The 57,671-nt window shown below is 44.3% G+C and carries 32 protein-coding genes and 2 pseudogenes (2 of these 34 running past the window's edge); 16 read left to right on the top strand and 18 right to left on the bottom strand.

All coding sequences use genetic code 11. The annotated features are described in order from the left end of the window. The 8 genes from OCW38_RS17345 to yegS all read left to right on the top strand — a co-directional run. On the top strand, positions 1 to 363 hold the final stretch of the coding sequence (locus OCW38_RS17345) for an AAA family ATPase (RefSeq protein ID WP_010429261.1). Its footprint begins 621 nt before the window's first position; the window shows 363 of its 984 coding nt (coding positions 622-984); the start codon falls outside the window, past its left edge; the stop codon is at positions 361 to 363. A 12-nt stretch (positions 364 to 375) separates the two neighbouring features. Then, on the top strand, positions 376 to 1,338 hold the full coding sequence (locus OCW38_RS17350; protein WP_016766798.1) for a DUF58 domain-containing protein: 963 nt from the start codon (positions 376 to 378) through the stop codon (positions 1,336 to 1,338). After that, entirely contained in the window at positions 1,339 to 1,881 is a 543-nt protein-coding gene (locus tag OCW38_RS17355) for a DUF4381 domain-containing protein (RefSeq protein ID WP_010429265.1), read from the top strand. After that, positions 1,874 to 2,953 carry a vWA domain-containing protein gene (locus OCW38_RS17360; protein WP_010429266.1) on the top strand — a complete coding sequence of 360 codons (1,080 nt, stop codon included), beginning with the start codon at positions 1,874 to 1,876 and terminating at the stop codon, positions 2,951 to 2,953. Before OCW38_RS17355 ends, OCW38_RS17360 begins: the two co-directional genes overlap by 8 nt. Further along, positions 2,946 to 4,670, top strand: a complete 1,725-nt coding sequence (locus OCW38_RS17365) for a VWA domain-containing protein (RefSeq protein ID WP_016766800.1) — start codon at positions 2,946 to 2,948, stop codon at positions 4,668 to 4,670. The genes OCW38_RS17360 and OCW38_RS17365 overlap by 8 nt, the downstream gene beginning before the upstream one ends. Further along, a complete protein-coding gene (locus OCW38_RS17370; RefSeq protein ID WP_016766801.1) occupies positions 4,667 to 6,019 on the top strand; it encodes a BatD family protein in 1,353 nt (450 codons plus the stop codon). Before OCW38_RS17365 ends, OCW38_RS17370 begins: the two co-directional genes overlap by 4 nt. 78 nt (positions 6,020 to 6,097) lie before the next feature. Next, a complete protein-coding gene (locus OCW38_RS17375) occupies positions 6,098 to 7,003 on the top strand; it encodes a LysR family transcriptional regulator (protein ID WP_010429270.1) in 906 nt (301 codons plus the stop codon). An 18-nt stretch (positions 7,004 to 7,021) separates the two neighbouring features. Next, on the top strand, positions 7,022 to 7,930 hold the full coding sequence (gene yegS / locus OCW38_RS17380; RefSeq protein WP_010429272.1) for a lipid kinase YegS: 909 nt from the start codon (positions 7,022 to 7,024) through the stop codon (positions 7,928 to 7,930). 168 nt (positions 7,931 to 8,098) lie between these two features. On the opposite strand, the gene OCW38_RS17385 is transcribed toward yegS, so the two are convergent. Beyond that, positions 8,099 to 9,781, bottom strand: coding sequence for an alkaline phosphatase family protein (locus OCW38_RS17385; RefSeq protein WP_010429274.1), 1,683 nt, complete (start codon positions 9,779 to 9,781; stop codon positions 8,099 to 8,101). A gap of 106 nt (positions 9,782 to 9,887) precedes the next feature. Next, positions 9,888 to 10,676, bottom strand: a complete 789-nt coding sequence (locus tag OCW38_RS17390; protein ID WP_016768812.1) for a formylglycine-generating enzyme family protein — start codon at positions 10,674 to 10,676, stop codon at positions 9,888 to 9,890. 137 nt (positions 10,677 to 10,813) lie between these two features. On the opposite strand from OCW38_RS17390, the gene OCW38_RS17395 reads away from it, so the two are divergent. Together OCW38_RS17395 and OCW38_RS17400 are read left to right on the top strand one after the other, a co-directional pair. Further along, on the top strand, positions 10,814 to 12,145 hold the full coding sequence (locus OCW38_RS17395; protein WP_065612834.1) for an anaerobic sulfatase maturase: 1,332 nt from the start codon (positions 10,814 to 10,816) through the stop codon (positions 12,143 to 12,145). Positions 12,146 to 12,231: 86 nt separating this feature from the next. Further along, positions 12,232 to 13,290, top strand: a complete 1,059-nt coding sequence (locus OCW38_RS17400) for a hypothetical protein (protein ID WP_016768814.1) — start codon at positions 12,232 to 12,234, stop codon at positions 13,288 to 13,290. Positions 13,291 to 13,436: 146 nt separating this feature from the next. On the opposite strand, the gene ggt is transcribed toward OCW38_RS17400, so the two are convergent. Beyond that, complete coding sequence (gene ggt, locus OCW38_RS17405) at positions 13,437 to 15,167, bottom strand: gamma-glutamyltransferase (RefSeq protein WP_010429287.1); 1,731 nt, start codon at positions 15,165 to 15,167, stop codon at positions 13,437 to 13,439. A 621-nt stretch (positions 15,168 to 15,788) separates the two neighbouring features. Here ggt and OCW38_RS17410 point away from each other — a divergent pair. From OCW38_RS17410 to OCW38_RS17420, 3 genes are all read left to right on the top strand, one after another. Continuing rightward, entirely contained in the window at positions 15,789 to 17,255 is a 1,467-nt protein-coding gene (locus OCW38_RS17410; protein ID WP_016768815.1) for a methyl-accepting chemotaxis protein, read from the top strand. Between the two features lie 130 nt (positions 17,256 to 17,385). Then, positions 17,386 to 18,522 carry an outer membrane beta-barrel protein gene (locus tag OCW38_RS17415; protein WP_102392797.1) on the top strand — a complete coding sequence of 379 codons (1,137 nt, stop codon included), beginning with the start codon at positions 17,386 to 17,388 and terminating at the stop codon, positions 18,520 to 18,522. Between the two features lie 9 nt (positions 18,523 to 18,531). Next, complete coding sequence (locus tag OCW38_RS17420) at positions 18,532 to 18,942, top strand: phosphate ABC transporter substrate-binding protein (protein ID WP_010429296.1); 411 nt, start codon at positions 18,532 to 18,534, stop codon at positions 18,940 to 18,942. A 136-nt stretch (positions 18,943 to 19,078) separates the two neighbouring features. Here the strand turns inward: OCW38_RS17420 and OCW38_RS17425 are convergent, their stop codons facing one another. From OCW38_RS17425 to OCW38_RS17480, 12 genes and pseudogenes are all read right to left on the bottom strand, one after another. Next, entirely contained in the window at positions 19,079 to 20,146 is a 1,068-nt protein-coding gene (locus OCW38_RS17425; RefSeq protein ID WP_010429299.1) for an ABC sulfate transporter permease, read from the bottom strand. A gap of 1 nt (position 20,147) precedes the next feature. After that, positions 20,148 to 20,624: a hypothetical protein gene (locus tag OCW38_RS17430; RefSeq protein ID WP_010429302.1), complete on the bottom strand. Its 477-nt coding sequence runs from the start codon at positions 20,622 to 20,624 to the stop codon at positions 20,148 to 20,150. A gap of 9 nt (positions 20,625 to 20,633) precedes the next feature. Beyond that, positions 20,634 to 22,394: pseudogene (locus OCW38_RS17435) on the bottom strand (response regulator); the annotation flags it as partial. 40 nt (positions 22,395 to 22,434) lie between these two features. Further along, a protein-coding gene (locus tag OCW38_RS17440) for an IS3 family transposase (protein ID WP_391852436.1) occupies positions 22,435 to 23,969 on the bottom strand; the annotation gives its coding sequence in 2 pieces (ribosomal slippage) (positions 22,435 to 23,516 and positions 23,516 to 23,969; 1,536 coding nt in all). A gap of 63 nt (positions 23,970 to 24,032) precedes the next feature. After that, a pseudogene (locus OCW38_RS17445) lies at positions 24,033 to 25,457 on the bottom strand (histidine kinase dimerization/phospho-acceptor domain-containing protein); the annotation flags it as partial. Positions 25,458 to 25,671: 214 nt separating this feature from the next. Continuing rightward, positions 25,672 to 26,046, bottom strand: a complete 375-nt coding sequence (locus OCW38_RS17450; RefSeq protein ID WP_010429308.1) for a hypothetical protein — start codon at positions 26,044 to 26,046, stop codon at positions 25,672 to 25,674. A 109-nt stretch (positions 26,047 to 26,155) separates the two neighbouring features. After that, complete coding sequence (locus OCW38_RS17455; protein WP_016792798.1) at positions 26,156 to 28,294, bottom strand: ATP-binding cassette domain-containing protein; 2,139 nt, start codon at positions 28,292 to 28,294, stop codon at positions 26,156 to 26,158. After that, positions 28,291 to 29,877 carry an ABC transporter transmembrane domain-containing protein gene (locus OCW38_RS17460; RefSeq protein WP_016768819.1) on the bottom strand — a complete coding sequence of 529 codons (1,587 nt, stop codon included), beginning with the start codon at positions 29,875 to 29,877 and terminating at the stop codon, positions 28,291 to 28,293. The genes OCW38_RS17455 and OCW38_RS17460 overlap by 4 nt, the downstream gene beginning before the upstream one ends. Then, positions 29,867 to 31,291, bottom strand: a complete 1,425-nt coding sequence (locus OCW38_RS17465; RefSeq protein WP_016797989.1) for a TolC family protein — start codon at positions 31,289 to 31,291, stop codon at positions 29,867 to 29,869. Before OCW38_RS17465 ends, OCW38_RS17460 begins: the two co-directional genes overlap by 11 nt. Further along, positions 31,266 to 33,497, bottom strand: a complete 2,232-nt coding sequence (locus OCW38_RS17470; protein ID WP_010429315.1) for an ATP-binding response regulator — start codon at positions 33,495 to 33,497, stop codon at positions 31,266 to 31,268. Before OCW38_RS17470 ends, OCW38_RS17465 begins: the two co-directional genes overlap by 26 nt. A 3-nt stretch (positions 33,498 to 33,500) precedes the next feature. Then, on the bottom strand, positions 33,501 to 34,850 hold the full coding sequence (locus OCW38_RS17475; protein WP_010429317.1) for an HlyD family type I secretion periplasmic adaptor subunit: 1,350 nt from the start codon (positions 34,848 to 34,850) through the stop codon (positions 33,501 to 33,503). 3 nt (positions 34,851 to 34,853) lie between these two features. Continuing rightward, the gene (locus tag OCW38_RS17480; protein ID WP_016768822.1) at positions 34,854 to 35,216 is read right to left on the bottom strand and encodes a hypothetical protein; all 363 of its coding nucleotides are present in this window, start codon (positions 35,214 to 35,216) and stop codon (positions 34,854 to 34,856) included. Between the two features lie 186 nt (positions 35,217 to 35,402). Between OCW38_RS17480 and OCW38_RS17485 the strand changes: the two genes are divergently transcribed. Further along, a complete protein-coding gene (locus tag OCW38_RS17485; protein WP_261896348.1) occupies positions 35,403 to 52,628 on the top strand; it encodes a tandem-95 repeat protein in 17,226 nt (5,741 codons plus the stop codon). 217 nt (positions 52,629 to 52,845) lie between these two features. Beyond that, positions 52,846 to 53,193 carry a hypothetical protein gene (locus OCW38_RS17490; protein WP_102386649.1) on the top strand — a complete coding sequence of 116 codons (348 nt, stop codon included), beginning with the start codon at positions 52,846 to 52,848 and terminating at the stop codon, positions 53,191 to 53,193. Positions 53,194 to 53,398: 205 nt separating this feature from the next. Here the strand turns inward: OCW38_RS17490 and OCW38_RS17495 are convergent, their stop codons facing one another. The 3 genes from OCW38_RS17495 to OCW38_RS17505 all read right to left on the bottom strand — a co-directional run bounded on the left by OCW38_RS17495 (position 53,399) and on the right by OCW38_RS17505 (position 56,680). Then, the gene (locus tag OCW38_RS17495; RefSeq protein ID WP_016788220.1) at positions 53,399 to 54,295 is read right to left on the bottom strand and encodes a sigma-70 family RNA polymerase sigma factor; all 897 of its coding nucleotides are present in this window, start codon (positions 54,293 to 54,295) and stop codon (positions 53,399 to 53,401) included. A gap of 475 nt (positions 54,296 to 54,770) precedes the next feature. Continuing rightward, complete coding sequence (locus OCW38_RS17500) at positions 54,771 to 55,103, bottom strand: Hpt domain-containing protein (protein ID WP_010429358.1); 333 nt, start codon at positions 55,101 to 55,103, stop codon at positions 54,771 to 54,773. Beyond that, complete coding sequence (locus tag OCW38_RS17505; RefSeq protein ID WP_016784196.1) at positions 55,097 to 56,680, bottom strand: response regulator; 1,584 nt, start codon at positions 56,678 to 56,680, stop codon at positions 55,097 to 55,099. Before OCW38_RS17505 ends, OCW38_RS17500 begins: the two co-directional genes overlap by 7 nt. Before the next feature lie 371 nt (positions 56,681 to 57,051). On the opposite strand from OCW38_RS17505, the gene OCW38_RS17510 reads away from it, so the two are divergent. Then, positions 57,052 to 57,671, top strand: partial view of a methyl-accepting chemotaxis protein gene (locus OCW38_RS17510; RefSeq protein ID WP_016788221.1) — the start only. Its footprint extends 994 nt past the window's final position; the window shows 620 of its 1,614 coding nt (coding positions 1-620); it begins with the start codon at positions 57,052 to 57,054; its stop codon lies off the right edge, out of view.

Consider the following 57,671-nt stretch of genomic DNA (forward strand, 5'->3'; position numbering starts at 1 on the left):
ATTGAACCTGAATTGGTACTTGAAGCTCGTCGCCAACTTCCAGACATTGCAGTTTCCGATTTAGTTGAGAGCTACATCGTGGCTTTGGTAATGGCAACGCGAAAACCTGAGCGTTACCCAGAATCCAACTTATCAAAGTGGATTGAAATTGGCTCAAGCCCACGTGCTTCAATCGCATTAGATAAATGTGCTCGCGCTTATGCGTGGTTACAAGGGCGTGACCATGTCACGTTAGACGATGTGCGTGCAATGCTCCCCACCGTATTAGGCCATAGATTCTCATTGTCTTATGACGCATTGGCTGACGGTGTGAACCATCAACGAGTAGTTGAAGAACTGCTTGATAATGTTGAGATCGGATAACTAGGGGGCGTCATGGCGAAGCCAACACAAGCTCCCAAACCTCAAGGCCTTGATCCACGATTGTACTGTGACTATTCAAGGCTAGTGCGAATTCAGGCTCAAGCTGAGTCGTTTTCTCTGTTGCCTCATCTTAAGGCGGGCAGTGTACTGTCGGGGAGACATAATTCTCTGTTCCGTGGCCGTGGTCTGAACTTCGAGGAGCTGCGACACTACCAATTCGGTGATGATATTCGTAACCTGGATTGGAAAGTCACGATGCGAACAGGTAAACCCCATGTTCGTAGTTACACCGAAGAAAAGGACCGCAATGTGATGATCTGCGTCGATCAGCGCAGTTCGATGTTCTTTGCCTCTCAAGACACCATGAAATCCGTTGTTGCTGCCGAAGTGGCTGCGTTATGCGGGTGGCGAGTGCTTAAAGATGGTGACCGTGTCGGTTTTGTTTTAGCCTCACACCAAAAGCTATTTCACACCAAAGCACAGCGCTCACAGTCTGATTTACTGGCGCAACTCAAGCATTTATCAAAAGCAAATCAAAGCTTAGGAGTGAATGTCAGCGACAGCGATGGTGTTGGGTTTAGTCAGTGGATTGAACTGATAAAACGAATGAGATTAAAGCAGTCGACCTTAATATTTATTAGTGATTGGCGAGATTGCCAAGAGCAACATCTTGATCGACTTAAGCAAATGCAACAACACAACGATATCTTAGCCATTATGGTGACCGATCCATTGGAACAATCTTTGCCTCAAGATCTTGCGAATGCTAACTGGGTCGTAGGTGATGGTCGTTTTCAACTCAATCTTGATAGCCAATCAAAGGTTAACCTTGCGAGTGAAAGCCTGTCCCAAAAAGCAGCACTCCAAAAACAATCACTGGCCAAATTAATGGCGATGAAAAACCTCCCTTATATAGAACTAGATACATCTGGTACTCACATATCTCAGCTTCAAAAGCTGGTGGGGGGACGCTAAATGTCTGTTGAACATACAGTTCCTAGCACTTATATCTTACGAGACCTGCACGATGTAGCGATTCCTGACAGTGTGAGCTGGGCTCCTCAAACGATTGGTTGGAAGATCTTAGGTGTGATCTTGTTATTGGCCACTCTTTATCTGACATACCGTTTGGTATTGAGGTGGTGGAAGAATCGTTACCGTAAAGAGGCAATCAAAGAATTGATGTTGTTAGATGCTCGTGACAAAAGCTCTACCGAGCGCACATTTAAAGTGCTCAAAGTGGTGCTTCGTTACCTAGACAGCAGTAATGCAAAATTGTTTGGTCAAGCCTACGTGAGTCGCTTGAATGCTTATCTGCCAGTTGACGCTAACACCAATACAAGCAGCAGTGCACTTTTTTCTGATGAAGTCTCGGAGTTATGGATGCAAAGCCTAGTAGACCCTAAGGTGCGTTTGAGCTTTGAACAGCGTTTAGAGGTCATTCAAACCGCAATGACTTGGTTAAAACTTCATAAGCCGGAGATACAAACGACGACTGGGGGACAAGGTAATGTTTGATTCTTTATCCGCTAGTTTTGAATTCGTTCATCCATTATGGTTTATTGCATTACCTTTACCTTTGTTCGTCTATTTTGCAGTGCCAGCTTATCGAACTAAACAGATGGCTATCAAAGTGCCATTTTTTCGAGAGTTGGTCGAGGCTATTGGTGAAGCACCATCTGAAGGGGCAAGCCAGTTAACACCCAGTTGGTGGCAACGAACAACGCTCATTATTACTTGGGTATTGGTGGTCTGCGCGTTAGCCAAACCAACCGTCTTAGGCGAGCCGCAAGTTCGCGAGCAACTAGGCCGTGACGTGATGGTGGTGGTTGATTTATCTGGTTCAATGGCAGAGCAAGACTTTACCTCTAAGCATGGTGATAAAATCTCACGTTTGGACGCGACTAAAGAAGTGCTGGCTGATTTTGCGAAAACCCGAAAAGGTGACCGGCTCGGCTTGATCTTGTTTGGTGATGCTGCGTTTGTACAAACACCTTTTACGGCTGACCAAGAAGTATGGCTTGAACTACTTAATCAAACCGATGTTGCAATGGCAGGGCAAAGTACTCACTTAGGCGATGCAATTGGCTTGGCAATTAAGGTGTTTGAACAAAGCGAAAAGCAAAGTGCAGAAGTTCAAGATTCAAGTGTTGATGCCAACGAAAAAGAAAAGGTCGTGATCGTGCTAACCGATGGTAATGATACGGGAAGTTTTGTTGAGCCGATTGATGCCGCAAAAGTGGCCAAGGCGAAAGGCGTTCGTATTCATGTTATCGCCATGGGAGATCCGCAAACCGTTGGTGAAGTCGCTTTAGATATGGAAACCATCAAGCGCGTGGCTCAAGAGTCTGGCGGTGAAGCCTTTGAAGCGCTTAACCGCGACGAACTGACCAAAGCGTACGCTCAGATTGGTGAACTAGAGCCTCAGCTATATGAAAGTACCACTTATCGCCCTAAGCAAGGTTTGCATCATTATTTGATGGCGATGGTTGTTGTCATGTATTTGACGGCTTTCAGCGTTGCGACGATACGTCGAAGATCACCTTTGGCTTCTTCAACTGGAACTTTGAAAGGAGAGGATGATGCCTGATTCTCTCATGCTACAGCAGTTTTTTACCCAATTTCATTTTATTCGACCATTGTGGTTATTGGCCTTCATTCCGATGTTCTTCCTATTATGGATTCGTTGGAGAGAAGAAACTAAGCCAACGTGGAAAGACATTCTTCCAGTACACTTACGTGATGCGCTGACCATTGGAGAAACCGGCTGGCGCAAACAATTACCATTGAAATTATTGATGGTGATTGTGACGATCGCCATCATTATTTGTTCAGGCCCAACATGGCAACGTGAAGCTTCGCCTTTTGGTGAAGACAAAGCGTCAATGTTAGTGGTGCTCGATAACAGTGACTCCATGCTGGCTAAGGATTTACCACCGAGTCGCTTGGAACGCTCTAAACAGAAAATTAGAGACTTACTTGCAGCTCGCAAAGGTGGTAACACAGGTTTGGTTGTTTATGCTGGCAGTGCGCACGTCGCGATGCCAGTCACTCAAGACAGCAAAGTGTTTGAACCGTTTTTGGCGGCTATTACACCCGATATCATGCCGGTATCAGGTAAGTCAGCAGAAGAAGCGCTGCCACTTATCAATCAGCAATTGTCTGGTGAGCTAGGCTCGTCAGTGTTGTTGGTATCAGACGGTGTCAACCCAAGCACTATTAGGGCGTACGAGAGTTTCTTTAACGACAACCCTTATCAGTTGCTCATTCTAGCCGCAGGAAACAGTAATGTGGTGAGTGATAACCCAGTCGACCTAGATTCACTGCGTAACTTAGCGAGTAAGACGGGTGGACGACTGATCGAAGTGAGCGTTGATAATTCCGATATCCAACAACTGAACAGAGCGGTTGAAAGAAACATGCAGCTCAACGGCGAATCTTCAATGCCTTGGAAAGACATGGGCTATGGACTGCTTATTCCAATGGCTTTCATTATGTTGTTATGGTTCAGAAAAGGGTGGTTGGTGCAATGGTGTGTCGTTGGGTTGATGATCACAAGCAGCCTGCATTCACCAAGTACTTTGGCGAAAACCGTCAACCTAACCGCAGAGAAACCAATTGTGGTGGAGTCGGTTACGGCTTGGGATAAGACCGCTCAATGGTGGTGGGACTTATGGCTAACGCCTGACCAACAAGGTCAACGCCTGTTGAACCAGAACGAATATCTTCAAGCTGCCAAACATTTTACTGACCCAATGCGAAAGGGCGCGGCTTATTACTATGCTCGCGATTTTAAATTGGCGCACAGCGCGTTCTTACAAATGAAAACCGATTATGGTTTGTATAATGCCGCAAGTGCTTTGGCTCGCCAACGTGAGTATCTTGCCGCGCGAGATCTCCTCAAATCTCTGAGTGAAAAGCCTGACCTTTCACCAGAATTAAGGCCTGACGTTGAGCATAACTTAGCGGTAATCGGCGGTATTGTCGAAGAAGTCAATCGCACCAGCGAAAGTCAATCTGGAACGACAGATGGTCCAGAGGAGTCGTTAGAGTTAGATGATGATCAGCCGCGAACGGGTGATGGCGCTGAAGAAGAAACTGTAGCGGAATTGATGCTCAAGGAAACGCTTAATGCCAATGAAATTTTGGGTAGCCAAGAGCTTGCCGACAAGTGGTTAAAACGAGTAGAAGCGGACCCTAAGTTCTTCTTGAAATCGAAATTCCAAATTCAGCTACGAGAACCTGCCCCTTCGAACGAACAGACGCCAAAACAGGAACAGGCATCAAAACAGGAGCAAACCCAATGAGTAGATATGACTTAGCTCTTGAAGCCATTCAATCAAAGAGAGTGCGATTCAGAACCCGTAAGTGGTTATTGCCTATTACTCTTATGTTGAGCTGCATTTTTTCCGCTGTTGCTCCGGCTGCCGATATCTTCGATCTACAAAAGAGTGGTGATGTTGAATTGATCGCTTGGATAGGCGAGAAACCGAAGCCTGGCGATAAAATAACGCCGACCAAAGTGAGCGTTAATGAGCAAGTGATTTTGAACATAGAGGTTGCGACACCTCGCTGGTTAACGGGCGGAACTCGAATTGGCGGCGTAGAAATTCCTAATGTGATTGCTAAGCAGCGTAACCAACTTGCGACGAATTACACGGAACGAGTGGATGGTACTACATGGTCACGTCAACGCTGGGAAGTGACGCTCTATCCAATGACATCGGGTGAGTTTGTCATTCCTAGGTTGCCTGTTCGTGTTCAAGTTTCCGCTCCTGACGGATCAAACGTTGGTGGCACGCTATACACGCAGCCAATTAAGTTCGAAGCCTCACTACCTTCTGGTTTACTAAGCGAACAATCGCCTTGGTTTTCTGCGACAGATGTGGATATTGATCAGAAATGGCAACGTTCAAGCGAAGAGTTGAAAGTGGGTGATGCCATTACTCGTACCGTGACAATAAAGGCGAAAGATAGCTTGTCTGTTTTGCTGCCGAATGTATTGACTAATGAAGCGACGCTGCAGTATCAAGCTTACCCACAACCCAATCGTTTAGATGATACACAAGAACGTGGTGATTACCGTTCAAGTCGAATTGAAGAAACGGTCTATGTGATTCAACAAGGTGGTGAGTTTACCTTGCCTGAATTTTCATTCCAGTGGTGGGACAGCAAAAATCAGCGTCTTGAAAGTGCTGTTATTGAAGGTCAGGTTTTTAAAGCGCGCCACACGCTAAAGTCGTACTTAAAGGCCTACATAAACGTTGTTGTTTTTGCGGTTGCTGGTTTGGTTGTTCTTATTGGTTCTGTCTTCACCCTTAAGCGTTATTATCGCGACCGTCCAACACCAAGTTGGTTGGTATTACGTCGTTTACTTAAGCAAGGTAATGGGGCTGCATTAAGAACCTTTATCTATCGTCAATTGCGCATTGAAACCACTCAGTTAGAATTGGGTAAAGTGAGCACAGAGAAACGTTGGTTAGAAGATAGTGAATCCCTCCAACAAGGGCGTGAAGATAAAAGCGTATTTACTCGTTTGTGGAAAGGCATACGTAATTTTCCCGGTGACACATCAAACTCAAGCAATTCTCGTTCAATTTTCGACCGCTTGAAAATCCCTAAAGCCTTGCCTGACTTAAAAGATAGAACTAAGTAGCAAACTTTAGTCATTCGCATCGAACATAATCGGCAGGTTCTCTACTATGGAGAACCTGCTTCTTTAATATGGAACTGTATGAAAAGTACTGAACTCAATTTAATTCCTATATTTGTCGCGATCTATGAAGAGCAGAACTTGTCTAGGGCTGCGAATCGTATGAACATCAGCCAACCTGCAGTGAGTAAAGCGCTCGCTAGGCTTCGTGATATTTATGATGAGCCACTGTTTCACAGAACCACTTCAGGCGTTGAGCCGACGACATTTGCGATCGATATTTATCCAGCAATGGCCGCTGCATTAAAAAACTTCACTTCTACGCTATCGGCCTCGAGAGATTTTGATCCTAAAACATCAGGTCGCGTGTTTTCCATTGCTTGTGTATCACCCGCAAGCTACGAATTGATGCCAAGAGTTATGCAGTTGATCAGCCAAATCGCACCTGGTATTGCATTGGAAGTTCATCCTTTGTTTACGGAAGATTACGAATCCGATCTTAGGTTACAAAGACACGATGTGATCATAGATATGACGCCAAGGGGTAGAACCATGCTTAAGCATGAAGTTATTTCTACTGAGGAGCTTGTCGTCGTATGCCGCTCTGGCCACCCAGAGATTGGCGATACTATTGATATGGAGCAGTTTCTAGCGCTTGATCATGTAGTTGTTTCTAAATGGCACGCTCGAAAAAGCCTATTGAGTTCTGAACACTTTAGCGATTTGGAAAAGCGCAGGATTGTGTATCGAGCTGCTGGCGTGGTTGAGATGCTTCCTGTTATTGAAGGCTCTGACTATATTGGTGTGCTTCCTCTATCTTCAGTTCGTTGTTTTTCCGAGAAGTACGATGTGAAAACACTGCCTTTACCATTCGACTTAGAAAACCTTGATATGTGTATGATTTGGCACCCAAGTCGTACTAACGAGCCAAGCCACAAGTGGTTGCGATCTAAGCTCAAAGCCGCAGCAAAAGATATCTCTAGTTAGCTTATAAAGGACATAACCATGGAAAGTATCCGCGCTATTTTAAATGGAAAGAAGGCCAACATCCCTGAATTGAGGCAAGCCATTCTTGCAGTAAGAGACAGGGATATCGACCTACAAGTCAGAGTTACTTGGGAATCCGCGGATATGTTTCGTTTAGTGAGCGAGGCCATATGCGATCGTGTGAAGCGGTTGATTATCGCTGGTGGTGATGGAACGGTGAACGAAGCAGTCAATGCACTCAACCAATTCCGCGCTAGCGAAAGACCACAGCTTGCAATTATTCCAATGGGAACTGCGAACGACTTTGCTACCGCTACCGGCATCCCAAGCGATATACCTTCGGCATTCGATTTGGCAATAAAAGGTTCAGCTTACGCGGTCGATAGCGTGAGGGCGAACGACCGTTACTTTATGAACGTGGCTGCGGCAGGCTTTGGCGCTGAGGTGACGGCAGAAACCCCTATTGAATTAAAAGATTTTCTCGGTGGTGGGGCATATACGTTGACAGGTGTAGTTAAAGCGCTTGGTTTTAAACCTTACAGCGGTACTTTGACCATAGATAAAGGTACCTTTACCGGTGAAATTCTGGTTGGCGCTTTTTGTAATGGACGCTTAGCAGGTGGTGGACAAGAGTTAGCACCGAATGCGCTTATTGACGATGGTTTGATGGATTTGACGTTAGTAAAGTCGTTCGTCGCGACAGAATTACCGCAAGTGATTGAAGAATTAAAGAGCCCAGCTGAAGACGGGAAATATGTCGTGCATACGCAAGCTCGTTGGCTTGATATCGACTTTCCTCAAACTTTACCGATTAATTTAGACGGAGAACCGTATCGTTCAAATCAGATTCGATTTGAGGTTGTCCCATCAAGCATCAGTTTGGTGTTGCCTGAAAACAGCCTTTGTTTGAGCAAGAACCGAGCTTGAACAGCATGTAAGTTTAGTTAAGGTATTGATGTAGTCGATAAGGTTTAAGAGCAGAAAATTGGGGTAAAAAAGAGCCGTTTATCCGTTTCGACTGAATATGATAAACGGCTTTTTTATTGAGCGGGTATTGGATTCGAAATCTAGATGACGGAACCTCGGAGGTTTAGCCTATTCAGTGATCTCTTGTAACACTTCTCCAATTGATCCACTTGGCTGGGTTATGCCCATTTTATTCGAAAGTGTTGGCGCAATGTCGTATGGAGTGATTGCACGCGAAACCTTCTGAGCTTCAACGTCGTAGCCTGCAAAAATGACTGGGACGTGAGTATCGTACTTCCAAGGTGAGCCGTGCGTAGAGGCGATTTGAAGACCTTCCATGTCGTTAATGTAGCTACGAGGGGCAAATACCACATAAACATCACCTGAACGAGCGGGGTGGTAGTTGTTCTTGATGAGCTGCATGACATGCGTATCAGGTACTCGGTTTGCTGCAATATCACTACTTGATACGGCAAACGCAACGCCTTTTACTTTCGCAATCTCATCTGCGATGGCATTCTGCACTTTCGCTAGATCAACCTTTTCCTTGGCAATCACGTCGTGATCCAGATAAATGTAAGGTTGTGCATACAATCGAATGGCGTCTTTGTCCAAACCAAACTCACTCTTCAACCTCTTTTCTACGCCTTGAGATAGCAGGGTATCTTTATTGAAGTATTGTGCCTGTTGGAAACCAAGTGCATTTGCCGCAGGTGAAGATTCAGGAACACCATGATCGGCAGACAAGACAATTAATGTGTTCTTTAGGCCGACTTGGTTATCAACGGTCTTAAGAAGCTTGGCGATTGTTCTGTCTAAACGAATTAAATTGTCTTCGGTCTCTAAGCTTTCAGGACCATAAAGGTGAATCACATAGTCATTCGACGAGAAACTAACCGATAGGTAATCCGTCGCATCGCCTTGACCAAGCTTCTCTTGCATCAATAGTGTGCTAGCAAAGTTTTCTGTAATTTCATCACCAGCCGGACTTACGGTTAATGTTGTGCTGTAATATTTATAGCTCGCAGGTCCATAAGGGTGTGGGAAGGTACGTTCAAAATTACCTAACTTCACCTTGTGGTCAGTATTGTGTTCTTGAAGGGTGTATTTCTCACGTGGTAAAGAAAGTTCCCAACTTTGTTTAGAGTACTGGCTCGCAATGGCTTTCTCATTCCAACGTGATACCCAGTCTGGATATTCGTCGTAGTAATAGTTACTGGTAACAAATTCAGATTGTGCTTTCGAAAACCAAAACGCTTTGCCGCTATGCCCTGCGAGTGAGATGGCGCCGCGATCTTTTACTGATACGCCAAAGACTTTAGATTTTCCGCTATTGGAAATCATTAGTTCGTCACCAAACGTGGTAGCGAGTATCGGCTCTGGAGAACGGCCATCGCCTTGTGCTGTTTTCTGCGTCGGATCGATCTCGGTTGCTTTATCAACGCCCGCCCCTGAAGTTAGCATTTCATAGTTGCCATCTTCTACGTTATACACCAAACGCTCTTCACTGCGATCATACCAAACATTCCCCACCATGCCGTGCACACTTGGTGGAGCACCGGTTGCAAGCGACACATGACCAACAATGGTCTCTGTGTTGCCATGTTGGTAGTTCGCGTTGGTGTAGTAGGTACCATCATCCATCAAGTAACGAAATCCACCGTCACCGAAGTTGTGTTTATATCGTTCGATAAGGTCTGCGCGCAGGCCATCTACCGTAATTTGCAGGACCAGATCTGGCTTATCCGCCGCCGAAGCAGGGAAAGCACAGAGTAATGCGAGTGTAAGCCCAGATAGCTTGGTGTATTGCATAGAGTTTCCTTATTCAGTATTGCCGTAGCGACTTAACGTTTGGATAGTGAAAATTGTATTTTTAATCTTTTTGGTGAAGGTTATTGAGCCGTAACCGTTGGCATCGTTAGTTAGTATCTTTAACTAAACGTAAGCCCATGTCAGACATGGTAATTGACTGACTTGCAAAGTCTCGACGGTAACTTTCAGATTCATTTTCGTCATAAGCAAAGCTGCCACCACGAACTGATTTGTGTGATAAACCCACGTCACTGTGTTTCGCGTTGTTAGGATTGTCTGTTGGACCGAATCGGTAAAAGGTGTCGTCGAAGGCATCGATTACAAACTCACCCACATTTCCGGTCATATCATATAAGCCTAGTTCATTTGGCTTCTTTAGGCCGACAGGGTGTGCGCTATTTTTAGAATTTGCCGAGTACCACGCAACATCATCTAAGTTATTGGAACCACTGTAAGTATAGCCTTTACTTTTGTTGCCGCCTTTCGCTGCAAATTCCCATTCAGCTTCAGTAGGCAGACGGTATGCTTCGCCAGTGAGTTCGTTAAGCTGCTCAACGAAGTAGTTCGCCTGTTGCCAGCTTAGGTTGTTGACTGGAACCTGAGGGTTTTGGAAATAACTGAGAGATGAACCCATAACCGATTCGAACAATTCTTGAGTTACCTCAAACTTCGAAATGTAGAAACTATCTACAGTTATATTTCGAGCAGGTCGCTCTGCTTTAGTTGCTTCTGATCTGTCTGAACCCATGCTGAATGTCCCGCCTTCAACCAACACCATATCTTGGTCAACTTGTAGGGCGATTGGGTGTGTAGGCACGCTTGCACAGCCACTCAGTAAAATAGTCATGGTGACGCTGCTAATCGTTGCTAAATGTTTGTAATTGAAAAATTTCATCACGTGCCTCAAATGTTCGAAATAGGGTGTAATTCTAACGTTTAAGGTCATTCCTATTGGTTATAAAGGGTATAACATGCCACTGACTTAATTAGGAATTATGATAGGTCCAAGACACTAAGATAGGTAGGTAAATCATGCACATTACTCAAGGTCCACAATATAACGGTAAAGCGTCTAAGCGCTTGCATGTTATGGCTAAACCGATTGGCGCAGCGTGCAACATTGACTGTAAATATTGTTATTACCTAAGTAAGCAAGATTTGTTGGAGTACAAGAAAGGCAGCTCTCCAAGAATGGATGATGAGACGTTAGAAGCGTATATCCAACAATACATCGAAGGTCAAAACACACCTGAGATCATTTTCTCATGGCAGGGTGGTGAACCGACTATGCTGGGTCTAGCGTATTTTGAACGTGTGGTTGAATTTCAGAAAAAGCACCAACCTGAAGGTGTGCTGATTTCAAATGACCTACAAACTAATGGCACGCTGCTGAATGACGATTGGGGTCGATTCTTAGCAAAGAACAATTTCCTGATCGGTTTGAGTGTTGATGGCCCTGAGATGCTGCACAATGCGTATCGTGTCAACAGAGCAGGCCGTGGCACATTTAAACAAGTGATGGCGGCTGCAGAGTTGCTGCACAAACATCAAGTCAAATTCGCAACCCTAACCTGTGTGAATAACCTCACCAGTCAAAATGCATTAGAAGTGTATCGCTTCCTACGTGATGTGGTGAAGTCTCCACAAATGCAGTTTATTCCTATCGTAGAACAAAAAACCTTTAGAACGGTTGCGCCACAAACGTCTCAAGTGAGTGAGCAACTTAAGCAAGGTGATAAACGTCTGATCCCTGGTCATAAAGATTCGATCATGGAATCTTGGTGTGTGTCGGATTTGGCTTGGGGTAACTTCCTGATTGCTGTGTTTGACGAGTGGGCGAAGCACGACATCGGTAAAGTGTTCGTTCAGTATTTTGAAGCGAGCTTAGAAACGTGGATTGGTCGCCCGAACCCGCTTTGCACTTTGAACGAGATATGTGGCAAAGGCCTAGCGATGGAGCCTAACGGTGACGTGTTCTCGTGTGACCATTATGTATACCCAGAATACAAAATCGGCAACATCCACCACGACAAGCTTGATGACTTGGCGTATAGCGCGCCACAACAGAAATTTGGTTTCGCTAAATCACGCACATTGACCAGCCAATGTCAGCAATGTGACTACAAGTTTGCTTGTCACGGTGAATGTCCGAAAAACCGCTTTATCAAAACTCGTGCCGGTGAGACGGGTCTGAACTACTTATGTGCGGGTTGGCACAAGTTCTTTTCTCATGTCGATAAGTCGATGGCTTATATCGCTCGTGCAATGAGACATCCTGTTGCTAATGGCAAGTTCAGTGATTCTGTAATGATGTCGCGTCGAGCACAGCAGATAAAACAAACTACGTTCGAGACTAAGTTTTAGCGCGCTTTTTGGCCACCAGGTCACATACAAATTTAATTAAATATGGGTCTAGGGACAGGCTAAGTTCTCCAGTTTAAGGTAATACTATGATGAAGAAGAGTTTAGCGACGGCTGTTGCTTTGTTGATATCAACGTCCGCATTGATTTCAACGTCTGCGATGGCAGCGAATAGCGTTCAAAAAACGGTTGACGCGCCAGCACAAAATATCAATCAAGTGCTTGAAATGACGGACACTCAAACCCGTATTCAGCAGTTGTCTTACATGGCACAAGATCAGAATCAATCTGTTGAAAATCGTACTGGTGCATTGCAAGAGCTTGCTTCATATCCAAGTCAAAATGCATTGGTGGCGGTTGCAAGAGGCTTAAAAGATCAAAATCCTGAAGTTCGTGAAGCGTCGGTTATCGGTTCTTCGCCATATCAACTTGAGCATCGTTGGGCGTTAGTTTCACCTTTGCTGAGCGATACAGATCCCATGGTTCGTCACTCGGCAACATCGAACTTAGTACGTGATTACAATACGTTAGATAAAGAACAGAAAGCACAAATTGAACAACCCGTCGCTGAGTTAATCACATTCTTGGAATCACAAGAATCTGAAAAGTTTCAATTGCTATTTGCTGATGTGCTTCGATGGCACAACGAGTGGGACAAGTCTGAAACGGTTTATTTAGAGCTCATTAAAACCCACCCTAAAGAGCCACAAGTTTGGTTGAGCTATGCAGATAACTTCCGAGCACAGAATAAAGACCAGCAGGCGGTTGAAGTGTTAGATCGTGGTTTGAAAAGCGTGCCTGACAATGCAGCGATGCATTACTCTAAATCATTAACTTTGGTTCGCCTTGAAGACAAGGCAGCAGCAGCCAAAGAGATTGAAGTAGCAGCAGAACTTGCAAAAGATAACAGCTACTACTGGTACTTGAATGGGGTACTACAAGAAGAGCTGGATATCGACAAATCGACTAAATCGTTCGAGAAGGCGTATTTGATCTCTGGTTCTCCAGAGCAGTTATATGCGGTATGTGATATCTACGTGCGATACGGCAACGACAAGACCGATGATTGCTTAAGTGAGCTAGGTAAAGTGGCTCCTGACTATGTTATTGAGCAGTTGAAAGAGAAGCGAGTAGCGCCAAGTTCATAATATTTGAATGAGTAAATAGATGAGCCGCTTATGAAAATCCAGTCGAAATATTCGACTGGATTTTTCGTATCAATGAACTGCTTATACAAGGCCAAGTGACTAGAGACAAAACAAGGGCAAGCCTATTACTTGCCCGTTTCGTTTTATCATTCCCCCATAGAGCTTGATGCACGGCGTCTGTCTGTTGCGCCATGAATCTTGCCATCTCTGATTTCAATGGCGTTCAAACCACTGACTACTGGAATGACATGCACCGGATAACCGAGCTGCATGAACTCTGGTACTAGCATTTCAGCGTAGGTTTTCTTCTCGACCAACAAACCCGTTGGGTCATAAGGCTTGGTGCGGTCGATCTTTGTGCCATATTGGATGTTTGGCAGGTCAATTGCCTCCTGCGCGGATAAGTCCCAATCAAGAACGCCAACCACAGTTTTTAACACGTACCCCGGAATCTGTGAACTTCCAGGTGAACCGACTACTAGGCGCAGGTTGTCTTTTTTGTCCATCACCATTAATGGGGTGATTGCTGAACGAGGACGTTTACCTGCTTCAATAGCATTTTGAGTTGGCTTACCGTTGATGGTTGGTTTTGTAGAAAAATTTGCCATTTGTGCATTGAGAATCACGCCATCGACCATTATCCCTGAACCCATTCCTGTGCCGACGGTACTGGTCATCGCAATAGCATTGCCGTCTTTGTCGATAATGGAAATATGCCCGGTGTCTTGGCTCTCAAACCCCTGATACTGAGCGTATTCGGTATTGGACAACTTGCCTGCTTTCGGTTTGGTTTTAGCTATGCCACTTTCCGGGACTAGTTTACGTCGCTCGTCGATATAGGCTTTGTCGAGGAGGGCAGTAACTGGTGCTTCAATGAAATCAGGGTCGCCCGCATAAGCGATACGATCGGCCTTGGCTATTCTCATTACTTCTGTCATCAAGCGCCAAGGTTCCACATCGGTTTTGGACATGTCTGCCAAGTCGTAGGCCTCTAGCATTTCAAGGCTTTGAGCAACCATCACACCACCAGAGGCAGGGTAGCCAAACGACACAATTTTATTGCCTCGATAGTCGCTCTCAATGACATCACGTTGTTTAACGTGGTACTGCTCAAAGTCTTCGATAGAGAGCTTAGCGTGGTCTGAGTCGATACGGCTATTGACCGTTTCAACGATGTGCTTACCAAACTCGCCACCATAAAGGTACCTATCGCCTTGTTGAGCAATATTGGTCAGTGTGTTGGCCAGCTCTGAATTGGTCATCAAAGTGCCTGTTGGTTTAATCTCGCCGTTATTCCAATAGAGTGCTTTGATTTCTGGATCTTCAATCAATCGTTCTTGCTCACGAACCACTATGTCATAGGTGTAGCTGTTCATTGCATAACCTTTACTGGCAAGCTCAATGGCAGGCTGAGCAAGCTCTGACCATGGCAGTTTTCCGTATTGTTGGTGAGAGCTGTAGAGCAAACGAAGCGTGCCGGGAACGGCTACAGATCTTGGTCCTAAAATCTCATTTCGATTGAGTGCTTTACCATCTTCCATAAACATATTTGGAGTCGCACTTGAGGGCGCTTCGTCGCGCCCATCGAGTGCAAGGAATTGGTCTTTGTCTTTTTTATAAAACAGCGCAAAAGTACCACCGCCGATCCCTGTCATATCCGGTTCTACCACCGACATGGTCATCTGCATCGCAACCATGGCATCGACTGCGTTACCGCCTTTTTTGAGTATCGAATACCCTGTGCTGCTTACGTATGGGTTAGTTGCACTTACCATAAACTCTTCGCCACTTTCATCGGGCGTAATTGGAAAAGGATTTGGCTCAGCCGCGAAACCGACCGCTGAAACCAAACTTAAAGATAAAGTCGCTATTCGCATGCGTTCTCCGTTTAAGGTATCTGTTTATTCGCTCTAAGATTGACCGAGTAAGGGCGGTGAAGTTCGTGAGTTTGCAGCCTTTTTACACAACACTGACGCTGCTGACAGAATCATTAAATAGTAGAGAATTTTGCGGCTTAAATTTATTGCGAAGCTAAATGTAAGGGCAAACTTGGGTTCTCAATATTAATTTAACTATCTTGAAATCCTAATTTTTGAATAACTAAAGCGATTTTGGAACATGATGAATTACAGTCTTATGGAGAGGTGTTCAGTTTGATGTTGAACTCGTTTTTAATAAAGTAGTTAATTATACATGCTGATTTATATGGTTATTCTTACTTGCATAATAATTTATAAATAATATTAACATTTTTGTCACTATTTTCGGTGTGACAGATTGATATACTGGTCAGATCTGTTATTGTTCAAAATACATGTGCAGTTCATCATACTGTTTAACAAAGGGAGCTTATGTTTACACTATCGATCAAAAATAGGATTTTGGCTTTATGTTTAGTGTCGCTAGTAGGATTTACTAGTATTCTATTTGTCGGAGGGGATACGTTAACCAGTAACACCCAACAGGTTAATCGAATTGATCAAGTTACTTATCCGGTTATGAATGCGGCTTCGTTGAATAGTGTATTGATCTCTCAATTAGCCGAGCGCTTTAATTTGGCAGTGACTCTAGGCGATGACGAGATTTTGGAGATGAACAAGCAAACTCTCGCTGAGATTCAAAATAACTTCAACATTCAAATCTCTCTCGATCCTTCATTACAGAGCTCATCTGCACTTTTGCAAGATCAAACCAATCAATATTTTGAGTTAGCTTACCGAATTGCTCAAGGCATGATAGATGAAGAGATCAGCCTTAGCGAAGCTGGGCGCCTTGCAAAACAGAGCACCGCAATCTTAGATGAGCTTACTTTGGGTATGCATAAGTTTTCTTTGGCTCGTCAATCAGAGTTTGAAAACGCGGTACAAGATTTAGAATCAAACAATAAAAAAGCTAACCAAATCATGAGTGTGTCTGGTGCTGTAGCCATGCTTGCGATGTGTATCTTTGGTTGGTTTGTGGTGAAAGGTATACGTAGAGATCTCGCGAATATCAGTGACAAAATGCGTGATATTGCTGAAGGGGATGGAGACTTAACGGTTCGCCTACAGCATGAAAAAAATGACGAACTGAAACCTTTAGTTGAATCATTCAATAACTTTGTCTCTCATTTACAACAGAACGTCACACACACTATAGGTAACGTTACTCAGCTGGACACGATCTCTGGTTCACTTGTTAAATCAAGTCAAGTAACAAGTGAGTTGTCGACTAAGCAGCATCTCTCTATTGAAGAAGTATCAAGTTCATTAAATCAATTGTTTCTTGCCGCTAGAGAAATCGCTACGAACGCTAATGATGCTTCGACTTCAGCTTCCAGTGCGAGTGAGCAAGCAAGCTTAGGAGAGAAGCAAGTCAAGAGTACGATTTTAGCCGTGCAAGAATTAACGCATGATGTAAGTAATGCATCTCAAGTGGTTAAACAGCTAAATGACAACACACAAAGTGCTGGCTCGATACTTGAGTCGATCAGTGCGATTGCAGAGCAAACCAACCTGCTTGCGCTTAATGCGGCAATTGAAGCTGCACGCGCTGGTGAACAAGGCCGTGGTTTTGCTGTCGTTGCTGATGAAGTAAGAACGTTAGCATCAAGAACTCAATCATCTACACAAGAAATTCAATCTGTACTCTTACAGTTACAAGACCAAGCAAAAACTGCGTCATCGATTATTTCTGATAGCGTAATTAAAGCCGAAACTTGTGTTGAAAAGTCAATTGTCGCGGAAAATTCTCTGCAGAAAATTACTTCAGATATTATCGAAATCAGTCAACGAAACGAAAGTATTGCCGCTGCGACTGAAGAGCAGGAGCAAACCTCCACTCGTATTGAAACTTTTGTCGAAGAAATTCGCAAGATGGCAGAAGGCACCAGTAACAGCGTTCAGCAAGTGGACGCCGTGGCGCAAGATATTCAAAAAGTGACTCGTAACCTTTCAACACTAACTGGCCACTTTAAAGTCAGTTAAGTTCCCTAGAATCATTCCCTCTCTCCTTTCGGCTATGCCTTAAGGAGGGCGGGAGTATGCCCCAATATGGGCTGATTATACAAAAACAATTATATAAAAACGAAAAATCACATAACAATTGGAGTTAGTTATGAAGAAGACAGTGGTTGCTGCCCTAGTAAGTATGGCGTTTGGAGCAAATGCTGCAAACATGGATGATCTTCGAATTAGTGGATTTGGTTCTGTAGGCATCGGTAAGTCAGACAATGCGATAGGTTATGCGGGTTATACCGACGAAAAATTAGATTGGGAGCAAGAGACATTAGCAGGCTTACAATTTGATTTTCAAGTAAATGAGCGTGCTAAGTTCGTGTCGCAAATCGTTGCAAACAGCCGTTATGATTATGAGCCAAAAATTGAGATGGCTTATGCCTCTTATGATTTTGAGGCCTTCACAGCTCGAGCAGGTAAGTTGCGTTTACCTTTGTTTTTCTACTCAGATTACACAGACCTTGGCTATGCGTATCCAATGATCAGGCCTTCTCAAGAGTTGTATGAAAACATTGTTTTGAAGGGCTACACGGGTGCTGATTTATTGATTCCGATTGAACTTGAAGATTCAAGTATTCTTCTTCAGCCAGTGGTTGGTATAGGTACTATTGATGAAGATGACTCAATTGTTGGTGAGGTGAAACTGGATAAACTATTCGGTATCAGTGCCAACTGGAACGTAGATGACTTTACCTTCCGTGGTTCATATTTTGTTGCTGAATCTAATCCATCTTGTGATTTCCAAAACTCACAAGACCCGTATTGTCAATTGGGTGCAATGCTAGATAGCCAAGATGGTCAGTTCATCTCTTTGGGTGCTCAATATGACAATGGTGATCTGTTAGTTAACGTAGAAGCTGCAGATGTTCAATTGGAAGGGCAGTTTTATGACTATCAATCGGTTTCTGGTTTGGTTGGTTACCGAGTCAATGAATTTACGCCTTACGTTTCCGTTAGCTGGGTTGAAACAACAGACAACGAAGAACGTGAGAACATGACTACGACGGCTATTCAAGAGTCGATGAATTACGAGCGTCTTTCTTACTCTGTTGGTAGCCGTTGGGATTTCGCTAAGAACATGTCTTTAAAAGCGGATGTGACCTATGTCGATTACCGCGATACTAGTGGTGGGTTCCAAAGTAATGTTGAAACAACAGTAAGCCCATATATTGCAACGGGTAATTACCTTGAAGACAGCTCTATTGTCTATTCAGCACGTCTTGATTTCGTATTCTAAGGAGGCCATATGAAAAGTTTACTGGCAGCAATAACCGTAGCGGTTCTTTCATTTAACGCTTCTGCTGGAATGGTAGTGATTGGTAACAATGCTGGCGTTGATTCTTTATCTAAATCAGACGTTAAAAAGTTATTCATGGGTAAGAAAAGCAAGCTATCGAATGGTACTAAAGCACAGATCATCGAGTTAGCTGATGGTTCTGAAGGCAGACTTGCCTTCCATGAGGTGGCAACGGGACGCAGCGAATCACAACTTCAATCAGCGTGGTCGCGACTTGTATTTACCGGTAAAGCTGAAGCTCCAATCCAGGTTTCAGACTACAACGAAGCAATTATAACGGTTGCTTCAAAAACCAATGCAATTGGTTATGTAGATGAAGCCGCTTTAACAGGCGACGTGAAAGTATTATTTAAATACTAAGCGTTGCTTACTTACCAGCATTAAAAAGCCCAAGGTTATTTGATTACCTTGGGCTTTTGGTTTTAATCACTATTGTTATTGATGACTAATAGTCGCGTTGACCAATGTTTTGATGGATACGATTTTTTATCGTGGGTTAAAACACGAAGCTCAACATGACGGTATAAAGCATCGCGTCTTTGTCATCAAAAGTATTGAGTGAACTGAAATCTTCGATAAAGGCACCTCTTGATTTATGAGCTTCAAAGTACTGAATTTCACCATTGATAGATACATTTGGCAGTACATCGTAGTCCACACCAATAAGATAACTGTTACCATTTAAGTGTTCATTGGCGTCGAATTGCGCCCCGTATACAAGGTATGGGGTAAATTGACCTAAATGATAACCAAGGCTTGCATACATAGAAGAATTGAAGTCACTGATTTGCCCCTCACTGGCAAAGATGGCCTGACCAAACTCATATTCTGCACCTAGAGACCAAAGTTGGATATGCTGATTGTTATCTGTTGGAAGAGAGCCAATGTTTTTGATTTTAACCGTTTGGTCAAAATTTGAATCTAGGAAAGATATGTTCCAACGATAATCTTCACCACTAAGCTGCAAGTTCGCTCCGAACATTCGATTGGTTTCAAATTCAAGCTTGGTTGATGAATTGAACTCGACATCATTCTTATCCTTAATTCCAACAAACGGGGAGAGTAACAAGGTCGCTTCATCGCTCACATCATGAGTCCAGTTCACTTTAATACCATTGAACGCCGTGATGCCAAGTACGCTGTTGTAGACCTCTGTAGGCGGCCTTGCTGTCATGTAAGCTTGGCCTACATAATAGTATTCAGACGCGAGAAATAACGGGAGCCTCAGACGCCCAACACTTACATCAAGGTCGTTAAACTCATAGCCAAGATAAGCCCACTCGAGTTGTGGTTCACTCCAATCGTATTGTGGTGGTTTGACAACTTGCACGGAAGCTTTGAATGAATTGTAAAAATAGTCGAGTTGTACCCCAAATGTAGTATCGCAGTCGTAACAGTTTTCATCGGTAAAGCCGCGGGTAATAATTAAGGGGTTGTCGTTATCTGATTTTGCCCAAGATGTAGAGCCAAATCCGCTCAACGATAAATTATCGGTAAACTCAATAATAGCAAAGGCCGGAGAGGCTATTGAAGCACATAGCACTGACGTGATTATTTTTTTCATGTTATTTCTCCGAACTTATAACGTACAAAACGTTGGCATTTTGAGGAACCGTCGAGAGTGGTGAATAACCAATGCGGTTGGGTTTGTCGTCGAGCCAATCGACTAGGCTGTCTGTTGAAGCCTGTTTGATTTCTCTTGGGTAACGCGCTTTCCCTGAAAAAGATAAGCCAGCCCAGTGTGCGTTCATTTGAGCTGCATTTTTGCCGAGAAGTAACTGATAAAAATCTTCTCTTTCGGTACTGTTTTCAGGCCAATCTGATAGTTCTACACGCTTGCCGTTCAGACGCTTGGTTTTTCCTCGATATAGCTTTCTCGCTTTATTTATTGTTATCTCTTCAAACCCAGAATCTAAAGAAAAAATCGCGTAATCTTCCGCTGCATGCACTGGGGTGGCAAGGAGTAGGCTCCCTAACAGCCCAATTGCTGTTGATAGCATAACTCTGCAAGGGAGTGCTTTAATCGTTCTGATCCAATCCATTGGTTTCTCCTAACAAGTCGCACTTTCTATTTGATGGAATAGTTTCTCTTTTCTCACGGGCTTCGCTACGTACCCATCCATGCCTGAATCAAAGCACTTTTGGATATCATCATCGATAACACTGGCGGTTAACGCGATGATAGGAGTTTTGCTTAAGCCTAGATTTTTCTCGTATTCACGTATCTCTTTTGTTGCGGTGAAGCCGTCCATCACTGGCATCATGCAATCCATGAGAATAACGTCGAAACCACTGTCGTTTTGATACATATCTACGGCGATTTGTCCATTCTCTGCAAGTTCAAAAGCATAGCCAGCCTTAGTTAACATCAAAGAAGCCACTTTCTGATTAACTCGGTTATCTTCTACAAGTAGTATTCTTTCGGATTTTCTAGGTATCGTTTTTTGCTTGAGTTCTTCCGGTAAGGTTTGTTTAGCAGAGCTGGCGTTGTGAATGGGAGTGACCGTAGACGTTTTTGATGTGGTCGGGGAAACATTCCTGTTGGCAAGCGGCATTGCTTCAACAGCGGTGAGTATTTTCTCCTTTAACATTTCGAACTTGAAAGGTTTTGGCACGTAATCGTCCATGCCTACGTCGAAACACTTCTGAATATCGTCATCAATCACACTGGCGGTTAAGGCAATGATCGGAATACGGCGTGTAGCTTTTGTTTCTAGTTCAATTCGTCGAATATTACTCGTAGCTTCAAAACCATCCATAACAGGCATCATGCAGTCCATCAGGATCGCTGCATAATGAGGATTTGCGGTAAACTTGTCTATGGCTTCTTGGCCGTTGTTAGCAAACTCGAATTCGAAACCACTTTTTCCCACATGAAGACCAGCAATCTTTTGGTTAATTCTATTGTCTTCGACGATAAGGATTTTGTGTTGTATCTCTAAAGGTTGTTGAGTCGTCTCAGACAGCTCTGCTAAGCCTTGTGTATCACAAAGCTCGACGGCTTTAATTAATCGCAAGCCTAGTAAAGGTTGTGATACTTGAGCTGTGATGCAATTGCCTAAATCTACTGGCTCGCTTAAGAATGAGCGAATCAAACAGATTGTGATTCCATTATTATGCAGTCGATTTAATTCATTTGAGTAATTGTTGGCTTGAAAAGTATCGTCTTCAGCGAAAACGACAGTGATTGGTTTATTGTGTTTCTGAGTCGCGAGTTGTTCGGTGAGCCTAACTGTGTCCTTCGTTCGCTGAACTACGTTTAGGTCATAAAGATTAAGGTTACATTCTATTCGCTCAGAGAGCATATTCTCCTTACCTAGCACGTAAATATCAGCGCTCGCGGTACTTGGTTTTGGTAATATTAAGTCAACCGGTAGTTCTAAATCGAAGTAGAAACAGCTACCTTCACCTTTTACGGAATTAAGTTGAATCTGTCCGCCCATAAGCTCAACTAACTGAGTACTGATGGCTAGGCCAAGCCCAGTACCACCAAATTGACGTGTAGTTGAGTCATCTTCTTGAGCAAAGGGCTCGAATATCTGTTTCTGTTGCTGTTTGTCGATACCAATACCCGTGTCTCGTACTGCGAATCGAATCGTGACTTCGCTTTCAGTCTTGTTAAGCGTCTGAATGGACAGCGTTACACCACCTTCAGCCGTAAATTTTACGGCATTAGACATGAAATTCATCAAGATCTGTCTCAATCGGTGATCGTCTATCATCACTCGAGCTGGGGTATCAGGGCTGATGTCGACGTCAACTGAAATTTTCTGCTCTTTTGCTTTTGGTGCAACAATAGAAGCGATGTCGTATCGGTGTTTTTCAAGGTAGTTGTCATCATTTGCTTGCTTATTAAGCAGCTTCTCTTTCTGGATTCAGATGAACGTCACCAACAGGCGCACAGTTCCTGATATCACCAGACCACCGCTCAGGCTTTCGCTGTTTTGCAGCGAACAATACCTCTACACGACGCTTCAAGATCTCTTTATCTTTTCCATTGTGACGCTCTGAAGGCGTGACGTAATTTAGCTTACTGTGCTTGTGCTCGGTGTTGTACCAGAGTACGAAGGCTTCAACCCAACTTCGGCTACTATCGAGACTTTCAAAGCCCTTTGTTGGCCAGTTTGGCATGTACTTAACTGTACGGAACAATGACTCGACATAAGGGTTATCATCACTGACTCTTGGGCGACTATATGACGAGGTAATACCTAACTCTTCCATTTTAGCTTTGAACGTCAACGACTTCATTGGCGCACCATTATCCGAGTGAAGAACCAGCGCTTGATTAAAGCACTGCTCTCGCATCAACGTCCTTTGCAGAAGTTGTGACGCCAGCTCACCGCATTCATGCTCATACACTTCATAACCAACAATTTTTCGACTGTAGATGTCCTCAATGACATACAGGTAATAATGTTGACCTCGAACCTTTGAGGGTAAGTAAGTGATATCCCAAGTATAGACTTGGTTCGAGTCCGTCGCTGTGTAACTGGTTGGCTTCGCTTGCTTCTGTCTGCTCCGCTGACGACCTCGCTTGTGAAGTTGCCCCTGCGTACTCAACACTCGGTAGTAGCTCGACTCAGAGGCGATGTACTCACCTCTATCAAGCAATGTCGGGACGATTTGAGTTGGAGGCAAGCTTGCGAACTCTGAGCGGTTACACACCTCGATTATCGCATCACGCTCTTCCTGCGACAGCTTATTAGCAGGCTCAGGCCTGAGGCATATTGGCCTTTTGTCAGCTTGTACTTCTCCTTGCTGATACCAGCGACGATATGTTCTCAAGTCGATTTGAACTTCATGGCAAGCTGGCTCTAAACGACATCCACATTGCTTCGCTTCAAGGATAAGAGTCACTATGGTCTGCCTTTCATCGGTTGAGGTTAGTCGTCCTCTGGCTCTTCCCCGTAAAAGGCTCTCAGCTTTTTTCTTAGTACCAAGAGGGCGGCCGTTTCAGCGAGTGCTTTTTCTTTGAGTCGTAAATCTTTCTTCAACTCTTTGATTTCAAGTTTGTCAGCTTTAGCCTGCTTCTTTGCTTCAGCTTCGTGCTCTTTACTCGACTTAAACCCTTGCATACATTCGCTGCGCCAGCTTTGGATTTGTTCTGGGAAAAGGCCTTTTTCACGACAATATTGGCTGAGTTCACTTTCTGTCATTGAGTAGGTTTCAGCGACAATGGCTAGTTTAGTTTGAGCAGACCACTGCTCTGATGAAGTGTTACTATTTGGCACGGCGGCTCCTGAACGTCTGAGTTGCTGGCGCCAATGATACAGGGTCGCAGTACTGATTCCTTCCTCTTCCGACACTTCTTTAACTGACATCGAATAGGGAGGTAATAGCTTCTTCAATATAGCTTCTTTTCTTTCTATTGAGATACGAGACACAATTACTCTTTATCGCCCAGACTGGTTAAATTTTAACAGTGACAACTACCCTGCCAGATAGGGGTATATCGATTCTCTAATGGATGCTGAATGTGGACTTATCAGTAACATTCCAGATTCGATCTTGGAGAAATCTAAAATGTCGTTGATTAAGCTCAGCAGCAGTTGTGATGAGGTTTCGATGGTATCAACGTAATCGCGTTGTGTTGGTGTTAGTGGGGTATCAGCCAGTATTTCTGAAATACCTATGACGCCATTGAGAGGTGTTCGAATTTCATGAGACATGTTGGCTAAGAAGCTGCTTTTCGCTTTGCTGGCTTGTATTGCGTGATCTTTCGCTTTTTCTGCGTCTTCTTTGGCTTGGGTTAGCTTTTCTTTAGCGTACTCTCTTTCGATGGTGAGTCGTTCGACCTGTTGAGCAAATAAACTGAGCTCATCTTTACCTTGAATGAGTTTTTGTAAAGAGGGGCGAGTTTGATCGTTTTCACTTTTTAAAAAGTTAAGGACGAGTCCAAGGTTGTTCGTCACTTGTCTCGCTAAGCTTAAGGTTAAACCCATAACAAGGGTAGCGAGTAAGGCTACGATGGAAATAAACAGGGTTCGCTCCATTTGAGCGTCTGAAATCGCTTGGGCAACCTCTGTTTGGAATTCTTGCTTAATGACACCGCCAAGGCTTTGCAATAAGTTGAGTCGAGCACTCATGGCCTCTAGACCAACAGATATTTCTTGTGGAGTAAGTTGGCTGATGGCGTTCAGGTCAAGTAGAGCAGTTCGGATTTCTTGGCTTTGAGCAAAGACATCATTTCTAAACACTTCGACCATTAAAGATACCTGATGCTCATTGGCATTCAACGAAACAAAGCGTTCTAAAAACAGTTGCTGCCTTTCACTCAGAGTCTCGATTTGCTCTGCAAGTTCAGGATCGTATTCTTGGCTGCTTTGAAATATCTCAATCAGTGAGGTGCCCAGTTTGAACTCCTCGTTTGACCAAAACATTAACCATTCTAGCTGCTGCAATGCCGTGAGGTGTTGTTGAATTTCACGCTTGGTGTTTTCAAACGGGACCTTCTCGACTTCTAGCAATAATTGTTTGTATAAATCGCTCTGCCATTCGAGTGCATCCAACTTATCGTAACTGTCGATAGCTTGAATTGTCGAAAGTGTTGCTTCGCTGAAGTCAGCTACTAACTGATTCATTTCATTTGAAGTATCTAAGAAAATGATTGGCGATAGGTTTTTTAATTCTGCTTTTACTTGGCTGCTTTGTGCTGCGAACTCTTCAGGGCTAGAAGCTGATGAGCTTCGATACAGGAGCGAAATATCTTGGAGGTAGGCAGATAGCTGACTGGTTCGTTCAAAATCGGTTAACTGAGTCGTCAAGATAAAAGCTTGTCTGCCTGCGAGAAAAAGCAGTAGTGAAACGGGAAGTAGAACTAAGCCAAAGAGTTTATGTTTGACTGAAAGGTTATTCCAGACCGTAATCGCCATATAAGGATCCATCCAACTGTTTTTATATAAAAACAGTAGAATAAAAATGCCGATATGGAAACTTTGAGACGGTATATTTAATGGAAGTGTGGGAGGGGTATAAGTTCTTGTGATTCCAGAGCTTATTTTGAAAGGGATCCTATTTCTACTCGTTTATAGCGGTGGGTGGTTGGTTTATTCTATATGCTTATTGAGGAATAACTTTGAAAACAGTTTAGTGAGAGTGATTGTTGTCTTGATTTACTTCAAATAGAAGTTGTTCTAGCGCCGTTTTAGCAGAAGGCTCTAGTGTCCAAATACCCAAAATTCTGTTTAACGCTGCTCGATAAACTTTGTTTTTGAGTAGGAAGGCGAGAGTACTTGTATCGTTATTTAGAACTTGTGTTTGTATTACGGTCAGTTCGGCTTTGTTTGCGATATCAATTTTCTGAAGATTGAAAGCGGGTAGGAATGCACACTCATACCAAATCTCAACGATTTCTCTAAGTTCGATCTCTTCTTCAGGCACATCGCAGCCCTGAAGTTGGTGGTTTTCAGGAATTGCGGATAAGTAAGCTACATCAAGCTTGTCTGCAACGAATGTGTACATTTGCTTCCCTGTTAAACGTAATTTGAGACCGAATCATCTCTCTCACTTATGGTTTTGTCAATTATATCCATTTATCTAACGAGTAATTTGTGAATAAGCGTCGTTGTAGTTAACTTAAACTGTTTAAGTATTTGTCTGTTAAGCCAAAATATTTTAAATTGCCATCTAGTTCCAGAACCAAACTCATGTTGGAAGTGGCGATCAAACCGGGGTCATTGGTTGAAAAAATGACTGTTTTGTTCAACAACTTATCGCTGAACAAGCGGTTAAAATACTGCGAGTTTTCATTTTCCGCTCCGTTGAACGGTTCATCAATGATGATCAGAGATTGCTCACAGTTACCTAAACCAAGCGCTAAACGCAGCTTTTGCTGAATGCCGTTGGGAAGACTTTTGCATTTGTCCACGTTTAACTGAGTAGCTAAACCTTCCGGGAGCCATTCATCTAATTCGAAGAAGCTCACCATCTCTTGCATCTTCTCTGTTGGAATGAGTCCGTTATGCAGAATGAAGTTGGTTTCTAGCGAACCTTCGAAAATATGTAAATTAAAAGGGATGTAGTTTATCGATGTGCGATAGCGGTAGCTGTTGAACTGCTTGATGTTGTAACCATCGACAGACACTGCGCCCTGATAGCGATCTTCTAGCCCCGCAATGATGGAAATTAGCGTCGTTTTTCCACAGCCAGTTGGGCCACAAATGACGACTTTTGCGCTTGGGGGTATCTTGAACCCCAAGTTGGTTAAGCCGGTTGCTGCGCCTGTGTAACGATGACTTACACCGCTGCCCACAATACTGCCTTGGAACAGGCGAATAGGTGGGCTCTTCTCCAAAGTCAGCTTGTCATCATTCATCGACATTAAATTGTTGATTTGTGCCGATGACGCCTTTATGGATTGAAACTTAGAAATTGAATTATAGATACCCATGATCGGGCCTAATGCTTTCCAAACCAAAATAACGGTGGCTAACATGGCACCCGCGTCAGAAGTGCCTTCCATTACACCGATTACAGCGGTCACAATACTTGCAGTACCAATCACCTGTATCAAACTGCCGCCAGCGGCCTGAATCTTACTGTTAGTCACGGCAACATTCTCGGCATCGTTGGAACTTTGCATATGTGAGGCACTAAATCGAGATTGAACGACACGAAGTAAAGGTAGCCCTTGGATAGTCTTGATACCACGCAGGATTTCATTCCATTGGTACGAGACCATCGCATTGGCGCGCGAGCTTTTAGATGTGGCTTGCGAGTAGATATAGCGTGAGTAAACACAGAACACCAACATCAATATTAAGCCGCCCATTACCACGAGAGCAGCTGTGCCAGACATCAGGGCTATCGCGATGATAAACACAATCACAAACGGCATATCAAAGTAGCTGAGGGTCGATTCTGCTGTCACTAAGCGTCGGAAGGTATCGATATCTTTCAAACGAGCCAATTGTGACGAGACCCCTGCGGTTGATGTCATCGCGTACGGCAACCAAAGAAGCTTCGATATTACGGCTTGGGATATGTGTACCGCGAGATCTTTACCGGAGGTGGCAATGATGTTGACTCGCATCTTCTTAAAGAAATACTCCGAGAAGCCAACAATCACAGCAAATAAGGTTAGCCAATAGAGTGTTGCTTGAGAGCTAGAAGTAAGAGCGAAGTTATACACGCTCATAATAAAGAACGGCTGCAACGCACCTAGAATACTGATCACGAAGCTCAAGATAATCAGGCTTTTGAGTTCATTGTTGTAACGATAAAAAGCGTATTTAATCCAATTACTTCTGTCTTGAGATTCCGGTGGTGGTTCTCGGAACAGACGAGAATATTCACTAATAGCAATCAGTAAACAGGGCTTTTTACACATTGGGTATTCAATGGTGTTGTTGTTTGTGTAATCAAACAACAGCAGCCTTCCATCTTTGGTGCCTAAGAAAATCGCACTTAGATTCTCTATTTCAATAAAGCATGGATGAGGGTGCTTATCGATATTATCGAGTGTCTTTAGCTTGGTCACATCACAGCGATACCCAAGGCGCTCGATGGTTGCTGTAAAGCTGTCGCCGTCTTTAGATTTTGGAATAAAAGCATCGCTGAGTATAGCAGGAGTGCCTTCCCATTCGAGTGCTATCAGGGTGTAGGCCAAACCACGAATAAGAGGAGATTGACTGTAACGTTCGTCGTATCCGCTAGATTCAAAATCCAAGACACGTTGTGGAACATTATTGAAGTCTACAAGGATACTCATTGGTCACCTCCGGTAAGTTTTACGCGTTTGAGGCGGTGGTTAAGTTTGTCCATTTTATTGCTGGCGATGATTAGGATTTTGTCATTGGCACGATAAGCTGTACTGGTTAGCACAACCCGTGCAAATTCCTCATCAAATACACAATCGATATCATCAAATATCAATACACATTTACTGGCGAGCAGGGCTCGGACTAATAGCAGAGCATATCCAACTTGGCGAGAGAATGGATTGCGCATGTGCCCTTTGAGTTCTGTATAAAAACCGGCAGGAAGCCCGTCAATTTGCGCCTTGATGTTCATCGTTTCACACAGTGCAAACGCCGTGTTATTCAAGCTTGGTCGGAAACAGGTGAGATTATCGATAATCGTCCCTTCTACGAACGAGCTTGTTTTATCAACCATTAGCACGCTGTTACGCCAAACGTTGTAATTGACGTCATTTAAAGGCGTGTCATTAATCATAATGTCCAGTTTGTTATCGCTGTTCTGCCGCGTAATACAGTTGGCGAGATGAGTCTTGCCTGAGCCGCTTTTCCCTGTCAGTAAATAGGCTTGTCCGAGTTCGAATTCAATACGCTGTTTTTCTGAGTATTTAACAGAAATACGTTCTACTTCCGTTGTCTCATGTTGGTGTTCAACAGACGCTGCCAACTCAAGAAGCTCGGCGATACGTTGTATGTGGAGTTTGTTTAATTCCCAACGACTCGCGGTACGCATCACTTGTTGGTAGGGCGCGAAGTAACGGTTGGTCAGCATGATGATCGCGGCCATGATTCCTTGGCTTGATTCCATGTTGATAACGGCGGTTGCTAGTACTACAACAACGCAAGCAATGGAAAGCTGTTGGATGAGCGCCAAGATCAAGCCAAAGTTCGATTCAATCTGTTCGTATTTGATGTTCTCCACTTCACGCTCTTCGACCATTTGTGTCATCAGGCTTTCAACGCGGTATTCCATATTTCTCGCTTTGATATCTAGGGGGCTAGATATAATTTCAATGATTTTAGAAGTGGTTAATCCTTCTATATCGGACTTATTTTGTAGGCTGCCAATCTTTTGTTTAGAAAGGCTCCAAGCGAAAATGGCTAAGGTGAGCGAGGCAATCAGAAGCGTCACGCCAGCCCATATGTTGATTAGACCAATAATGAGGATGGTGATCACGCTGACAGCAAGGTTTATCAGGGCTCGAACTGATTCGCCGCCAAAGAAGGTTTTCAACTCAGGAATGGTTGAGATTCGTTCTAGGTATTCGCCCGGTTCTAAGCGGCGAAATTTAGAGATTTCAGCCAAACATATTGATTGGAACACCTTGTTGGTTAAGTTGGTCTCAAACTGCCTCATGATGACAGAGGAAATCTTTTCTTCCTGATTTTTCAGGTGGTAGTCGAGGAAGATAGAAATCAAGATAATCGCGAACAGCAAGAACAACGTGTCTTGTGCTTGATTGGGTAATACTCGGTCAAAAATGATCAGAATAGAAAAGGGCAACACCAAGCCAAACAGAGTGGAAATTATCGTAGAGAAAGTTAGATAACACTTATCTGCCGTATTGATCTTTTGAGAAAACTGCTCAGTTTGCATTACGACCTCCTGTTTTCAACGACTCAGTTGAGAGAAGGTGTTTAGGCACTAATTCTTGATTGTTTCGCCCTTCGATATCACTCATTAATTGCATGATGCTTTCGATAGATTGAATCGAGAGTAAGCCTTTTGTTTGTTCGAGCTTGATGGTTTCGATGATGTAGTCGTATCGTGCGCTTTCATAATCTCTTAAGGCGCTGAATAGCTTACTTTCTGCGGCAAGCAAATCGGTGATGGTACGGGTGCCTAACTGGTAAGCCCTTTGGATCCCTTTATAAGACGCATAGTTGGCGCGAATGATGTTTTCGTAACTGCTGATAGATTGCGAGAAATCATTAATGTTGAGCACTGCAGTATTTACGCTGTTACGGGTGGTGTAAAGGGAGTCTTGGTAAAGCAGTTCGGTACGCTCGATGGCGGTCGATGATTTTTGATATCCGTAGTAATCAGAGCCACCAGACAAGATAGGAACGGCTAGATTTAAGCCAACGCTGGTTGAGTTACTTTCACCTGTCGCTGTGATGTCGGTTTTGTCGTAGTTATTGGCGTCATCATGACGATAATTGGCTGAAAGTGACACGGTAGGTAAGAAGTTCGAACCGCTTTCTTTTAAGCTTCTGCGGCTTCTCTCGACGTTTTTCTTCGCCACTAACAAGTCGTTGTTGAGCTTTAACGCTTGATCCATGATAGAGCGTTGTTCGGTTTCGTTTATCTCTTTTAAAGGCACACTTTCGTATATGTCTTGTGACGGAGTGATAGGGTACTGAATCTGAATGGATAGCCCGTTGAGAATGACACGGCGATCTTTTTGCAAGGTTCTTAATCGATTCGACACGCCTTCTTTTTGAGCGATAACTTCGTACAGCTCACTGGCGGCTGTGTTCCCCAATTCTACGTTACGTCGCATCTGATGTTCACGAGTCTCAGACGACTTAAGTTCGACTTTGGTCGCTTTTATTTGCGCATTGTTTTTCAAATACTCGAAGTATTGAGAGCCGATTTCAGAAATGGTGCTCTGGATTTTGTTCTCGTGTTTAATCTCTTCGATATTAAAGTCGAGTTTTGCCGTGCCATATTTAAAAATATCACCCAGATTGAATATCGATTGGGAAAGGGAAAGGCTGTAGCTGTTTGAGTTATAGCTAGAGGTTTCGTCGGGCACGCTTGATAACAAGGTTTCGTTTTCATTCCATGTGGTATCGGCTGCACCATTGAGTGAAGGAAGAAACTTAGATCGGCTGATCCCAATATTGTATTCGTTCTCTTCCACACCTTTATCACTGGCACGAAGAGACAGGCTGTTTTGCAGGCCGAGTTCTACTGCCTCAAGCAGGGTCGTCGCCGATGCTGAAGGTATCGTGCTGAATGCAAGCGCAGCCATAATGCTGCTAGTTAAGTTTCTGTACCGCCACATACTTGTTGATCACCTTGATGATTTGGTCGCTTTTGTAAGGTTTGCTGATCACGTAATCCATTCCGGCTTCAATACAAGCCTGGTGTTCATTACTGCTGGTCAATGCGGTTGCCCCTATGATGGTGCAAGGGCTTTTCTCGTTATCTTGTTCAAATTGGCGAATGCGTTTAGTCGCTTCAATGCCCCCCATACCTGGCATAATGCAGTCCATGAAGATGATGTCAGAACGTTTATTCATGAAGTGCTCCACTGCGTCAGCGCCATCGCCAACCGTGTCTGGTTCATACTCTTGTTTGGTGAGGATTCGTTTAAGTAAGATCTGCTGAACTCGGTCATCCTCTACGATAAGGAACGAACTGTTCTCCATCTGCTCTTCTGATGCTTCTGCTTCCATAATGGTAAGTAAGTTCGGAATAAACTCGTAAGGAATCGCAGGGGAGTTGATGATCTTATCGACGAAGCTGTGACACTCTTGTGCATGCTGAGTATTAGTTACTGACAGCAACAGCTTGGTATTTGGATGACTCTTAAGTTGAGATTTCACCGTTTTGCTCAGTGATGGCAGCTTGTTAGGTTCAAAGGTATCGGTCAGCATGATGGCATCGTACTCACCAAAGGTCTTCGCCGCTGAAAACAACTCATTTGCAGTGCGGATTTCAGTGATATCAAGCCCCAAGTTACTGAGCATTTTCTTCATTACATCGATACGAACTTGTGTATTGGCGCAAAGCAGTAAACGCTTGCCGTCGAAGCGTGTTTTCTCTGTATGGAAATTCTTAGCCTTGAGATCAAGCTCGATCTGAAAACGTTCTTGTGTACCCGATTGGAACCAGTGACTTTCGTAATAGCCGTAATCTTTTAAAACGCTTTTCGCTAAGTCGTCGGTGTTAGCGGTATGGTGCTTGTGAGCGCTCCAATGAAGCTTATTGAGCTTAGCTACAGATACATCCAACGTTGAAAGGAAGTTGAGATTGATGGTGACACGCGTATTTTCCATATCGGAAGCCGCGCCAGACTCTATCGTCACGAATAACTTCTTGTTTGATTTAAGTTGGATGGCGTTAGAAAGCTGCAGGAACAATATCCAGAATAAGCTGGTGGATTGGCCTTCAACACGGTTCGGCAAATTGTCAGAGATAAAGCAGTCAAGTTGACCTTCGTTTCTCTGAACTTTGGCGCTGATATGAATCATCAATTCAGACAACACGCTCAGTAGAGAAAATTCTTTCGACTTACTTTCCGTACCCTGTGAAATCAATCGGTTATAGTTTTCTGCTAACTCAGACAAGGTACTACACGCAGAGGTAATATCCTTCGCCATCAATACGCCGTTTTCATCGGTTTCTTGAACCAGATATTGGACTCCACCGTTGATGGTGTTGGTGATTCCGCGAATCTCGTAACCAATCAGTGCGTAAAGCTGTTTGTAGAGATCATTATTGCGTTTTTGGTCTTCCAATTTACTAAAAATCAGCTTGAGGTGAGAGTAGATTTGGCGTTGTTTGGGGTTGATGCTCACTTCATTAAGAAGCTCTTCGAGTCTTTGTAAATCGAGTTCCTTTAGCTCTTGATAGAGCGCATCAAACTCATAGTCGATTTCTCGCTCGTTAGAGCTGGATTTCTTCAGTTTCAACATGGCAACTGAGTTAGAAAAAACGGCAATCACGGCCAATATCATGACCACCATAAGCAACCAGACAAAGAACTCGTTTTTCTCTGACATTAAGTCGCTTGCATGGTTGTTAAACATGGTGCGGTAGTTGTCGTCCATCTGCAGGTAGTTGTTCGTCAGCGACAGGTATAAGTCGAGTACGTCGTTGCGTGTTTTCGTACTGTCGGAAAAGCGATTGATAGCTAATTCAAGTTGGGTGTATTCAGTCGCGCCAACCAAACTAAATTCAGTTTTGTTCAAAGAAGCCAAAGACCTAAACTCATCGATTTCACTCTTCAAGGTAGAAAGGCTCAAGTCACTGGCACTGCAATTATTGGCTTGTAAGCAGTACTGTAAGGTTTGGATGTCCAGTTCTATGGTCTGATTGAGCTTTTGGGCTTGTATCAGAAGTGGGGCGCTTTGCACTTGCGCAACCGAATCGACTTTCGACCAAGAAAAGTATAAATAGAAAGCGAGCGCCGCCAGTACCACGCTGAACAATATGCTCAGACGTAGAGCGGGTACGGAAATGTTATAAGAAGGTTTTCCGCTCATTGATTACCTCTCATCGAATGCATCTTCGATGGCAGACATCACAGGTTTCGCTGCGTATTCGATCACGCGACGCGAGCCTGTTTTTACATCGGCGGTAAATTCCATATAAGGCGATAACTTGTATTGAGTGCCTCCTCGTTCAAGAAAGTTTCGATCAATCTCAATCTCTGCCAAATAGAATTCAGCATCTTCTTCTTCATAGGATGAACGGCTGATTGAGGCGATGGTTCCCTCAACAAATCCATATTTTGCGAAGTTATAAGTATCCATTTTTACTTTCACCGCTTGGCCAATTTCAACAAACCCCATGTCTTTACGCGGGATCTTCGCTTCACCGTGTAGCGAATTATTTATTGGGGCAATATCTGCGATACTCTCGCCTGGCGGAATCACAGCTGAACGGAAATTGAAGTGCAGTTTGTCGACCACACCATCAACTGGCGAGTAGACGATTAAGCGGTCAACCTTGTCGGAATGCTGCGGTTGTAGGATCCGTTTCAGTTTGAGATCTTTATTGGCCTGAATGATTTGCGCTTGGTACTCGGAGTTACGGTTCTCAACCAAATCTCGATGTTGTTTCTCGAGTTTGTCGAGCTGAAAACGTTCGTTCATGACCGACTCGTCAAGGTTCTCAATCTCACGTACCATATTGGACTCTTGTACTTTCATGTTGAGAACATCGACATAAGACGCCATCTCTTCTTTATAGAGCGTGTTTTTGATGTTGAGCTGTTTGCGTATTAGAGATAGTTGATTTTCTGAACTTTTGCGACGCTTTAGCATTGAACGAATTAACGAGTTCTTGTGCTTAATATCGTGAGTGATGAGCTCTTCGTTTGAACGGTTTTTGGAAAATTCTTGTTGCCAAGTGTTCATGTTGACTTGGACTTGTTCTGGATATTTTTCGATATAAGATGCAAAGTTTGGTTCGATCATGTCGCGCAAGCTTTCATAACGAATCTTGTCGAGTTCTAACTGAATGATTTCGGTGTTCACGGTATCGAGTTGGGTGTTGCGGTCGAGTGAGCGGATTCGGGCAATAGGTTGACCTTCATATACAACTTCACCTTTTCTGACTAACAGCTCTTCTAAAATGCCGCCTTCTAAGTGTTGAACCTTCTCAACGTCAGATTCCAACAGCAGCTCACCACGCACAGAAACGACAATGTCAATGCGCGCCTGTGACGCCACGGCGATAGCGACCAAAGCGAGCAGGAAGATGATGAGCAAGGTTTTATGAACGCTGGTCATGGCACTCGCAAGTACGATGGTGTCATCTGCCGTCACCTTCGAAGCCTCGTTATTAGAAACGAGTGCTTTTCTAAGGTGGTGCTCTATTTGGTTATTACTCATGACCTACCTCGATGACTTGTCATCGACCACTTCCTTAATATCCAGCAAGTGATTGATTTGTCGATTGACGTTTTGTAGTTCAGTTTTTACATCCTCTAAAAGCGCTTCCGGTGCAGGGAACTCGTGTTTGCTCAAATGTTCTAGCTTAGCCATTTTTGGCGGCAGGTCTTGGTCACATAACAACGTTAAGATGGTCTTCAATTTTTTAGAGTAGTTGTTGAGTTCGTCAAAACGATTCCCTTTATGAAGTGTCTCTATGTTCATTGGTGCGTCCGAGAAGTTCTTATAAAAGTCGCCTAACAGCAATTGCAGCCCTTTGTGGTTGTTGTCGATTGAACGCAACAAATTCGTCATGTCTATCATCATTCCACTGCCTTAATTGCTTTAATCACAATAACTAAGGATCTTTAAAAGCAGTTTTCAAATTTTTTTTGATTCTTTATGTATAAAAACAAAAATATGAAAAAAGTTGTATAAAAACTTGGTTTTCCAAAATGGTGTCCTTTAATGCCTCTAAATACGATCAGTTAGCTAGTAGCAACGGAGGCTGTAATGGCAGGCGAAAATAACCAAAACAACCAAAATGAAGATCTCAATGACGCGGTAGAACAGACGGACACGAACGACGCGGGTACGCCCTCCCAACAGCAGAATCAACAAAATCAACAAAATACGATTGCGTCGACGGTAGCGACGGGTGCTGAAAATACGGATGCGGCAGACGAAATAAACCAGGCTTTAGAAGATAACCCGAGTGGTGCAGGCAATGCTGAAGATGCCTCTGCTTCTGGCGCGGCTGTTCAAGAAGAAACAACAGAAAGCGGTAGTGATTCAGATGCTGCTCAATCTAACGTGGTTGATGGTGCAGCAACAGAGACAGGCACAGATGGTGCCACAGCTGGGAGTGGCGGCTCAGGAGCAGGGGCTCAAGCTGTAGGTGGTGGAGAAAGCACGTCTTCTGACGGTGGGACAGATGCGGAAGGTAATGAAGGGCAAGGTCAAGCAGCAACAACATCTGCTTCGCTTAACGCTGATTCTTCTGATTCTGGTGAGCAACAAGCTAATGACGATTTAGATTCACAAACGATAGAAGAGACGTTTGCAGTTGATGTTCAAGCTTCTGATGAAGAGAGCATCAGTGAAGTAGAGGATGACTTTGATTCTGAAACAGTAAGCGAAACGTTCAAAATCCAAGTAGAAAGTGAAAATGATGCGCCAGAAGTAGAACAAGACCTGGCATACATCATGGATGAAGATGGCTCCATAACATTCACTCAAGAACAATTACTCGAATACGCAAGTGATGTTGATGGAGATGAACTGGTTGCTTCTAACGTTCAAGTCGGCGCAGATGCAACGGTTCAAGATAATGGTGATGGCACTTTCACGGTTGTTCCTTCTGCAGATTTTAACGGCGAACTTGATCTAACTTTTGATATCAGCGACGGCCAAGATACCGTAAGCAGCGCAATTGATTTAACGGTTCGTCCTATTAATGACGCGCCTGTACCAGAAGATAAAACCTTTGAAATAGAAGAAGACGGCACACTCATCTTCACTGATGCGGACCTGTTAACAGGTGCTACAGACATTGAAGGCGACAACTTAACGGTTGAAGGTGTGACCTACGATGGTGGCGACGGCATTCTTACCGATAACGATAACGGCACATACACCTTTGCGCCAAATGAAAATTTCAACGGCGACGTAAACTTCAGCTTCGATGTGTCTGACGGTACCGATACGGTGTCTGCGAACATTGATGTAAGTGTGGCAGCGGTTGATGATGCGCCGGTATCTGGCGACCTAGCATACTCAGTCGATGAAGATGGTTCGATTCGTCTAAGCCAAGAGCAGCTTTTATCGCAAGCGTCTGATGTGGAAGGCGATGACCTAACTGCTAGTGGCCTAACAGTTGGCGGTGATGCGACGGTTACTCAAAACGACGACGGCAGCTTCACCATCACGCCAGATGAGAACTTCAATGGCGATATCGATATCAACTTCGATATCTCAGATGGTACTAACACAGTTCAAGCTTCAGCAGACCTTACGGTTAACCCAGTTAACGACCTACCAGTTCCTCAAGATCAACAGTTCAGTATTGCAGAAGATGGAACTCTACAATTTACCGATTCAGACCTGCTTACAGGCGCAACCGATATTGAGGGTGATGATTTAACGGTTGAAGGCATCAGTTATGAAGGGACTGATGGGGTACTGACAGACCATGGTGACGGCTCATACAGTTTTGCGCCAAATGAAAACTTTAATGGTGAGGTTAACTTTAGCTTCGATGTGTCTGATGGTACCGATACCGTATCTGCAAACATTGATGTTAGCGTGACTCCTGAGAACGATCCGCCAGTCGCGGGTTCAACGTCTTACACGGTGAATGAAGATAATTCGATTACCATTTCTGATGCACAACTATTGGCAACATCTTCAGATATTGAAGGTGATGTATCCATAGACAGCGTGACTTACTCGGGTAGCGATGGTGTCCTTGAAATCAACGGTAATGGTACTTACACCTTCTCACCAAACGAGAATTTCAATGGTGAAATCGCTCTAGATGTAGTGGTTGCCGATGAAGAAGGTGCAACCGATGCCACAACCGCTGGAATTACCGTTCTTGAAGTGAACGATCCGCCAGTTGCAGGCCCAACGTCTTACACCATTGATGAAGACTCAGTACTGACATTCAATGAATCGCAAGTGCTACTTAATGCTTCTGATGTTGAAGGGGACGTTGAGCTTGTTGGTATTAGCTACGATGGCCCAGATGGTATCTTCTCGGTTAATGGCGATGGTACTTGTAGCTTCGCTCCGAATGAGAACTTTAATGGCCAAGTTCAGCTTGATGTGACTATTCGTGATGAAGATGGTGCAGAAGTTGATACTGTCATCAATGTTGATGTTCTGCCAATTAATGATGCGCCAGTATCGGGTGACTTGGCGTACAACGTTAACGAAGATGGTTCAATCACATTGAGCCAAGAACAGTTGCTGTCTCAGGCGTCTGATGTTGAAGGCCAAGACCTAACTGCGAGCGACCTAACGGTTGATGGTAGCGCGACAGTAACCGCTAATGATGATGGTAGTTTTACCATTACACCAGATGCGAACTTCAATGGTGACATTGATATTCAATTCAACCTCAATGATGGTACTGACACGGTTCAAGCAACTGCAGATCTTACTGTTAATCCAGTTAACGATTTACCCGCTCCTCAAGACCAACAATTCAGTATTGAGGAAGACGGTACGCTGCAATTTACTGATGCCGATCTATTGACTGGTGCGAGCGATATTGATGGTGATGACCTAACCGTAGAAGGTATTAGCTATACAGGTGGCGATGGCGTACTGACCGACCACGGTGATGGTACTTATACCTTTGCGCCAAATGAAAACTTCAATGGTGATGTGAACTTCAGTTTCGATGTGTCTGATGGTACAGAAACAGTCAGCGCCAACATTGACGTTAGCGTCACGCCTGAGAACGATCCGCCAGTTGCGGGTTCTACCTCATATATGGTGAACGAAGACAATGCCATTACTATTTCTGATGAGCAATTGTTAGTAAATTCATCTGACGTTGAAGGCGCGGTATCGATTGATAGCGTGACCTACAGCGGCACAGATGGTGTGTTCCAAGACAACGGTGACGGCAGTTATACCTTCCTTCCTAATGAAAACTTCAGTGGTGATATTAGCCTTGACGTGATTGTTGCTGATGAAGATGGTTCGATTGATGAAACCACCGCGGGCATTACCGTTCTAGAAGTGAATGACCCACCGGTTGCAGGTCCAACGTCTTACACCATTGATGAAGATTCTGTTCTTACATTCAGCGAATCTCAGATTTTAGTGAATGCCTCTGACGTTGAGGGCGATGTAGAGCTAGTCGGCATCAATTACGACGGCTCGGACGGAATCTTTATCGTAAATGGTGATGGTACATGTAGCTTTGCACCCAATGAAAACTTTAATGGTCAAGTTCAACTGGGTGTGACCATTAAAGATGAAGACGGCGCAACGGTTGATACTCATATTAATGTTGATGTACTACCTATCAACGATCCACCGACTTCTGGTGAATTGGCTTATACCATTAATGAAGATAGCTCGATCACTCTGAGCCAGGATCAATTGCTAGCTCGAGCGGGTGATATTGATAGCGAAAACCTAGAAGCTATTAACCTGTCGACCGATGAAAACGCGACCATCCAACAAAACGACGATGGCAGCTACACCATTACACCAGACGCAGACTACAACGGTGACCTAGACCTGAACTTCGATATCATCGATAACGACGGTGGTTCAGTTCAAGTTGGCCTAGACATTACCGTGAATCCGCTGAATGACTTGCCACAAGCGCAAGATCAACAGTTCTCAATTGAAGAAGACGGCACACTACTCTTTACAGACGCAGACCTACTCGCAGGAGCATCAGATATTGATGGTGATGAACTGTCGATTGAAAACGTGCTCTACACTGGCGCAGACGGCGTTCTTAGTGATAATGGTGACGGCACATACAGCTTTGCTCCAAACGAGAACTTCAATGGTGAGGTTCAATTCTCATTCGATGTTTTTGATGGCACAGGCTCAACGGCTGCTGTTATTGATGTCAGCGTAACGCCAGAGAACGATCCTCCAGTCGCAGGTTCAACGTCTTATACAGTTCAAGAAGATGGCCAAATCACGATCAGTGATGAGCAGTTATTAGCGAACTCTTCCGATGTTGAAGGTGACGTTGCTCTATCGAGCGTGACTTACGCTGGTGACGACGGTTCGTTTGTTGATAACGGTAATGGTACTTACACCTTTACGCCAAATGAAAACTTCGATGGTGATATTTCACTAGACGTAGTTGTCGTTGATGAAGCCGGTGCAACCGCAACAACAACCGCTGGCATCGATGTTATTGCTGTGAATGATGGACCTGAAACTTCGGACATTCAGGCTGAGGTAGACGAAGATAATTCAATTACCATTACTCAAGAGCAGTTACTTGCGAATGCAACTGACGTTGAAGGTGATGAGTTAACGGCATCTAACTTACAAACCAACGATCCAGACGCAACAATTGTTACTAATGACGATGGTTCATTCACCATCACGCACACAGAGAACTTCAATGGCGAGTTGGACTTTACATACAGCATCAGTGATGGTGACAATGAAGTTCTAACCACACTCGACTTAACGGTTAACCCAGTTAATGATGCGCCAGAAGCGGGCGAAGAAATCTTCATTCAAGCACAAGAAGACCAAACGGTTGGTGTGACGCTTCGTGAAGAGCCGGCACTACGCCTGGATCAAGCACCAGAAAACGGCATCATCGAAGCAAATCTTGACAATGAGTGGGTAGTACTGGAAGTCGGACAAGAAGTGCCTGCTGATACAGAAGTACGCTTTGTTCCAAGTGAGGGTGCTCTGGCTGAAGGAACACATACCACGCAAATTGGTACCTTCGACGATAATGCGAGCGTAGACGATTGGGGCACAGAAGTAGACCCATACACGCGTGAGTTCTCGGATGGCGACTTAACGGTAACGGTTCAAAGTAACGATGATCCACTTGGCGCTTGGAATGGTAACACACACATTGGTCACGGCCTTGGTGATACCGATCGCCAAGGGCTGAGTGGTGATGAAAAACTGACTGTTTCAGTTGAAGGCCAAGACATCAACGAAATCAGTTTCCACCTAGATGGTTTAGGTGGTTGGTTCATGGAAGATTCACGTCACTTTACAGAAGTAGAAATCAAAGCATTCAATGAGGATGGCGACCTAATTGACTCGATGACTTACCACAAAGAAGATCGTGGTGGTTATGAGACTGATTACACGCTTACCGTCTCTGAACCTGTGTCTTACTTTGAACTCGGTACGGTACAAGGAAATGGTACTTACGTCGTTCAAAACATGACAGTGTCACAAACCTGTCATGATGAAGCCGTGTTTACTTCGATTGGTGTAGACGGTTCTGAAATCACTGAAACGGTTGAGTTGAACATCCATGCGGGTGACAACGAAATCGAGCTAACGGCTGATCTTCCAAATATCACTATCGATACGGAAGGTTCTGCTCAGTTTGCTTCTGTTGTGATTACAGAAGAACAGTTACTGGCACAAGCCTCTGATATTGATGGCGACGACCTTGATATTCAAAATCTAGAGCTGGTGGGTGAAAACTCAGAGCATGCAACACTGACTGATAATGGTGATGGTACTTGGACGGTAACACCGGATGAAAACTTCCATGGTGAAATCGAACTGGGTTATCAAGTTACCGATGGTGAATTGACCGACGACAACATCATTAACATTAACTTCGAGTCGGTGAATGATGCACCAATCGTTTCTGGTCCAATGGTGCTATCGACAGACGAAGACCAAGGTATTACTTTCAGTGCTGATGATTTATTGGCGAACACTACAGATGTGGAAGGCGATACGCTGTCTATTTCTGACATCACTTACGGTGGTGATCACGGTGACTTGGTCGACAACGGCGATGGCACGTTTACCTTCATGCCGAATGAAAACTTCAATGGTGAAATCGACATCGATTACAAAGTCTTCGATGGCACCGATGAAGTAGCAACGCACCTAGATCTAACAGTTATACCAGTCAACGATATTCCTGTTCCAGGTGAGCCGCTACACACCCAAATGCTTGAAAACGGCTCCATGATCATCGAAGCGAAAGACCTATTGTCTGGTGCGACCGATGTTGATGGTGACATTCTTCATGTTGAAAACCTACTACTTGCAGACCAAACGCAAGGTACCTTAACGGATAACGGTGATAATACCTTCACCTTCGAGCCTGCAGAGAACTTCTCTGGTGAAGTGAATCTGACCTTCGATATCAGTGATGGTCAAGCAAGCGCGCCAAGCATTGCAACAGTCGACGTTGAAATTGTCAACGAAGGCCCTGAAGTTAGCGGCCCAATTGAAGCGGCGGTTGATGAAGATGGTTCAATCACCATTACGCAAGAGGACTTGTTGGCGAATGCAACCGATGTCGATGGTGACAACCTTGAAGCGGTTAACTTTGCGACCAACGATCCAAATGCGGTTATTGTAGAAAACTCAGACGGTAGCTTCACAATCACACCAAGTGCAGACTTCTTTGGTGAGATTGAGTTCACTTACGATGTCACTGACGCAATTGAGACAGTGGCAGCCGATCTTAACCTGATCGTAAATCCAATCAACGATGCGCCAGACGTTCCAGACATGTCTTTCACAACGGAAGATGGTCAAGCAATCACCATTACCGAAGCTGAACTATTAGCACAAGCGACAGACGTTGAAGGCGATGCGCTGTCTGTTGTGAATGTGACTAGCGCGAGCGACACGGTAGAAGTCACGGACAACGGTGACGGTACATACACATTAACGCCAGAGCAGGGTTTCTTCGGCAATGTTGACTTAACGTTTGATGTGAGTGACGGCACCAACGTGGTGGCTGCAAACATTGACCTAAAAGTTGAGTTCGTCAATGACACGCCAGAAGCGACGCCAATGGTTGCAGATGTCGACGAAGATGGTTCAATTCTCGTTACACAAGAGATGTTGTTGGAAAGCGCGAGCGATCAAGATGGTGATGAGCTGTTTGCGAGTGCGCTGGAAACCAATGATCCAAATGCCAGCATTGTAGACAATGGTGACGGTACTTACACAGTAACACCTTCTGAAAACTTCAACGGTGATATTGCATTTACTTATGAGGTAAGTGACGGAGAGCTAAGCACATCTAATGACATGACATTGACCGTTAATCCGGTGAATGACATTCCAATTGTTGCTCCAGGCATGTATCACATTGAAGAGGATGGCAGCATCCTGTTCACTCAAGAAGATCTGTTGAGTGGTGCGATTGATATTGATGGTGATGACTTAAGCGTTACCAGTATCAATTATTCTGGCGATGAAGGCACAGTCACCGATAACGGCGATGGCACGTTCAGCTTTGTTCCTGAAGAGCACTTTAGTGGTGACCTACAGTTCAGCTTTACGGTTACCGATGGCACAACTGAAGTAGAGCAAGACCTAAACGTTCATATTGAAGCGGTCGCGGATGCGCCAGATCTTGTGATTACCGATGGCGACGGCGTTAACGTTGATGATGAAGCTATTTTGGTTGAGCCTGGCGGCATTGTTGAACTGAACATTGCAGCGGCGCTTGTCGACCAAGATCTATCAGAAACACTGACTGTAACGGTTGATGGTGTGCCGGAAGGTTCTGTCATCCAATACGATAACGAAGGCGTTCTGAATGACCAAGATAACGGTATCACCAGTTACAACGATACTGAAATCACTGTAACGTTTGAAGGTGAAACCGCAGGTTACCAAAACACCGCGGGTTACTACAAAGTTGACGAAGACGGTAACATCACGGGTGTTGAAGTCGTTTATGAAAACGCATCACAAGTTGATGGCGGTGGTGACCTTGTTCCTGGGCAAGATCAGTTCAGCTTCCAAGTCGAGGAAGGTGAGAGTTTCAACTTGTTCTTGATTCCAAACGGACATCAACACAATGACTTTGACGCGATGCAAGACGGTCAGTACGAGTTCCGTGCAGCGGATGGTTCACCAGCGAACATGGACACGGTTGATCCTCAACTTGTCTTTGTTGCTGCAGATGGAACCGAAACCGTAGTGCAAGGGCAGAACGGTGACGCGATCTTCCATGGTGGTTCAAGCTCTCAGCTAAACCAAGATGGTATCGAACATACTCGTACGACGGTTAATGAAGACGGCGAGCTGGTTTACGGCTTTGAAGATTTGTATGGCGGTGGTGACGCTGACTACACGGACTTCAACTTCACAATCGATGTGGGTGAAGTGAACAGCCAAATCTACAGCGGTGAAGTGACGGTTGGTCCTGATGGTACGGTGAACTTACCAACAACGGCAATCGAAAATGCGCTACAAATCCAGTTACCAGAAGACTTCAACGAGCAGCTTGAAGTTCATGTAACCGCAACCGCAACAGAGCTATCGAATGATGATTCTGAAACGGTCTCTCAAACCATCTACATTAACGCGACAGGCGCCCACATTGAACATGCACCTGAAGCACTTCCTGTTGCTGCAACTGTGGAAGAAGATGGTTCTATCATCATTACGCAAGAAGACTTGTTAGCTAATGCTCGTGATCTCGATGGCGACCAGCTGACCGCTCTGAATTTAGCAACTGATGATGAGAGCGTTACGATTACCGATAACGGTGATGGTACTTACACATTAACGCCAGATGCTGACTTCAATGGCGATGTTAACTTCACATTTGATGTATCGGATGGTGATGATGTTGTCTCTACCAATCTTGAGTTAACCGTTTCACCAGTGAATGATGGTCCAGGAGCGCAAGACCAAGCGTTCACAGTTGGTGAAGACGGTGTGTTAACGTTCAATGACCAAGACCTATTAACGGGTGCAACGGACATTGAAGGGGACGACCTAAGTGTTGAAGGTGTGACTTACACTGGCGCAGACGGTGTTCTCACAGATAACGGCGATGGCACATATAGTTTTGCGCCAAACGAAAACTTCAATGGCGATGTGAACTTCTCGTTCAATGTATCAGATGGTACCGATACGGTAACTGCTAACATTGATGTCAGCGTGACGCCAGAGAATGATCCTCCAGTGGCGGGTAGCACGTCTTACACCGTTCACGAAGACAACTCCATTACGATCAGTAACGAACAATTGCTAGCGAACTCTTCAGATATTGAAGGGGAAGTAGCGATTGATAGTGTTACCTATAGTGGCAGTGACGGTGTTCTAGAAATCAACGGTGACGGCACATATACCTTCTCTCCAAACGAGAACTTCAATGGCGAAGTTAGCCTTGATGTGGTTGTTGTGGATGAAGACGATGCAGCCGTATCGACTACCGCGGGTATTACAGTCCTTGAGGTAAACGACCCTCCTGTGGCTGGTCCAACGTCATACACTGTCGATGAAGATTCTGTACTGACCTTCAATGAGACTCAAGTTCTATTGAACGCATCTGATATCGAAGGTGATGTACAGCTCGTCGAGATTAACTACGATGGCCCAGACGGCATCTTCTCCATCAATGGTGATGGCACATGTAGCTTTGCACCGAATGAAAACTTCAATGGCCAAGTACAGTTAGATGTGACCATTCAAGATGAAGACGGCGCTCAAGTTGATACTCATATTACGGTTGATGTCTTACCAATCAATGATGTTCCAGTATCAGGAGACTTGGCATACAGCGTTGAGGAAGACGGTTCGATTACCTTGAGCCAAGAGCAACTTCTATCTCAAGCGAATGATGTAGACGGTGATGACTTAACCGCTTCCAACCTAATGGTTGATGGTGATGCGACGGTTACCGCTAACGATGACGGTAGCTTTACCATCACACCAGATGCGAACTTCAACGGTGATATTGACCTAACGTTCGACATCAACGACGGGGTAGACACACTTGTTGCTACCGCTGACTTAACTGTTAACCCGGTTAATGACTTACCACAACCACAAGATCAAGCCTTCAGTATTGGTGAAGATGGCGTCTTGAACTTCACTGACGAAGACTTGCTAACAGGTGCGACAGACATCGATGGGGATGACCTATCGGTTGAAGGTGTGACTTACACTGGCGCCGACGGTGTTCTTACTGACAATGGCGACGGAAGCTACAGCTTTGCGCCAAACGAAAACTTCAATGGTGATGTGAACTTCAGTTTTGATGTATCAGATGGTACCGATACGGTTCAAGCCAATATTGATGTGAGCGTGACACCAGAGAACGATCCACCTGTTGCGGGTAGCACGTCTTACACGGTTCATGAAGACAACTCAATTACTATCAGTGACGAACAGTTACTTGCCAACTCTTCAGATATTGAAGGTGAGGTCGCGATTGACAGTGTGGCTTACACAGGTGCCGATGGTGTCTTGGAAGACAACGGTAACGGTACGTATACTTTCTCGCCAAATGAAAACTTCAACGGCGAAGTTAGCCTTGATGTTGTCGTTACCGATGAAGAGGGCGCAACTGAAGCAACCACCGCGGGTATTAGTGTACTTGAGGTGAACGATCCACCAGTGGCGGGCAGCACGTCTTACACGGTTCATGAAGATAACTCCATCACGATCAGTAACGAACAATTGCTAGCGAACTCTTCAGATATTGAAGGTGAGTTTGCGATTGATAGTGTGGCTTACAGCGGTGCCGATGGTGTATTCGAAGACAACGGTAACGGTACATATACCTTCTCGCCAAACGAAAATTTCAATGGCGAAGTGAGTCTAGATGTTGTTGTTACCGATGAAGAAGGGGCAACGGAAGCAACGACAGCTGGAGTTACTGTTCTTGAGGTGAATGATCCACCAGTCGCGGGTTCAACCAGCTACTCTGTCAACGAAGACGAAGTTATCACCATCAGTGCCGAGCAACTGTTGGCGAACGCTTCTGATATCGAAGGTGAAGTGGCGATTGATAGCGTTAAATATACAGGCGCTGACGGTATCTTTACTGACAACGGTAACGGCACATTCAGCTTTGCACCGAATGCAAACTTCGACGGTGATGTGAGCCTCGATGTAGTGGTGACAGATGAAGACGGTGCGACAGTTGCCACCAGCGCAAGTATTGATGTTTTGCCAATTAACGATCCACCAGTATCGGGCGACTTGGCGTACAGCATTGATGAAGATGGCTCGATTATTCTGAATCAAGAGCAATTGCTGTCTCAAGCTTCTGATGTGGATGGTGATGAGCTTACGGCAAGCAACCTAAGTGCGGGCGATAATGCAACCGTTGTTGATAATGGTGATGGCACCTTTACGGTAACGCCAGATGCGAACTTCAATGGCGATATCGACCTAAGCTTTGATATTTCGGATGGTACAGAGTCAATTGTGGCAAACGCCGATCTGACGGTAAACCCAGTTAATGACTTGCCAACGACATCTGATGTTTACGCGAACGTTGATGAAGATAATGTCATCACGATCACGCAGGAGCAACTACTTGCGAATGCCGCTGATATTGAAGGTGGTGATCTTGTCGCTTCCGACTTAACCTTGGTGGGAGATGATGCAACGATTGTCGATAATGGCGATGGCACATTCTCGATCACTCCAAGCGAAAACTTCAATGGCTACATCGATGTGGCTTACAGTATCAGCGATGGTGACACACCGATTGCGGCTAACTTAGGTTTGACGGTTGATCCAGTTAATGATGCGCCAATTGTTTCTGCTGATGTTGCGATAACCATTGAAGAAGATGGTTCGTACACCATTACTCAAGAAGAACTCCTACAATTCGCGACTGACATCGAAGACGATGACATGACCGCAATTATCGGAGAGCAGGGCGATGAAACGACCGTAACCGGTACGGTGCTGGATGCTGAAACGGGTAGCCCAGTCGTTGGTGCAGACGTCACAATGACCGATAACGCCGGTCACTCATACACTACGGTGACAGACCAATTTGGTCACTACTCTGTGAGTGGTCCAGTTGTTGACCAAGGTACCGTAACTATTGAACAAGAAGGCTCTATTACCAGCAGCTTCCTTATACCAGCAGGTGAAGATACCAATGGTGGCGTAACCGCAATATCTGAAGTCCTTGAAGAAACAGATATGCGTATCGTCGTGACCTGGGGTGAGAGCCCTCGTGATATGGATAATCACCTATGGCTTTACGATACAGAGAATGGCAATGAGTTAGACCATATCTATTACCGCGATATGAGCCACGACCTTGGTGAAGGCAATGTCGTCCAACAAGATGTTGATGACACAAATGGCGGTGGCCCTGAAACCATCACTATTCCAAATTATCAAGATGCTGACATGCACTATTCAGTACACAACTACACCAACAGAAGTTGGGATGTAGATGGTGTTGAAGATGTGCAGGTTCAGGTGTTTGTTGGCGATACTTTGGTTGAGACCTTTACTCCAGACTTGCCTGACAATCCAACGGGTGAGCATTGGCATGTGTTTGATATCGTTAATGGTGTTGTAGTTCCAAGCCAAGATGTAGGCAGCGAGAATGCGTTTGATTTGCCAACGGCTGAAGAAGCGCTCGCGAATGAAAACGGCATTAATATCTCTGAGTTGCTAACGGGTGATGAAGATGGAGACTCTGGTGAAACGGGTGGTAACGAACCAAGTGTTGGAGACGTCTCAATTGAGAACGCGCTTATCACTGACAATGGTGACGGCACTTACACCATCACTCCTGAAGAGAACTTCAACGGTGAATTCTCGATTAGCTATAACGTGGACGATGGCAACGGTGGTGTTACTCCAGCAGAACTAGACGTCACCGTTACAGCCGTTAACGACCTTTCTGTTATTTACGACCACGACTACACCATTAATGAAGATGGGTCGTTGATCTTTACTGATGAACAGCTATTGGCTGGTGCAACGGATATTGATGGCGAGAACCTTTCTGTCGAATCGGTTAATTACGAAGGTACCGACGGTGTGTTCACGGATAATGGCGATGGTACTTATACCTTTGCTCCAAACGAGAACTTCAATGGTAACGTTGACCTAACTTACGATGTCAGTGACGGTACCGATGTTGTATCGGCAAACATTGATGTGCAAGTTGTCCCAATTAATGACGTACCGGTTGCTGGAACCACTGCTTACAGTGTTGAAGAAGATGGCAGCATTACCCTAAGCGATACGCAACTACTGGCGAACAGTTCAGATGTTGAAGGGGAAGTGTTTGTCAGCGATGTCAGCTACAGCGGCACCGATGGTGTGTTCACTGATAATGGTGATGGTACTTACACCTTTGCTCCAAACGAAAACTTTAACGGTGATATCAGTCTTGATGTCTCTGTAATGGATGAAGATGGCGCAACTGCTGAAACAACTGCAGGTATCGACGTCATTGCTGTTAATGACTTGCCAGTTGCAGGTTCAACGACCTACAGCGTTGACGAAGATAACGTGATTACCATCTCTGAAGCGCAGCTTATTGCGAACAGCTCAGACATTGAAGGTGATGTATCCGTTAGCGACGTTTCCTACTCTGGCGCGGACGGTATCTTCACTGACAATGGTGATGGCACTTACAGCTTCGCAGCAAACGAAAACTTTAACGGCGACATCAACCTTGATGTGACGGTTATTGATGACGATGGCGCAACGGCTGAAACAACGGCTGGTATTGAAGTGATTGCCGTCAACGACGCACCAGTATCAGGTGACTTGGCTTACTCAGTCGATGAAGATGGTTCAATCACGCTAAGCCAAGAACAACTGCTTGCTCAAGCATCGGATTTGGACGGCGATGATCTTACCGCGGCTAATCTAACCGCGGGTGATAACGCTACCGTTACGGCAAACGATGATGGTTCATTTACTATTACACCGGATGCCGACTTTAATGGTGATATTGACCTTAGCTTCGACCTTTCTGATGGTACTGAAACGGTTGTTGCAACGGCCGACCTTACTGTGAATCCAGTGAATGACATCGCGGTTGTAGAAGATGTCGCTTACACCATTGAAGAAGATGGTTCACTTACCTTTACAGACGAGCAACTGCTAGCGGGTGCTTCTGATATTGATGGTGATGAGCTTTCAGTTGCTGATGTGTCTTACACTGGCGCAGAGGGTGTGTTTACCGACAATGGCGATGGCACTTACACCTTTGCTCCAAACGATAACTTCAACGGTGAAGTAAGTCTGGACTTCTCAGTATCTGACGGTACAGAGACGGTTGATGCAAACATCGACGTAACGGTAACAGACGTTAACGATGCACCAGTGGCAGGCGCAACGTCTTACCAAATGAACGAAGATGGCACCATCACATTGAGCCCTGAGCAGTTGATTGCTAATAGCTCAGACGTTGATGGTGAAGTGTCGCTTGAAAGCGTGACTTATTCAGGCTCTGACGGCTCCTTGGTTCAAAACGATAACGGGACTGTGACCTTCACGCCGAGTGAGAACTTTAACGGTGATATCAGCTTAGATGTGGTCGTGACCGATGACGACGGTGCGACTGCAACAACAACGGCAGGTATCGAAGTTCTGGCTGTGAACGATGGACCAGAATCTGAGGAAGTGGAACTAACCACAGCCGAAGACAGCACCATTCTTATCACACAAGATATGTTGTTAGCTCAAGCTACCGACATCGATAACACCGCAGACGAGCTGTCAGCTTCTGGTCTACAAATCGATCCTAGCTTGGGTGAGTTGTTAGACAACGAAGATGGTACTTGGTCATTTACGCCAAACGAAAATTTCAATGGCGATGTGCCAATGACGTTTAACGTTAGTGATGGCCAAGAGACAATTTCAGTCGACGGTAACATCGATGTCACGCCAGTGAATGATGCACCTGAAGCGCCAATGATTGAGATGCAAGGCGAAGAAGATGTGGTCATGGTGATTGACCCTGCTTACATCGCGGATCAAGTCACAGACCTTGATGGTGACGAGATCAGCATCGAAAGCATCACGGTTCGTGCTCCAGCCAATGCGACCTTAACTCAGCAGCCAGATGGCATGTATCACTTAGTGACTACTCAAGACTTCAATGGCTTGGTAGAACTGGGTTATCAAGCAACTGATGGTGAAGAAGTGGTTGATGGCTCGCTTAATGTGGATGTCATTCCGGTTAACGACGCACCATTTAACGTCGGCAACGCAATGATGACCACAAACGAAGATGGCGCGTTCACCTTTGATGCTGGCGACTTGATGAACTTGTTCGGTGACATTGATACCGCTGACCTTGTGGTTTCACGCATCATCACCGCAGACGGTGAAGATGGCGGAGAAGTAACAGACAACGGCGATGGTACTTGGACATTCACACCAACGGGTGACTTTGCAGGCGTTTCAGACCTACAAGTTGTCGTAAGTGACGGTGAGTTCGAAACGGTTCTCGATGTTCCTGTGTACGTACGTCCTGCCGCAGATGGTGCGGTTATTTCAACTGACCATGACGGTCCATTAGTCTTCGGTGAAGATGAAACGGGTCACTTAGGATTGAACGTTGGCTTAGTCGATGATTCAGAAACACTCAGTAACTTGGTGATGACAGGTTTTCCGGTTGGATTTGAGGTGACGGATGGCGTGAATACCGTGATGATCACCGAACCAAGTCAATACATCGACCTATTTGATTGGGATATCTCGAACATTCAAATGACGCCTCCAGAAGACTTCCATGGCGAGTTCTTCGTAACTGTAAGCGCAACAACGGTTGATTATGGAGATGAGCCGGAAGCGTTTGAGGATGGCATCGACTCAGGTGACTTTGAAACTGTAGCGGGTGATTCCATCATCCTAACCGCTGATGACCTAATCGGTTTAGCTGAGAATGTGAATGCTGATAGCGATGATGAAGTGAAACTGGTTCATCTAGCAGACCGAAGCCAAGGTGAGATTGTCGATAATGGCGATGGCACCTGGACGTTCACGCCAGCATCAGGTTTTACTGGCGAAGCAGACATTGCTTACGTGATTGATAAAGACGGCGTGCTTCATGATGAGCAAACTGGCGTAGTCGTGAAAGAAGGTGACTCGCGAGAGAATGCAGCACCAGAAATTAACAGCATCACAACCACTGAAATAGCAGCGGATACAACCTTGTCGTTCACTGATGAAGACATGTTAGCGAACCTGAGCGATGCAGAAGGCGATAGCTTTCGCATTGAGTCAGTAAGCTTGATGGAAGGTCAGGGCGTAATTGAGAGCGATAACCAAGGTAACTATCAATTCACACCGGCTGAAGACTACACCGGCGATGTTCAAGTTGGATTTATAGCGACCGATGGCGAAAACCGTATCGAAAGCTTCTTCAATGTTGATATACAAGACGCCGAAGAATTAGCCCTAAGCGAAGGCTATGTCTTAGCGGGTGATGGTTCATTAATCATCACAGAGTCACAGCTGGTGGATGAGTTAGGTGTGAGTGATTCTGCACAAGTTGCTGATGTTGCCGACGCGAATGATGCAGGCTTCTTCGCTGAATCAGGCGAAGGTCAGTGGACATACTGGCCAAACGAAGACTTCGATGGCAATTTAGCGATGAATGTTGAAGTCAACGATGGCAGCGAAGTATCAAGCCACAGCTTAAGCATCCAAGTAGCCGATAACTCAGCACAAAGTGATGAACCACCAGTTCAAGCTGCTCAAGTAACAGAAGAGCAACAACTAGATGTGGTTCAGCAAACTGTTGACCAAGTTCAAGATGTTGAAACTGAAGTCGAGAACAGCGTGGCTGATGTTACAGCGGCACCGGGCGATACTATTTCTATCTCGGTTCCAGATGAGGTGAGTGGTAACGAATCGGTTGATTACGCTGATATGTCTGGCTTACCTGAAGGCGCTACTGTGAGCAACGCACTGGATAACGGTGATGGTAGCTTCACAATCAGTGGCAACCTAGATCAGCCTGTATCCGTAGAACTTCCAGAAGGGTACGAAGGTACTAGCGAGGTGCAATTCCAAGGTTACGATGATTTGGGTAGCTCAATAGACGGTGCAAGCGGTTCTGTTGAAGTTGAGATCGACGATCAATACACCATGCAAGGTTCGACGCAAGAACAGCAACCGGACATGGCAGGTATGGAGTCTGGCGGCAGCGACTGGACAAGTTCAGGTGGTCAAGAGCAAGGTGTTGACTTCACCGACGATTCTGGCAGCTTCGATTCAGATTCTCAAACTGGAACTGATCAAGGCAACGACTTAGACCAAAGCCAAATTTAACCCAATGAGTTCAGTCGTCTTTTGAACTAAGAAGCAAATAGGCGCATAACGTTGCGTTTATTAAAGCCATGCAGAGAGGGTTTGCATGGCTTTTTATTTGTCATTTATTGTTCATTATTCTCATTTAAAAACTGCTATAAAAAACTGGACATTAAAACTTGTGAACGAATAAAAGTGTCCTTAATTATTAGAAGAGTCAGTTAAAAGGAGGGACGACATGTATCGATATGTCAGTTCACCACAATCATCTAGATACATAGTGCCACCACCTCAACATCGAGAGTTGTCGAGTATCGATGTGCCTGAATCTGAGTTAGAGATGCGAGAAATTCTGAACAATTGGTTTGCCGATGGTTTGGCTCCGATTATTCAAAGTGAAGACGATTATATTTCGGCAAGCGACCAAGTACGGTTTGAGAAACTAAGTCGTACGGTTGGCATGTTATTGAGGAATAAAGACTATTACTTTGCAACTAAGCGCATCTTGTCTTTGTGGGAACAAAACTGCCTTGAAACTACCTATGTGAATTACCTTATTTTACGCAGTGAACGTGTTACTTCTTGAAGTAATCAATACTCCTATGTTTCTCTGTAAGACTGTTTAGCCAACAAAATGGCACTTTGCTTTATATACTTCTGATCGTTCAAACGTTTTAACGAAGTAGGCAAACAAAAAGGGCAAGCTTTGAAGCTCACCCTTATGATTGTTCTTTAAATGTCTAATCTAGCTATTCAGCGCTCTAGTTGCTAAGTTTTGTGTTCTTAATTGCTTAGACCCAGCCATCAAATTTCAGTCGTTTTTGAATTCTTTCGATCGCTTCTTTCTGCATTTGTCTAACACGTTCATTCGACACATTTACATCCAACATTTCTCCCACCTCCGAAAGTGTTTTCACCTTGTTATCAAAGAAACCAAAGCGGTGAATGAGCACTTTCTGCAATTTCGGTGGCAGTGTGTTGATGATTTGCTCAAGCGCGTGTGTGAATGATTGATCTTCACAGTCTTGTTGAGGGTCGGGGATGCATTCGCTTTCGCATTGTTCCAACACAAGTGGAGCATGGCTAATGCCTACTGTTGTTGTTACGTCAATAAATCCGCTTAACGCCACCAATTTATCGACACGCTCAACCTTAACGCCAGAACTTGATGATAGCTCTGAGATAGAAACTTCTTTACTCATTTTTTTGCTTATATCTAACTTCTTTGATGCGAGGCTATTAATTTCTTTGCACACATGAGCCGGTAAGCGGACAGTCCGACCCTTATTCATTAATGCGGCTTCGATGTTTTCGCGAATCCACCATACGGCATAGGTTGAAAAACGATAGCCGGGTTCTGGGTCGTATTTGTCGATGGCCTTGATCAAGCCAATATTACCTTCCTCGATCAAGTCGAGCAGAGTGAAGTTATTACCTTTACGCTTTAGGTAACTTTTTGCGATTTTTACAACTAGGCGCAAGTTTGATTCGATCATTACATCGCGCGCTTTTTTATCACCAGCGCAATTCAATTTAGCGTAATACACTTCATCTTCACGAGATAGAAGGTCAATGCCCACAAGATCCTTTAGATAATACGCATAGGGTTCAGTCGTGGTAGTCAATGAGCCTTTAGTAGGAGGGTGATCCGTGAGCTCCTGGAACGCAGCAAAACTGTCTTTGTTCATTTCCTTGTCCTTATTTAGCCGACTGAACGTTTTATTTTATTATTATGCTACTGAGTGATTAACGCTCGATTTTATTAGAGTGTAGATAACAGTTTCTCGTTTACCAATAAATAAAATGCAATTTCGTATACTCCTGTCACAAAAAGATCTACAAATATTTAGCTATTTTGCATCTCATTAAATGTACTGCTTTTTCATTGAAAACATGAACATGCATGGGTTATAACGCGTGAGCTATGCGTTGGTGTTCCCAGATAGGTGGTGTGAATTTATAGCCGTTTATAGCTTGTGTGATTTGAAGGCTAGCGTCAAAGAAAGTGGCAAGAGTTAAGGTTCTACTTAGAATACTTCAACTCTCTATCTTGTCCTGCTGATAAGTGTAACGAGTCAAGTTTAAACTCTATTAGCTCGTTTAATTCTATCGAGTATCTGAACAACTAGAAGATAATAACGGGTTAGTTGCACATTGAGCCTGTTAATAAGCGCTAAGCGCCTCATCAATCTGTTTGTTGATGATCTTCACTTCGCTGTAGATTACGGACAGATCCTCATCTTTAGGTGCGAGTTTATTGAGCGTGTTTTGCTCGACTCGCTCCAAGGCCGCCGTGGCCGTTTCTTCGCCGAAACTGGCTAAGATGCCTTTTAAAGTATGCACTGTAAAATGAAGCTTGCCCCAATCTTGTTGTTGTACCAACTCTTTTATCTCGTCTAATGAGTTGCCATGATCTTCTTGATACACAGACAATACTGCAAAAATGACTTCTTGGTCATTGTCTAAATAGGTGTTTAAAGCGTCAAAATCTAGCATATAGACTCCCGTCGGCTGATTGTGGGAAATGGGCAAGGTGGCTTGGTGATAAACCCCTTGAGTGATAAGTCGCTAACCCATGTCTTCCATTTTTCTGGAAGTTCTAGTTGGGTGATTTCTTGTACGAAATCGTCACTAAGTTGTTCTTGTATTTGAGTTTTATTTACAGCATATAAATAGTCAAGTTTAGCGGCTACAGAATATGGGTAATTGTGAATATAGTTCTTAAGGTCATTTACTGAATCCACACTTTCTAGGTTTATCAAAGTGGAAGGAGACAGTGTTGCTGGTTGAATTTGATGCAATACAGGATCACCGCGAGATAGGATACATTTCGTCACTGCACGGTACATAGAGTATTCCCCAAAGTGATCTAGTAAAGGTAACAATTGGTTGAGTAAATCCGTTGGGCCATCGTAAAAACGATGAGAAAGCAAAGTAGTCGCTTTTACCAATTTATGATGAGCAAGTTTTTCATTTTTTTCGAATATCAGAATATGACAATGGAAAATCGCTAGGTTTGAAAGTATTTGATTTTGCGAGTGATTTGGTAGTTTTAGATTAACCTGTGTCGTAAATTGTCCTGCATGCTCTATCAACAATTTTTTGTTGGTTACATGCATTTCTCGTTCATATGTTGCTCTCAACGCGTTGAAATAGGTCGATATAGAGTGAATAACGTCGAGGTCTGCTAATGAAATACTGTTAGCGTAAATCTCCCCTAACTTGATCAGAACTTGAGTATTGTCGACGTTCTCAGCTAAATCGATGGCGCGAATCGCACGGTGGCTGATGCTCGGTGTTAATTCAAAGGCTCGTATCGCCAATTTTAACGCTGGTATTAACATCTGGTGTTTTTCGTAAATACAGCTTAAACAATCAATCACGTTCAAAGAAAGAGGCTGCGCAACAAGGTAGTTGTGCAGTTTGTCTATGGCTGACTTTGGCTTACCCAACCCGTCCAAAATTAAAGCTTCTGCTACCAGTTTGGTTGGATGCATGTTCGTTCCAGATTTATTAAGTAAATATGAGAGCAATTCCCACTTTTTGCGTGCTATCAAGTGTTCGATAAGCGTTGCTTCGAACTGTACCTTGGTATCCTTTCCTGGAATGTTTAATGCTGAATTGAGTGCTACTTGATTATTGATTGGATATAGGTTTGTAAGCTGGCTAATTTGCTTTGCTTCAAAGACGGCGGTTTGAATTTTCTTTCCAAGAGCAAGTGTATTGATTGGTTTAGAAATAAAGTGGTGCGCTTCGCCGGATAAAGCTGTCAATACCGTTTCCTGACGCATATCACCAGAGAGCAATATAATTGCAACGGTATGATCGATCAGTCGGTTTCGATAGAGAATCCCTAGCAGCTCAAATCCAGTGAAAGATTGTTCTAGATGATAATCGATGAGAAGGACATGGAAAGAGTGACTTTCGACTGCTTTGATCGCTTGTTGGTAGTTGGTCGCAATGAAAACATTTCTATGCGGAATCCCCAAACCAACTAGCTGCTGTTTGATAAGAATGGTGGCGCTCTTAGAGTCGTCTACAATCAAAACCCTTAGGTCTGGCGATAAGGTCAAATTGTCATTCCCAAAAATTCGATTATAAGGTCAATTTAGGTGTCAAGTTGCACATTGTCAAGATGGCGTATTCTTTAATGAGACCACTTGATGTTATTGCTTCTATGTTAGTTATTCACGGGTTAAAAGAGCAATTGAATTGAATTGAATTGAATTGAGTTTTAGTGTCCATAGCTTTTGGTCTGCGATAGAAGTCTTGATGCTAAGCGCTAATAACTGTTACAAATCTAGGTGCATATGATTTACCGTATTTATGTGTTTAATCGAAATTATTTATGGTAATCATGCTTTATCTGAATTGTAGCCGCGTACACCCGCAAGTATTCTTACAAATAAGACACGGTATATTATTCCGTTTATAAGGATATTTGATGTTTTCCCTTTCTATAAAAAATAAAGTTTTGGCTTTGTGCCTTTTTTCTTTTGCTGGCTTCAGTAGTATTTTATTTGTGGGCGAAAGGGCCTTAAGTAATAACAATCAACAAGTAAATCGAATTGATGAAGTTATCTATCCGATAATGGACTCATCTTCGATGAATCGAGTGTTAATACCTCAACTCGCCGAACGTTTTAATTTAGCGGTGACGTTGGGTGATGAAGAATTATTGGCAATGAACGTCACAACATACAAGGCGATTATTGCGAACTTTAAACTGCAGTCTGAGTTAGATCCATCCATAAAATATTCGATTACTGAACTTCAAAGAAGTACGAAAGCTTACTTTGATTCAGCGTATCGAATAGCTAAAGGAATGATTGACGAAGATATTTCATTAAGTGAAGCAGGGCAACTGGCTAAACAGAGCAGTGAAATACTAGAAGGTTTAACCAAAGGGGTTAATGACTTTTCCGAGGCTCGAATTTCTGATTTCGAAAGCTCGGTAACTTCCCTTGAAGAAAACAATCTTCGTTCAAACCGGATCATGAGAGTGCTTGGTGTTGCTGCATTGATTTCATTGTGTTTATTTGGCTGGTTTGTTGTCTATGCAAT

This window comes from Vibrio cyclitrophicus (assembly GCF_024347435.1).
In the GTDB taxonomy this organism is placed as follows: Bacteria; Pseudomonadota; Gammaproteobacteria; order Enterobacterales; family Vibrionaceae; genus Vibrio; species Vibrio cyclitrophicus.

Excerpts from the sequence above, each read along its gene's own strand:
- OCW38_RS17490 (WP_102386649.1), top strand. The coding sequence starts at position 52,846 with ATGTATCGATATGTCAGTTCACCACAATCATCTAGATACATAGTGCCA.
- OCW38_RS17385 (WP_010429274.1), bottom strand. The coding sequence starts at position 9,781 with ATGCAATACACCAAGCTATCTGGGCTTACACTCGCATTACTCTGTGCT.
- OCW38_RS17455 (WP_016792798.1), bottom strand. The coding sequence starts at position 28,294 with ATGAGTATCCTTGTAGACTTCAATAATGTTCCACAACGTGTCTTGGAT.
- OCW38_RS17390 (WP_016768812.1), bottom strand. The coding sequence starts at position 10,676 with ATGAAATTTTTCAATTACAAACATTTAGCAACGATTAGCAGCGTCACC.
- OCW38_RS17420 (WP_010429296.1), top strand. The coding sequence starts at position 18,532 with ATGAAAAGTTTACTGGCAGCAATAACCGTAGCGGTTCTTTCATTTAAC.
- ggt (WP_010429287.1), bottom strand. The coding sequence starts at position 15,167 with ATGCGAATAGCGACTTTATCTTTAAGTTTGGTTTCAGCGGTCGGTTTC.
- yegS (WP_010429272.1), top strand. The coding sequence starts at position 7,022 with ATGGAAAGTATCCGCGCTATTTTAAATGGAAAGAAGGCCAACATCCCT.
- OCW38_RS17425 (WP_010429299.1), bottom strand. The coding sequence starts at position 20,146 with ATGAAAAAAATAATCACGTCAGTGCTATGTGCTTCAATAGCCTCTCCG.
- OCW38_RS17495 (WP_016788220.1), bottom strand. The coding sequence starts at position 54,295 with ATGAACAAAGACAGTTTTGCTGCGTTCCAGGAGCTCACGGATCACCCT.
- OCW38_RS17500 (WP_010429358.1), bottom strand. The coding sequence starts at position 55,103 with ATGCTAGATTTTGACGCTTTAAACACCTATTTAGACAATGACCAAGAA.
- OCW38_RS17415 (WP_102392797.1), top strand. The coding sequence starts at position 17,386 with ATGAAGAAGACAGTGGTTGCTGCCCTAGTAAGTATGGCGTTTGGAGCA.
- OCW38_RS17470 (WP_010429315.1), bottom strand. The coding sequence starts at position 33,497 with ATGAGCGGAAAACCTTCTTATAACATTTCCGTACCCGCTCTACGTCTG.
- OCW38_RS17485 (WP_261896348.1), top strand. The coding sequence starts at position 35,403 with ATGGCAGGCGAAAATAACCAAAACAACCAAAATGAAGATCTCAATGAC.
- OCW38_RS17430 (WP_010429302.1), bottom strand. The coding sequence starts at position 20,624 with ATGGATTGGATCAGAACGATTAAAGCACTCCCTTGCAGAGTTATGCTA.
- OCW38_RS17410 (WP_016768815.1), top strand. The coding sequence starts at position 15,789 with ATGAATGCGGCTTCGTTGAATAGTGTATTGATCTCTCAATTAGCCGAG.
- OCW38_RS17360 (WP_010429266.1), top strand. The coding sequence starts at position 1,874 with ATGTTTGATTCTTTATCCGCTAGTTTTGAATTCGTTCATCCATTATGG.
- OCW38_RS17465 (WP_016797989.1), bottom strand. The coding sequence starts at position 31,291 with ATGTGGCGGTACAGAAACTTAACTAGCAGCATTATGGCTGCGCTTGCA.
- OCW38_RS17370 (WP_016766801.1), top strand. The coding sequence starts at position 4,667 with ATGAGTAGATATGACTTAGCTCTTGAAGCCATTCAATCAAAGAGAGTG.
- OCW38_RS17450 (WP_010429308.1), bottom strand. The coding sequence starts at position 26,046 with ATGTACACATTCGTTGCAGACAAGCTTGATGTAGCTTACTTATCCGCA.
- OCW38_RS17375 (WP_010429270.1), top strand. The coding sequence starts at position 6,098 with ATGAAAAGTACTGAACTCAATTTAATTCCTATATTTGTCGCGATCTAT.
- OCW38_RS17395 (WP_065612834.1), top strand. The coding sequence starts at position 10,814 with ATGCACATTACTCAAGGTCCACAATATAACGGTAAAGCGTCTAAGCGC.
- OCW38_RS17350 (WP_016766798.1), top strand. The coding sequence starts at position 376 with ATGGCGAAGCCAACACAAGCTCCCAAACCTCAAGGCCTTGATCCACGA.
- OCW38_RS17365 (WP_016766800.1), top strand. The coding sequence starts at position 2,946 with ATGCCTGATTCTCTCATGCTACAGCAGTTTTTTACCCAATTTCATTTT.
- OCW38_RS17355 (WP_010429265.1), top strand. The coding sequence starts at position 1,339 with ATGTCTGTTGAACATACAGTTCCTAGCACTTATATCTTACGAGACCTG.
- OCW38_RS17480 (WP_016768822.1), bottom strand. The coding sequence starts at position 35,216 with ATGATGATAGACATGACGAATTTGTTGCGTTCAATCGACAACAACCAC.
- OCW38_RS17460 (WP_016768819.1), bottom strand. The coding sequence starts at position 29,877 with ATGCAAACTGAGCAGTTTTCTCAAAAGATCAATACGGCAGATAAGTGT.
- OCW38_RS17475 (WP_010429317.1), bottom strand. The coding sequence starts at position 34,850 with ATGAGTAATAACCAAATAGAGCACCACCTTAGAAAAGCACTCGTTTCT.
- OCW38_RS17400 (WP_016768814.1), top strand. The coding sequence starts at position 12,232 with ATGATGAAGAAGAGTTTAGCGACGGCTGTTGCTTTGTTGATATCAACG.